At 60.7% G+C, this 56,559-nt stretch carries 54 protein-coding genes (1 of these 54 running past the window's edge); 34 read left to right on the top strand and 20 right to left on the bottom strand.

The features are described 5' to 3' along the window. From AC2CGI_RS11610 to AC2CGI_RS11585, 6 genes are all read right to left on the bottom strand, one after another. Positions 1-1,092: the 5' portion of an ABC transporter substrate-binding protein gene (locus AC2CGI_RS11610; protein WP_015377692.1), read on the bottom strand. 42 nt of this gene lie to the left of the window's left edge; 1,092 of the gene's 1,134 nt are visible here — the first part of the coding sequence; it begins with the start codon at positions 1,090-1,092; the stop codon falls past the left edge of the window. 150 nt (positions 1,093-1,242) lie between these two features. Continuing rightward, positions 1,243-2,526, bottom strand: a complete 1,284-nt coding sequence (locus AC2CGI_RS11605; RefSeq protein WP_076740284.1) for an SLC5/6 family protein — start codon at positions 2,524-2,526, stop codon at positions 1,243-1,245. A 257-nt stretch (positions 2,527-2,783) separates the two neighbouring features. Beyond that, positions 2,784-4,121 carry a c-type cytochrome gene (locus AC2CGI_RS11600; protein ID WP_004931431.1) on the bottom strand — a complete coding sequence of 446 codons (1,338 nt, stop codon included), beginning with the start codon at positions 4,119-4,121 and terminating at the stop codon, positions 2,784-2,786. Between the two features lie 12 nt (positions 4,122-4,133). After that, positions 4,134-5,915 carry a GMC family oxidoreductase gene (locus AC2CGI_RS11595; RefSeq protein WP_076740285.1) on the bottom strand — a complete coding sequence of 594 codons (1,782 nt, stop codon included), beginning with the start codon at positions 5,913-5,915 and terminating at the stop codon, positions 4,134-4,136. Positions 5,916-5,917: 2 nt separating this feature from the next. After that, complete coding sequence (locus tag AC2CGI_RS11590) at positions 5,918-6,643, bottom strand: gluconate 2-dehydrogenase subunit 3 family protein (RefSeq protein ID WP_015377689.1); 726 nt, start codon at positions 6,641-6,643, stop codon at positions 5,918-5,920. A 307-nt stretch (positions 6,644-6,950) separates the two neighbouring features. Beyond that, a complete protein-coding gene (locus tag AC2CGI_RS11585; protein WP_004931439.1) occupies positions 6,951-7,616 on the bottom strand; it encodes a transglycosylase SLT domain-containing protein in 666 nt (221 codons plus the stop codon). 109 nt (positions 7,617-7,725) lie between these two features. On the opposite strand from AC2CGI_RS11585, the gene ghoS reads away from it, so the two are divergent. The 6 genes from ghoS to AC2CGI_RS11555 all read left to right on the top strand — a co-directional run bounded on the left by ghoS (position 7,726) and on the right by AC2CGI_RS11555 (position 12,809). After that, a complete protein-coding gene (gene ghoS, locus AC2CGI_RS11580; protein ID WP_015377688.1) occupies positions 7,726-8,025 on the top strand; it encodes a type V toxin-antitoxin system endoribonuclease antitoxin GhoS in 300 nt (99 codons plus the stop codon). Positions 8,026-8,156: 131 nt separating this feature from the next. Beyond that, a complete protein-coding gene (locus AC2CGI_RS11575) occupies positions 8,157-9,101 on the top strand; it encodes a metal ABC transporter substrate-binding protein (RefSeq protein WP_015377687.1) in 945 nt (314 codons plus the stop codon). Continuing rightward, positions 9,098-9,988, top strand: coding sequence for a manganese/iron ABC transporter ATP-binding protein (locus tag AC2CGI_RS11570; protein ID WP_076740286.1), 891 nt, complete (start codon positions 9,098-9,100; stop codon positions 9,986-9,988). Before AC2CGI_RS11575 ends, AC2CGI_RS11570 begins: the two co-directional genes overlap by 4 nt. After that, positions 9,988-10,848 carry an iron/manganese ABC transporter permease subunit YfeC gene (gene yfeC, locus AC2CGI_RS11565; protein ID WP_015377686.1) on the top strand — a complete coding sequence of 287 codons (861 nt, stop codon included), beginning with the start codon at positions 9,988-9,990 and terminating at the stop codon, positions 10,846-10,848. Before AC2CGI_RS11570 ends, yfeC begins: the two co-directional genes overlap by 1 nt. Then, on the top strand, positions 10,848-11,702 hold the full coding sequence (locus tag AC2CGI_RS11560) for a metal ABC transporter permease (protein ID WP_076740287.1): 855 nt from the start codon (positions 10,848-10,850) through the stop codon (positions 11,700-11,702). Before yfeC ends, AC2CGI_RS11560 begins: the two co-directional genes overlap by 1 nt. A 237-nt stretch (positions 11,703-11,939) precedes the next feature. Next, entirely contained in the window at positions 11,940-12,809 is an 870-nt protein-coding gene (locus AC2CGI_RS11555) for a fructosamine kinase family protein (protein WP_004931452.1), read from the top strand. 35 nt (positions 12,810-12,844) lie between these two features. Here the strand turns inward: AC2CGI_RS11555 and AC2CGI_RS11550 are convergent, their stop codons facing one another. Beyond that, positions 12,845-13,405 carry a YniB family protein gene (locus AC2CGI_RS11550; RefSeq protein ID WP_004931453.1) on the bottom strand — a complete coding sequence of 187 codons (561 nt, stop codon included), beginning with the start codon at positions 13,403-13,405 and terminating at the stop codon, positions 12,845-12,847. A 185-nt stretch (positions 13,406-13,590) separates the two neighbouring features. Between AC2CGI_RS11550 and AC2CGI_RS11545 the strand changes: the two genes are divergently transcribed. The 4 genes from AC2CGI_RS11545 to AC2CGI_RS11530 all read left to right on the top strand — a co-directional run bounded on the left by AC2CGI_RS11545 (position 13,591) and on the right by AC2CGI_RS11530 (position 18,131). Further along, a complete protein-coding gene (locus AC2CGI_RS11545; protein WP_076740288.1) occupies positions 13,591-14,871 on the top strand; it encodes an HdeD family acid-resistance protein in 1,281 nt (426 codons plus the stop codon). Positions 14,872-14,935: 64 nt separating this feature from the next. Next, a complete protein-coding gene (gene hxpB, locus AC2CGI_RS11540; RefSeq protein WP_004931455.1) occupies positions 14,936-15,601 on the top strand; it encodes a hexitol phosphatase HxpB in 666 nt (221 codons plus the stop codon). Positions 15,602-16,009: 408 nt separating this feature from the next. Continuing rightward, positions 16,010-16,558 carry a metal-dependent hydrolase gene (locus AC2CGI_RS11535; protein ID WP_004931456.1) on the top strand — a complete coding sequence of 183 codons (549 nt, stop codon included), beginning with the start codon at positions 16,010-16,012 and terminating at the stop codon, positions 16,556-16,558. Between the two features lie 181 nt (positions 16,559-16,739). Continuing rightward, positions 16,740-18,131, top strand: a complete 1,392-nt coding sequence (locus AC2CGI_RS11530) for an L-cystine transporter (RefSeq protein ID WP_004931458.1) — start codon at positions 16,740-16,742, stop codon at positions 18,129-18,131. Between the two features lie 63 nt (positions 18,132-18,194). Here AC2CGI_RS11530 and phnX read toward each other — a convergent pair whose 3' ends face one another. Beyond that, a complete protein-coding gene (gene phnX, locus AC2CGI_RS11525) occupies positions 18,195-19,004 on the bottom strand; it encodes a phosphonoacetaldehyde hydrolase (RefSeq protein WP_075685058.1) in 810 nt (269 codons plus the stop codon). Positions 19,005-19,013: 9 nt separating this feature from the next. Then, on the bottom strand, positions 19,014-20,117 hold the full coding sequence (gene phnW, locus AC2CGI_RS11520) for a 2-aminoethylphosphonate--pyruvate transaminase (RefSeq protein ID WP_015377681.1): 1,104 nt from the start codon (positions 20,115-20,117) through the stop codon (positions 19,014-19,016). Between the two features lie 154 nt (positions 20,118-20,271). Here phnW and phnR point away from each other — a divergent pair, with 154 nt between their 5' ends. The 5 genes from phnR to AC2CGI_RS11495 all read left to right on the top strand — a co-directional run bounded on the left by phnR (position 20,272) and on the right by AC2CGI_RS11495 (position 24,983). Next, the gene (gene phnR, locus AC2CGI_RS11515; RefSeq protein WP_004931465.1) at positions 20,272-20,991 is read left to right on the top strand and encodes a phosphonate utilization transcriptional regulator PhnR; all 720 of its coding nucleotides are present in this window, start codon (positions 20,272-20,274) and stop codon (positions 20,989-20,991) included. Between the two features lie 177 nt (positions 20,992-21,168). After that, positions 21,169-22,179 carry a 2-aminoethylphosphonate ABC transporter substrate-binding protein gene (locus AC2CGI_RS11510; RefSeq protein WP_004931467.1) on the top strand — a complete coding sequence of 337 codons (1,011 nt, stop codon included), beginning with the start codon at positions 21,169-21,171 and terminating at the stop codon, positions 22,177-22,179. Between the two features lie 2 nt (positions 22,180-22,181). Beyond that, positions 22,182-23,312: a 2-aminoethylphosphonate ABC transport system ATP-binding subunit PhnT gene (phnT, locus tag AC2CGI_RS11505; RefSeq protein ID WP_041922334.1), complete on the top strand. Its 1,131-nt coding sequence runs from the start codon at positions 22,182-22,184 to the stop codon at positions 23,310-23,312. Between the two features lies 1 nt (position 23,313). Next, on the top strand, positions 23,314-24,177 hold the full coding sequence (gene phnU, locus AC2CGI_RS11500) for a 2-aminoethylphosphonate ABC transporter permease subunit (RefSeq protein WP_021505496.1): 864 nt from the start codon (positions 23,314-23,316) through the stop codon (positions 24,175-24,177). Positions 24,178-24,179: 2 nt separating this feature from the next. Beyond that, positions 24,180-24,983, top strand: coding sequence for an ABC transporter permease (locus AC2CGI_RS11495; protein WP_049239996.1), 804 nt, complete (start codon positions 24,180-24,182; stop codon positions 24,981-24,983). 45 nt (positions 24,984-25,028) lie between these two features. Here the strand turns inward: AC2CGI_RS11495 and kdgR are convergent, their stop codons facing one another. Further along, the gene (kdgR, locus tag AC2CGI_RS11490; RefSeq protein WP_076740289.1) at positions 25,029-25,820 is read right to left on the bottom strand and encodes a DNA-binding transcriptional regulator KdgR; all 792 of its coding nucleotides are present in this window, start codon (positions 25,818-25,820) and stop codon (positions 25,029-25,031) included. Positions 25,821-26,050: 230 nt separating this feature from the next. Here kdgR and AC2CGI_RS11485 point away from each other — a divergent pair, with 230 nt between their 5' ends. Then, on the top strand, positions 26,051-27,445 hold the full coding sequence (locus tag AC2CGI_RS11485; RefSeq protein ID WP_076740290.1) for an MFS transporter: 1,395 nt from the start codon (positions 26,051-26,053) through the stop codon (positions 27,443-27,445). A gap of 48 nt (positions 27,446-27,493) precedes the next feature. On the opposite strand, the gene AC2CGI_RS11480 is transcribed toward AC2CGI_RS11485, so the two are convergent. Both AC2CGI_RS11480 and htpX read right to left on the bottom strand, forming a co-directional pair. Next, positions 27,494-28,201, bottom strand: coding sequence for a hypothetical protein (locus AC2CGI_RS11480; RefSeq protein ID WP_076740291.1), 708 nt, complete (start codon positions 28,199-28,201; stop codon positions 27,494-27,496). 283 nt (positions 28,202-28,484) lie between these two features. Further along, positions 28,485-29,369, bottom strand: coding sequence for a protease HtpX (gene htpX / locus AC2CGI_RS11475; protein ID WP_004931482.1), 885 nt, complete (start codon positions 29,367-29,369; stop codon positions 28,485-28,487). A gap of 369 nt (positions 29,370-29,738) precedes the next feature. Here htpX and AC2CGI_RS11470 point away from each other — a divergent pair, with 369 nt between their 5' ends. Genes AC2CGI_RS11470 through AC2CGI_RS11445 form a run of 6 tightly spaced genes read left to right on the top strand, consistent with a single transcriptional unit; the run spans position 29,739 to position 35,582 of the window. Then, positions 29,739-30,830 (top strand): ABC transporter substrate-binding protein, encoded by a 1,092-nt coding sequence (locus AC2CGI_RS11470; protein ID WP_076740292.1) that lies wholly within the window; start codon positions 29,739-29,741, stop codon positions 30,828-30,830. A 2-nt stretch (positions 30,831-30,832) separates the two neighbouring features. Next, positions 30,833-31,873, top strand: coding sequence for a FecCD family ABC transporter permease (locus AC2CGI_RS11465; RefSeq protein WP_031300489.1), 1,041 nt, complete (start codon positions 30,833-30,835; stop codon positions 31,871-31,873). Beyond that, on the top strand, positions 31,870-32,655 hold the full coding sequence (locus AC2CGI_RS11460; RefSeq protein WP_015377673.1) for an ABC transporter ATP-binding protein: 786 nt from the start codon (positions 31,870-31,872) through the stop codon (positions 32,653-32,655). Before AC2CGI_RS11465 ends, AC2CGI_RS11460 begins: the two co-directional genes overlap by 4 nt. Beyond that, positions 32,643-33,440 (top strand): nicotianamine synthase family protein, encoded by a 798-nt coding sequence (locus AC2CGI_RS11455; RefSeq protein WP_004931490.1) that lies wholly within the window; start codon positions 32,643-32,645, stop codon positions 33,438-33,440. The genes AC2CGI_RS11460 and AC2CGI_RS11455 overlap by 13 nt, the downstream gene beginning before the upstream one ends. Beyond that, entirely contained in the window at positions 33,433-34,740 is a 1,308-nt protein-coding gene (locus AC2CGI_RS11450) for an opine metallophore biosynthesis dehydrogenase (protein WP_076740293.1), read from the top strand. Before AC2CGI_RS11455 ends, AC2CGI_RS11450 begins: the two co-directional genes overlap by 8 nt. Beyond that, positions 34,737-35,582 carry a DMT family transporter gene (locus AC2CGI_RS11445; protein ID WP_004931494.1) on the top strand — a complete coding sequence of 282 codons (846 nt, stop codon included), beginning with the start codon at positions 34,737-34,739 and terminating at the stop codon, positions 35,580-35,582. Before AC2CGI_RS11450 ends, AC2CGI_RS11445 begins: the two co-directional genes overlap by 4 nt. A gap of 67 nt (positions 35,583-35,649) precedes the next feature. Here AC2CGI_RS11445 and prc read toward each other — a convergent pair whose 3' ends face one another. The 3 genes from prc to AC2CGI_RS11430 form a co-directional block, all read right to left on the bottom strand. Then, positions 35,650-37,698, bottom strand: a complete 2,049-nt coding sequence (gene prc, locus AC2CGI_RS11440; RefSeq protein ID WP_015377670.1) for a carboxy terminal-processing peptidase — start codon at positions 37,696-37,698, stop codon at positions 35,650-35,652. A 19-nt stretch (positions 37,699-37,717) separates the two neighbouring features. Continuing rightward, positions 37,718-38,428 carry an RNA chaperone ProQ gene (gene proQ / locus AC2CGI_RS11435; RefSeq protein WP_004931497.1) on the bottom strand — a complete coding sequence of 237 codons (711 nt, stop codon included), beginning with the start codon at positions 38,426-38,428 and terminating at the stop codon, positions 37,718-37,720. Between the two features lie 96 nt (positions 38,429-38,524). Next, entirely contained in the window at positions 38,525-39,022 is a 498-nt protein-coding gene (locus tag AC2CGI_RS11430) for a GAF domain-containing protein (protein WP_004931498.1), read from the bottom strand. A 255-nt stretch (positions 39,023-39,277) separates the two neighbouring features. Between AC2CGI_RS11430 and yebS the strand changes: the two genes are divergently transcribed. From yebS to AC2CGI_RS11380, 10 genes are all read left to right on the top strand, one after another. Next, complete coding sequence (gene yebS / locus AC2CGI_RS11425) at positions 39,278-40,525, top strand: membrane integrity lipid transport subunit YebS (protein ID WP_031300492.1); 1,248 nt, start codon at positions 39,278-39,280, stop codon at positions 40,523-40,525. Next, a complete protein-coding gene (locus AC2CGI_RS11420; RefSeq protein WP_015377667.1) occupies positions 40,494-43,124 on the top strand; it encodes a PqiB family protein in 2,631 nt (876 codons plus the stop codon). Before yebS ends, AC2CGI_RS11420 begins: the two co-directional genes overlap by 32 nt. Before the next feature lie 102 nt (positions 43,125-43,226). Then, positions 43,227-44,663, top strand: coding sequence for a 16S rRNA (cytosine(1407)-C(5))-methyltransferase RsmF (rsmF, locus tag AC2CGI_RS11415; protein ID WP_080497814.1), 1,437 nt, complete (start codon positions 43,227-43,229; stop codon positions 44,661-44,663). Positions 44,664-44,937: 274 nt separating this feature from the next. After that, positions 44,938-45,477 (top strand): Csu type fimbrial protein, encoded by a 540-nt coding sequence (locus tag AC2CGI_RS11410; protein ID WP_015377665.1) that lies wholly within the window; start codon positions 44,938-44,940, stop codon positions 45,475-45,477. A gap of 2 nt (positions 45,478-45,479) precedes the next feature. Continuing rightward, positions 45,480-45,983, top strand: a complete 504-nt coding sequence (locus AC2CGI_RS11405; RefSeq protein WP_033633239.1) for a Csu type fimbrial protein — start codon at positions 45,480-45,482, stop codon at positions 45,981-45,983. A 5-nt stretch (positions 45,984-45,988) separates the two neighbouring features. Continuing rightward, positions 45,989-46,537: a Csu type fimbrial protein gene (locus tag AC2CGI_RS11400; RefSeq protein WP_162895228.1), complete on the top strand. Its 549-nt coding sequence runs from the start codon at positions 45,989-45,991 to the stop codon at positions 46,535-46,537. 24 nt (positions 46,538-46,561) lie between these two features. Then, positions 46,562-47,326: a fimbrial biogenesis chaperone gene (locus AC2CGI_RS11395; protein WP_031300493.1), complete on the top strand. Its 765-nt coding sequence runs from the start codon at positions 46,562-46,564 to the stop codon at positions 47,324-47,326. Between the two features lie 67 nt (positions 47,327-47,393). Further along, a complete protein-coding gene (locus AC2CGI_RS11390) occupies positions 47,394-49,814 on the top strand; it encodes a fimbria/pilus outer membrane usher protein (RefSeq protein ID WP_021505509.1) in 2,421 nt (806 codons plus the stop codon). A 20-nt stretch (positions 49,815-49,834) separates the two neighbouring features. Beyond that, positions 49,835-50,767 carry a Csu type fimbrial protein gene (locus AC2CGI_RS11385; RefSeq protein ID WP_021505510.1) on the top strand — a complete coding sequence of 311 codons (933 nt, stop codon included), beginning with the start codon at positions 49,835-49,837 and terminating at the stop codon, positions 50,765-50,767. A gap of 135 nt (positions 50,768-50,902) precedes the next feature. After that, positions 50,903-51,142: a DUF1480 family protein gene (locus tag AC2CGI_RS11380; RefSeq protein WP_004931517.1), complete on the top strand. Its 240-nt coding sequence runs from the start codon at positions 50,903-50,905 to the stop codon at positions 51,140-51,142. A gap of 55 nt (positions 51,143-51,197) precedes the next feature. Here the strand turns inward: AC2CGI_RS11380 and AC2CGI_RS11375 are convergent, their stop codons facing one another. Together AC2CGI_RS11375 and AC2CGI_RS11370 are read right to left on the bottom strand one after the other, a co-directional pair. Then, entirely contained in the window at positions 51,198-51,797 is a 600-nt protein-coding gene (locus AC2CGI_RS11375) for a C39 family peptidase (RefSeq protein WP_021505511.1), read from the bottom strand. A gap of 4 nt (positions 51,798-51,801) precedes the next feature. Further along, complete coding sequence (locus AC2CGI_RS11370; protein WP_021505512.1) at positions 51,802-52,194, bottom strand: ASCH domain-containing protein; 393 nt, start codon at positions 52,192-52,194, stop codon at positions 51,802-51,804. A gap of 339 nt (positions 52,195-52,533) precedes the next feature. Here AC2CGI_RS11370 and yniD point away from each other — a divergent pair, with 339 nt between their 5' ends. Further along, on the top strand, positions 52,534-52,626 hold the full coding sequence (yniD, locus tag AC2CGI_RS11365; protein WP_021505513.1) for a small membrane protein YniD: 93 nt from the start codon (positions 52,534-52,536) through the stop codon (positions 52,624-52,626). Between the two features lie 36 nt (positions 52,627-52,662). On the opposite strand, the gene AC2CGI_RS11360 is transcribed toward yniD, so the two are convergent. Beyond that, on the bottom strand, positions 52,663-52,815 hold the full coding sequence (locus tag AC2CGI_RS11360) for a hypothetical protein (RefSeq protein WP_004931524.1): 153 nt from the start codon (positions 52,813-52,815) through the stop codon (positions 52,663-52,665). A 157-nt stretch (positions 52,816-52,972) separates the two neighbouring features. Here AC2CGI_RS11360 and AC2CGI_RS11355 point away from each other — a divergent pair, with 157 nt between their 5' ends. Further along, positions 52,973-53,182 (top strand): hypothetical protein, encoded by a 210-nt coding sequence (locus AC2CGI_RS11355; RefSeq protein WP_004931526.1) that lies wholly within the window; start codon positions 52,973-52,975, stop codon positions 53,180-53,182. 147 nt (positions 53,183-53,329) lie between these two features. On the opposite strand, the gene AC2CGI_RS11350 is transcribed toward AC2CGI_RS11355, so the two are convergent. Continuing rightward, the gene (locus AC2CGI_RS11350; RefSeq protein ID WP_015377659.1) at positions 53,330-54,748 is read right to left on the bottom strand and encodes a serralysin family metalloprotease; all 1,419 of its coding nucleotides are present in this window, start codon (positions 54,746-54,748) and stop codon (positions 53,330-53,332) included. Positions 54,749-55,081: 333 nt separating this feature from the next. Continuing rightward, a complete protein-coding gene (locus AC2CGI_RS11345) occupies positions 55,082-56,425 on the bottom strand; it encodes a 2-hydroxycarboxylate transporter family protein (protein WP_076740294.1) in 1,344 nt (447 codons plus the stop codon). Between the last annotated feature and the right edge of the window lie 134 nt (positions 56,426-56,559).

The following is a 56,559-nucleotide window of genomic DNA, read 5'->3' as shown; positions in this document are numbered from 1 at the left end:
TTCCGGCACTTCGGTAAAGCGGCTGAGGATCTCGCTGTAGGTCTTGGCCGGATCCAGATCCGGGAACTGCGCCGGGTAGATAAACTTCGCCAGATACTCCAGCCCCACGATGTTGTACGGATGGTTGTAGAAATTATGGTAGATGCCGTAGAACCGCCCCTCTTTCACCGCCGACACCTGCGCGAAGCCCGGGCGCTGTTTCATGCGGTTGAAAGCCTCATCCACCTGTTGCTGCGTCACGCCATAGCCGAACGGCACCGCGGCGTTGGTCTTGCTGGCCCACTGTGAGCCGGAAACGATGTAGGCGTCCGGTTTCATGGCGATCACTTTTTCCAGCGCCACGTCGCCGGTCGCGCCCGGCAACAGCGCAGAGCCGATGTTGCGCGCGCCGACCGCCTCGACCAGCGCCCCCCAGCCGACGTGCGCATGGGTGAAGCAGCAGGACTCCAGCCCATTCAGGCCAGCCTTGGCTTCGAAAAACACCCGCGGTTTGGGTGCCACCGCCTGCGTTTTGGCCAGAATGGCCTGATAATGCTGCTGATAATAATCGGTATATTGCTTGGCTTCGCTTTCGCGGTTGAGGGTTTCCCCCAGCAGCGTCACGCTTTTCGGCGTGTTTTCCACCGGCTTGAGCATGGTATCGATGAACAGCACCGGCACGTTCAGCGCCTTCAGCTTATCCAGCACGCCGGTTTGGCTCAGCGAAGGCTTGGAGCGCAGCTGGGCGATCATCAGATCGGGCCGCTTGGCGATCACGCTCTCCAGGTTCACTTCACCCTTATCGCTGAATCCCATATCGATGATGTTTTTCGCCCCCGGCCATTTGCTCTGCAAGATATCCCAGGTCGCCGCATCGCTTTTCTTCAGCAGGTTATTCCAGGCCACCAGCCGGCCAAACGGATTGGCGCGATCGAGCAGCGCCAGCGTGAGAATGTCGCGCCCGTCCTGCACCACGATGCGTTTCGGCTCTTGCTGGAGGGTGATCGTCTGGCCGGACGTGTCGGTCAGCGTCAGCGGATAAGTGGTGGCCATCGCCGGAGAGGCGAGCAAGGCGGCGCAAACCAGCGCCGGCAAAATGATTCGACGGTGCACGAAAAACTCCTTAGTCATGAATACATTCAGAAAATACTAATGAGAATGGCTTGCATTATCAAAGATAACGCCCGGCATGTCGGCGATTAATTGCAAAGGGATGTGTAAAGGAAGGGTAAGAGGCGCGCCGGAAGCGGCGCGCCCAGGGGATCACATCAGGCCGTAGATCAGCGCCGACAGCGCAATCAGGCCCATCACCAGCACGAATACGTTGCTCGCCGCGCGGTACTGGCGCATGGCCGGCACCGCACGCACGGCGTACATCGGCAGAATGAACAGGATGGCGGCAATCAGCGGGCCGCTGATGGTTTCGATGATGTGCAGCGCGCTGGGGTTCCACACCGTCGCCGCCCAGGTGAGCAGGAACAGCGCCACCGCCGAGATGCGGTGCGTCATGCGCGAGCTGAGCGGCTTGCCGACCGCGCGCGTGACGCCGTCGATCAGGCTGGTCGCCCCTTCCGTCACCCCCAGCGAAGTGCCGAGATAGGATTTGGCCATCGCCAGCATCGCCATCACCGGGCCAAGGTAGGCGATCAGCGGGTTGGAGAACTTGTTGGCCAGCGTAGTCAGCACCGTGATGTTCTGCTCTTTCGCCTGCAGCATGTCTTCATGAGACAGGCTCAGCACGCAGCTGAACACGAAGAACAGCACGGTAACGCAGATCAGCACATAGCTATAGCGCATGATGCGCGCGCAGCGGCGTTCCGCCTTGTCGCCGTACAGGCTCTTCTGGGTCGAGGCGAAGGAAGAGATGATCGGCGCATGGCTGAAGGAGAACACCATCACTGGCACGGCCAGCCACAGCGAATGCCACAACCCCGGCGTGTCGAAGCGGGTGGCGGCCAGGCCGTGCACGAAGTTGGCGGTATTCCAGCTCGGCATCAGATAGAGCGAAATGCCCATCAGGAACACCAGCAGTGGGAACACCAGCATGCCCATCGCCGCCACGATGCTGTCTTTGCCGCGCAGCAGCACCAGATTGAGCACCACCACCACCGCCAGGCTCAGCCAGATGCGCGGCAGCGGGGCCACGTGGAACTGATGGATCAGGAAGCTGTCCAGCGCGTTGGTGATCGAAATGCTGTACACCAGCACGATCGGGAAGAACGCCATCAGATACAGCATCATGATGATTTTGCCGGCCAGCACGCCGAAGTGTTCCACCACCACATCGTGAATGTTGCCGTCGCGGCTGGAGCCGGAAAGCACGAAGCGGCTGAGCGCGCGGTGCGGCAAATAGGTCAGCGGGAAAGCGAACAGCGCCATCAACAGCAACACCAGCGGGCCGTTCAGGCCGGCGTTGATCGGCAAGAACAACGTACCGGCGCCCACCGCAGTCGCATAGAGACCGAACATCCAAACGGTGTCGGTTTTGTTCCATTTGGCAGGCTGAACGGCCGTCAGCGTGCCTGAATCGGGAGAAATCGTACTCATGAGACAGTCTACCTTAATCTGCGGCGACAACGATTGCGCCTAACGGGATATCCTTCTCCGCGAGTTTTTTAATAATAATCAGTGAATTAAAGCGATATTTCATACTTACGCCTGATGAAAGGACGGCAAAGGATAATGAAAAATCCGCTGCGGGTCTATGTTTTATCGGCCGAATGAACGATTTGCGAACACAATGTGCTGAAAAAAACGGCGCACTCAGTAAAAACTAAGGGCCCCTTGCGGAGCCCTTAAGCGGTTTATTTCTTCGCGTCCGGATGGTCCGGCACCTCGGCGCTGCCCATCTCCTTCTCGTCGCGGATCATCGAGCGGTCTTTACGCACGTCGGCTACGTCGGAAGCGCTCACCGGTTTGGCGCTGTTGCCCCAACTGGAGCGGATGAAGTTCACCACGTCCGCCACCTGCTGATCGTTCAGACGCCAGCCAAACGGCGGCATGGTGATGTTGGATACCGCCCCCTGCACCGCCGGCGTAGTGTTGCCGGTCAGCACGATGTGGATCAGCGAAGTCGCGTCCTCGGTCTGCACCACCGGATTGCCCTTCAGCGACGGGAAGGCGCGCTTGTAGCCCACGCCGTCGGTGCGGTGGCAGGCCGCGCAGTTATCGACATACAGCGCCGCGCCGGGCTTGCTGTCGTCGCCGCGCCACAGATCCTTGGCCACGCTGTCTTCGACCGGCGCCGCCTGCTGCTTGCCGTCTTTCGGCGGCAGCGATTTCAGGTAGCGCGCGATGGCGGTCAGATCGTCGTCGCTCAGGTATTGCAGGCTGTGCTCCACCACGTCGCTCATGCCGCCGAACACGATCGCCTTGTCGTTACGGCCGGTTTTCAGGAACTCGGTCAGCTCGGCTTCGCTCCAGCTGCCCAGGCCATCCTTGCGGTCGCCGCGCAGGCTGGAAGCCACCCACCCGTCGATCGGCGCGTTGCTGCCGGACAGGTAGTCGTCGCTTTCGCTGTTGCTCAACGCTTTTTCCTGCATGGTGATGCTGCGCGGGGTATGGCAAGCGCCGCAGTGGCCCAGGCCTTCCACCAGGTAGCGTCCGCGTTCAATCACCGGATCGGCCTTGGCGTCGGCAACGAAGTCCGCCGGCGACGGCGCAAACATGCCGCGCCAGATGCTCAGCGGCCAACGCATCGACAGCGGCCACGGGATGTCAGAGTCCTTGTTGGCCTGTTCCACCGGCTGCACGCCGTGCATGAAATAGGCATACATGGCGCGCATGTCGTCCTCTTTCACCAGCGCGAACGACGGGTACGGCATCGCCGGGTACAGGGTGCTGCCGTTTTTGGCTACGCCCTTACGCACCGCGTTGTCGAAATCCTCGAAGCTGTAATCGCCGATGCCGGTTTTCTTGTCCGGCGTGATGTTGGTCGAGTAGATGGTGCCGATCGGCGTCTCCATCGCCAGGCCGCCGGCGAAGGTTTTGCCGTTCTTGCCATCGGTATGGCAGGCCACGCAGTCACCGGCGCGCGCCAGGTACTCACCGCGCTTGATCAGCTCGCTGCTGACGGTGGCGTCCTGCGCCCAAACGGAAAAACTCACTGCACTGAGAACCAGTGCCGGTACAAATGCTTTCATCGTTCGCCGTCCTTATGCCTGCACCAATGGGCCTGGGTTTTTCAGATACTGCTCGCGAATGGCGCGGGCAGACCAGTAAGCCAGCGCCGCCACGGTGCCGGTCGGGTTGTAGCCCAGCCCTTGCGGGAAGGCCGATGCGCCGATCGAGAACACGTTGTGCACGTCCCAGCTCTGCAGATAGCGGTTGACCGCGCTGGTCTTCGGATCTTCCCCCATCACCGCACCGCCGTTCATGTGGGTAGTCTGGTAGCTGGTGGTGTCGAAGTGGCTGTTGGCGTTTTTCGGGCTGCCGGCGATCAGTTTCGGGTTCATCGCCTTGGCGATCGGCGCCATCTTGTCGTACATGAACTGCGCCATCTTGATGTCGTTTTCCTGCCAGTCGAACGTCATGCGCAGCAGCGGCTGGCCAAAGACGTTCTTGTAGTTGGGATCGAGATCCAGATAGTTATTGCGGTACGACTGGTGCGCGCCGTGGGCGTCCATCGACACGTGATGGGTGTAGGCATCCGCCACCGCCGCTTTCCACTTGCTGCCCCAGGCCGGGGTGCCCGGTGGGGTCGGCAGGCCGGAGATCGGCTTGGTGCCCGCCTGGTTGACCCAGAATGGCGAACCGCCGACGAAGCCTTCTTTGGCGTGATCGAAGTTATCGGCGTTGAAGTCGTCCACGCCCACGCCGTTGCCGCCGGCGCCGATGAACGGGTTGGTGAACACGTCTTTATCGAAGAACGCCTTGATGGTGGTCATGTTCTGGTAGGCGAAGTTGCGCCCGACCACCCCTTCGCCGGTTACCGGATCGTAAGGCTTGCCGATGCCGGACAGCAGCATCAGGTGCACGTTGTGGAACTGGAACGCGCCCAGGATCACCAGATCGGCCGGCTGTTCAATCTCGCGGCCCTGCGCATCGACGTAGTTCACGCCGGTGGCGCGGGATTTGTCGTCGGTCAGGTTGACCTTCAGCACGTTGGCGTTGGTGCGCAGCTCGAAGCGTTTCTCCATGCGCAGCGCCGGCAAGATGTTGACGTTCGGCGAGGCCTTGGAATACATGTAGCAGGCGTAGCCGCTGCAGAAACCGCAAAAGTTGCACGGGCCCATCTGCGCGCCGTACGGGTTGGTGTAAGAATCCGAGGTGTTGGCGGACGGCAGGTTGTAAGGGTGGTAACCCACCTCCAGCGCCGCTTTCTCGAACAGCTGAGCGGAGTAGGTATTTTTCTGCGCCGGCAGCGGGAAGTCGTCGGAGCGATCCGGCGCAAAGCGGTTACCGCCCTTCTGCGCCACTTTCTGCCCTTTGATGGTCCAGGCGGTGCCGGAGGTGCCGAACACTTTCTCCGCCTTGTCGAAGAACGGCTCCAGCTCGTCGTAAGTCACGCCGAAGTCCTGGATGGTCATGTCCTTCGGAATGAAGTTTTTGCCGTAACGCTCTTCATAATGGCTGCGCATGCGCAGTTCGATCGGATCGACGCGGAAATGCACGCCCGACCAGTGCAGGCCGGCGCCGCCGACGCCGGTGCCCGGCAGGAACGCCGCCAGCTGGCGGTAAGGCACCGCGGTCTGGCTGCTGTTATGGCGAATGGTGACGGTGCTTTTCGACAGATCCTGGAACAGCTTGCGCCGAATGTTATAGGTCAGCTCGTCGATCACCTGCGGGTAAAAACCGTCCGGATAGGTGTCGCGCATCGGGCCGCGCTCCAGCGCCACCACGTTGAGGCCGGCCTCGGTCAGCTCTTTGGCCATGATCGCGCCCACCCAGCCGAAGCCGACGATCACCGCGTCTACTTTTTTCATTACCGTTGCCATGGTTAGCCCCTCTCCCCACGAATCGAGACCGGTGGGAAGGGATAACGCTCCCCTCGCTCAACCCAGTCCATAAAATCGGCGCGCGCGCCCGGAAAATTAATCAGCTTCCAACCCACCATGTCTTTGTTGCCGCCATGGATCGGATCGCTGAAGAAACCTTCACGGGTGTTTTGCAGCAGATAGGAGAAGAACAGTTTCGACGGCAGCTGCTGGAACTCCGCCTCGCCGGACTCGAACTTTTGCAGCATGGCGTCCTGCTGCGCGCCATCCAGTTCGGCGAAAGGCTTGCCGGCGGTTTTCTTGCTGTAGGCGTCGGCGTCTGCGATGCCGAGGTTATAGATCTGCTTGGGAACCAGCGGCAGCTGATAGCCCATCTCCTTCGGCACATCGGGGTTGAACGGCCCCTGCATGTACCAGATGGAGCCGGTGGCGTACGGGGTATTCATCTGGCGATCGATAAACTCCGGCACGCCGGCTTCCAGCGCGCCGGGGCCGCGATCGTCGGCCGGGATCAGGCGCGCGACGGCGGCCTTGATGAAGGCCCACTCTTCCGGAGTGAAAAAGGTCGGTTGGTAATCGTTCTGCGTTGAGGTGTTCGAGGCTGCGACCGCCGGTGTCGGTGCCGTCAGCGCGCCAACGCCGCTGCCACCAATTACCGCCGCAGGAATTAAGGTCATCGATTTCAACAAGAAATCGCGCCGCGAATTGTTGGTTTTATGATTCGACATGTCACATTCCATCCAAAGATAGTCACAACTATTTAACCGCAACCTTGCGATCGATACGGGTTTTTAAAATAATTTGTTACTTATTTGTATATTTATTGAAGGTCAGAATGCGTACAAAAGCAAAAATGTTACCGGTAACTTATTGAATGAACGTAAAGATTTATCTGCTAACGTAAATTTAACTTTTTGTGCGGTTTTTCCGATAAGCGGTGAGGAAATAACGAAAAATGAGAGGTGGGTCGCGCGCTGGAACGGTGCCGAAAACAAAATCGGCCGCGTTCAGCGGCCGATTCGACAAAAGAGAGGATTACTGCGACATCGCCTGATAGGCGGTGGTCACCTTCCACAAATAGCGCGGCGCCTGCGGTGCCGGGTGCTTTTTCTGGATGTGCTGATAAAACTCATCCGGGCTCATCTGATTGATGCGATTGACCGCCACGCGCTTGTCCGAAGAGAAGGTGCGCAACATGGCGCCCGCCCCGTTCACGTACGAAACGATGGTGGCGTAACGCAAAGTCTGTGGATTGTTGATTCCGGCTAGCTGCTGGCTTTGAAGAATATTGATATAGGCCGTTCCCAGATCAATATTGACCGCCGGATCCTTCAGCTCACGCGAGCTGGGTTGCCCGCTTCGTCCCTTCATGCGATAGGCGTCGCGGCCGGCGGTAGAAGCCTTAAGCTGCATCAATCCCACTGCGTTCGAGGTGCTGACCACGTTCGGGTTAAACCCGGACTCCACCTGAATAATCGCTTTAATCAGCGTTTCGTCAACGCCATAGTTGCTGGCCGCCTGACGAATGTAATCGTTATAAGCAACCGGGGTGCCCGTGCGGTTTACCGGTGCCTGCGGAGGGGGTTTTAACCAACCGCCGCGCGTTGTGCCACTGCCTGAAATATTGCTTGCCGTTTGCGGGTCTTTGGCGCACCCCGACAAAAGTAAAATTGCCGTTAGGCAACCTATTTTTGTTTTCACAGAATCCCTCACTCCTTTCAATGAGTTGCGTAGCATATACAACTTGTAAGGACACCTGCAGTAATTTTTTGGGCTAATCTCAAGCTATCCATATACCAAGAGGTGATTTATGAGTCAATCTGCAACAAGCTGCTTTGTGGTGACTTTTCGCTATCAGGAAGAGGGATTAACCGACCTGGCGAAGCTGACCGGGCAATTGACGCGCGAGGGTTTTGTCACGTCGGTGACAGACGAAAATGGCGTTCACCACGAACTCGGCAGCAACAGTTTTGCGTTCATAACCGTGCTGGATCAAGAGGATGTGCTGCGCCTGGCGCAGGGGTTCGGGCAGTTGGCATTGGGAAAACAGCCGGAGGTGGCGATATGCAGCTGTGAGGACTACCTTCAGCGGTTACATACTGATACATAAAATGCTATAACTCCCCGGACGGTATTATTTTTTCAGTTGGAGAAATACCCCGCCGGCGGTGGGCAAGTGGCGCTTGACTTCGCTTCAATTGATATTGATAATCATTTTCATTTGAACCAGGAGACGTCATCATGCCATTGATAAGTTGCGCTTTTCGTCGCAGTCGCCCTTCCCGCTCTGCTGCATTGTTACGCCCTTTCACGCTCGCCTGCCTGCTGCTCGGCGCCGCCTTGGTCAGCCAAAACGCGCTGGCGGAAAAAAAGCTGCGCGTGGTGACCACCTTCACCATCATTCAGGATATCGCCCAGAACGTGGCCGGTGACGCCGCCGTGGTGGAATCCATCACCAAGCCGGGCGCCGAGATCCACGACTATCAACCGACTCCGCGCGACATCGTCAAGGCACAGCACGCCGACCTGATCCTGTGGAACGGCATGAACCTGGAGCGCTGGTTCCAGCGTTTCTTCGAAAACATCAAACAGGTGCCGGCGGCGGTAGTCACCGAAGGCATTACCCCGCTGCCGATCCGCGAAGGGCCATATAACGGCAACCCGAACCCGCATGCCTGGATGTCGCCAAGCAACGCGCTGGTGTATATCGAGAATATCCGCAAGGCGCTGGTGGAGCACGATCCGGCCAATGCGGAAACCTATAACCGCAATGCCAAGGCCTACGCAGAGAAAATCGGCGCGCTGGACGCCCCGCTGCGCGAACGCCTGGCGCGCATTCCGGCCGCACAGCGCTGGCTGGTGACCAGTGAAGGTGCCTTCAGCTACCTGGCGCAGGACTATCAGTTGAAAGAGGTTTATCTGTGGCCGATCAACGCCGATGAGCAAGGCTCGCCGCAGCAGGTGCGCCGGGTGATCGACGCCGTGCGCGCCCACCATATTCCGGTGGTGTTCAGCGAGAGCACCATTTCCGACAAGCCGGCCAGGCAGGTGGCGAAAGAAACCGGCGCCAAATACGGCGGCGTGCTGTACGTGGACTCGCTGTCCACCCGCGATGGCCCGGTGCCGACGTACATCGACCTGCTTAACACCACCGTGCAAACCATCGCCAAAGGATTCGATCAATGACCCATGAACCGTTTGTCCGCCCTGAATTGAACGTGGACGACGTCACCGTAACCTACAACAACGGGCACACCGCCATTCACAACGCCAGCTTCACCCTGAACGGCGGTTCGATCTGCGCATTGGTCGGCGTCAACGGCAGCGGCAAATCGACGCTGTTCAAAAGCATCATGGGCCTGGTCAGGCCCACCGCCGGCCAGGTGTCGCTGAGCGACAAGCCGGTGGCGGACGCGCTGAAAAAGAACCTGATCGCCTACGTGCCGCAGACCGAAGACGTCGACTGGAACTTCCCGGTGCTGGTGGAAGACGTGGTGATGATGGGCCGCTACGGCAAGATGAACTTCCTGCGCATTCCGTCACGTGAGGACAGGTTGCGGGTCGACAAGGCGCTGGAGCGCGTCGGCCTGAGCGAGCTGCGCGGCCGGCAGATCGGCGAGCTGTCCGGCGGCCAGAAGAAGCGCGTATTTCTGGCGCGCGCGCTGGCGCAACAGGGCACGGTGCTGCTGCTGGATGAGCCTTTCACCGGCGTGGATGTGAAAACCGAGAATGCGATTATCGAGCTGCTGCGCGCGCTGCGCGACGAGGGCCATCTCATTTTGGTCTCCACCCACAACCTCGGCAGCGTGCCGGAGTTTTGCGATCGGGTGATCCTCATCAACCGCACGGTGCTGGCCGCCGGCCCGACCGAAACCACCTTCACCCAGAGCAACCTGGAGCAGGCGTTCGGCGGCGTGCTGCGCCATATCAACCTTTCCGGCCCGGATCTGCACGACGACAACGATCCGCGCACCGTCACGGTGTTGACCGACGATGAACGCCCGGCGGTGTTCTACGGCCACACCAAAAGCGATCCGCCGGCCAACAGCCAGGCCAGGGAGAAACAATCCTGATGCTGGACCTTCTGCTGCAACCTTTCAGTTACAACTACATGGTGAAGGCCATCTGGGTCAGCGCCATCGTCGGCGCCGCCTGCGCGTTCCTGTCCGCCTACCTGATGCTGAAAGGGTGGTCGCTGATGGGCGATGCGCTGTCGCACTCGGTGGTGCCCGGCGTGGCCGGCGCCTACGCCCTCGGCCTGCCCTACGCCGCCGGCGCCTTCTTCACCGGCATGCTGGCGGCGCTGGCGATGACGCTGGTGCGCCACATCACCCGGCTGCGCGAAGACGCCATCATCGGCTTTATCTTCTCCACTTTCTTCGCCGTCGGCCTGCTGATCGTGTCGCTCAACCCCACCTCGGTCAACGTACAGTCGATCATCTTCGGCAATATCCTCGGCATCGCCGACGAAGACGTGCTGCAGGTGGAAATCATCATCGGCGTTTCGCTGCTGATCCTGTGCCTGGTGTGGAAAGATCTGCTGGCGGTGTTCTTCGACGAAAGCCACGCGGTGTCGATCGGCCTGTCGCCGCTGAAGCTGAAGATCCTGTTCTTCACCCTGCTCAGCGCCTGCACCGTCGCCGCGCTGCAAACCGTCGGCGCCATTCTGGTGATCGCCATGGTGATCACGCCGGGCGCCACCGCCTACCTGCTGACCGACCGCTTCAGCCGGCTGGTGATTATCGCCATCATCATCGGCGCATTGACCAGCGGCATCGGCGCCTACCTGAGTTTCTTCCTCGACGGCGCCACCGGCGGGGTGATCGTCACCCTGCAAACGCTGGTATTCCTGGCGGCGTTCTTCTTCGCGCCGAAACACGGCCTGCTGGCATCCCGGCGCCGCGTGGCACATTCGCAAACCGGAGGCCGCTGATGGACACCCTGTATCAACTGCTCAGCGAACCCTTCGCCTACCCGTTCATGCAGCGGGCGATCGTCGCCGCCATCGTTACCGGCGTGGTGTGCGCCGTGCTCTCCTGCTATCTGGTGCTCAAGGGCTGGTCGCTGATGGGCGACGCCATCTCGCACGCCGTCTTGCCCGGCATCGTAGTGGCGTTCGTGGTCGGCATCCCGCTGGCGATCGGCGCCTTCCTCTCCGGCATCTTTTGCGCGGTAGCCACCGGCTACCTGAAAGAGAACAGCCGGGTGAAAGAGGACACGGTGATGGGCATCGTCTTTTCCGGCATGTTCGCCTTCGGCCTGGTGCTGTTCTCGCGCATCGATACCGACCAGCACCTGAGCCACATTCTGTTCGGCAACATGCTGGGCATTACCGACGGCGAACTGAAGCAAACCCTGCTGATCGCCGGCATCACCCTGGCGGTGGTGCTGCTCAAGCGCAAAGACTTCATGCTGTACTGCTTCGATCCGCACCATGCGCGGGTGATTGGCCTGCCGGTCAAGCTGCTGCACTACGGGTTGCTGTGCCTGCTGGCGATGACCATCGTCGCCTCGCTGCAGGCCGTGGGGGTGATCCTGGTGATCGCCATGCTGATCGCCCCCGGCATCATCGCCTTTATGCTGTGCCGCCGCTTCGACCGCATGCTGATGGTGGCGACGGTGGTGTCGGTGTTCTCCTGCGTGCTCGGCACCCTGATCAGCTTCCACATCGACGGCGCCACCGGGCCCTGCATCGTCATCGTGCAGGCCGCGCTGTTCGTGATCGCCTTGTTGTACAGCAAGCTGCGTCCGTTACAGGGTAACCCAAACGCCCCCATTGGCAGTTAAACGCCCCTCTGATGCGGCGGTGCTCCCCGCCGCATCCTCTCCTCCCCCTCGCTTATCCGTTGTCATCAAGTTGCAACCGGTATTGCGCTTAAATTAATCAATAGGGTATATACTTTGAGCTGGCGAGGCGTTGAAAAAATCGCCGCCTTTGACGCCGGCTGTGCGCCGCGTCGTGTTTTCACCACGGGAAAGACGCTAACCTAATGAATTATCAGGCAGCACAGAGGGGGACATACCATGTGGCAAGCCGTTAGCCGTCTGTTAAGTGAACATCTTGGCAGCGCAGAGATACGCGAAAGGATTGAACTGCCCGGGGGCGACATTCACCCGGCGTGGCGCGTGAGTTACGGTGACAACGAGGTGTTCGTGAAATGCGACGCCCGTGAACAACTGCCGATATTCACCGCCGAGGCCGATCAGCTGGCGTTGCTGGCGCGCAGCAAAAGCGTGCGGGTGCCGGAAGTGTACGGCGTCGGCAGCGATCGCGATTACAGCTTCCTGCTGCTGGAGTATCAGCAGCTGAAACCCCTCGACGCTCACGGCGCCTACTGCCTGGGGCAACAACTGGCGCATTTGCACCAGTGGAGCGAGCAACCGCAGTTCGGTCTCGACTTCGACAGCGATCTGACCACCACCCCGCAACCCAACGCCTGGCAACGCCGCTGGTCGGAATTCTTCGCCGAGCAGCGCATCGGCTGGCAGCTGCAGCTGGCGGCGGAAAAAGGCATGACCTTCGGCGACATCGACGACATCGTCGATCGGGTGTATCTGCGCTTGCAGCACCACCAACCGCAGCCTTCCCTACTGCACGGCAACCTGTGGCCGGGCAACTGCGCGATGACCGCCCACGGGCCGATACTGTTCGATCCGGCCAGCTACTGGGGCGACAGAGAGTGCGATTTGGCGATGCTGCCGCTGTATCCGGAGCTGCCGCCGCAGATCTACGACGGCTATCAGAGCGTGTGGCCGCTGGGGGCCGGGTTTATCGAGCGCCAGCCGCTGTATCAGCTGTACTACCTGCTCAACCGCAGCAACCTGTTCGGCGGCCAGCATTTGGTGGCTGCGCAACGTGCGGTGGAGGCGCTGTTGCAGCCGGAAGCGTCATAACGTTCCGGGGCGCCGCTCGGCGCCCCGTTCATGGTTCAGGCCGCGCCGGCCAACTGCCCCAACAGGCGGATCACGAACCAGGCGATCACCGCAATCACGATCGGCAGGATGTACAGCGGAAAGTACTGCAGGAAAATGGTGTGGTGCGGCAGCGTGATGCGTTCCTCCAGTTGCTGACGCGTGTGCCCTTCGCTGCCCTTGGCCTGCTCCAGGATCATCTGATCTTCCAGTCCTTCGCGAATGAACTTGACCTGACGCGACATGCGCGCGCCGGAAGCCTGCAATGCCAGCCCGACGAAGATCAATATATAGATGATGATGAACATCAAATTGGCGCCGCTGAACAGGCTTTTATCCACGTCCGGCACCGGCGAGTTGTACCAGAAAAGGTTCAGGAACGGCGTATTGAAACGCACCATGTCCACCATCACGTGGACAAAATCCAGCATCACTGCGTTGATGCCCTTGGTTTTTTCACTGTGCTGATAGATAAAGCCCAGCACGGAAATCAGCGTTGACAGCAACGCCGGGATAAAAACCACCCATCCGAGAATGCGTTTCAAAATGGCGATACGCCCGGCCTGTTGATACGTCATGTGTTCCCCTTGTTAGCGACGTAACCGAATCGGCTAAGTCTACCTGCAGTTGGCGAAACTCGCCCACCGTTTTCTTCATTCCCGCTGTGCTACAAGCTTAGCCGAATTAGTCGAAATCAAAAACTTAACCGCGCCGGCACACTATCATTGAAGAGATAACATTATCCATTCGGGCAGAGGCCGCCATGATTCGACTGATTATCTTATTGCTGGGCGCGCAGGCGCTGCACGGCCAGCGCCGCCTGCTGGTGCTGTTCGGTTGGCTGTGGATAGCCGCAGGGGCGCTGATGCTGTTCGACATACTGCAGGATGGCCGGTCGGTGCTGGCGCTGGATGCGCTGGCGGTCATCCTGGCGCTGGAGGGGCTGGTGGCGGTATCCGCCGCGCTGGTGATCGGCTCTTCGGCCAGCAGGCCGGTGCTGCTGAAGGGGCTGGGCTTCGTGTTTATGGCCTTTTTAACGTTGGACGTGCCCGCAGACGATAACATCGTCGCCACCGTGGTGTTTGGCAGCGCGCTGCTGCTTGACGGCGCCGTGCGCATCGCCTCCTCCACGGTGATTCAGCACAATCGATGGAAAGCCGTAGCGCTGGCGGGCGGCGGCGAGATCCTGCTTTCGTTGATGATTTTTATCGGCTGGCCGGCGCCGCATCGGATGACGGTGCCCTTTTGCCTCGGCGTGATGATGGTGCTTTCCGGCTGGGCTTTATTGCGTATCGCCCGCAGACTGACAAACTTCTCTCTGAATCAGCACCCCGCGCGGCAGCCACCGCACCCGGAGGATGAGACTGCGCCGCTCACGGTGTATGTCTGGACACCGATTGGCGCGGCGAAAGATCCGCGCCGGCGTTACATCGTCGACCGATACATCGCGGCGGTCGACGGCGGCGGCAATATCTCCACCGGTCACGCCGCCCTGGCGCTCGCGCCGGACGTGTATATCAGCCACTACCCGCTCAACGACATCAGCCATTCCGTTCAGGATTTCCGTCAGTTGCTGCACGCCGGCGAACAGAACAACGTCGACGGGCGTTTCCTGCCCGACCTGGCGGGTGAGATCGCCGCCTGGTGCCCACCGGACAAGAAAATTCAATTCTACCGCTATAACCCGGCGGCGCTACGCGCATTCTGGCTGCGTTATCGGCAGGACGCCACCTACAATCTGACCCGGCGCAACTGCTCCACCACGGTCATCGGCGCGCTCGACAGCGCGTTGGAAGGCGTGCTGGGCGATAAACATCTGTGGCGCCGTTTTCTGCTGCTGGTGCTGGATCCCAACCTGTGGATGCTGGCGGTACTGCGCAGCCGCGGAGAAAGCATGACCTGGACGCCGGGGTTGGTGCTGGATTATGCGCGCATGTTGCAACAGGTCACCGAGCGTCAACACCAGCGCTGGTGGCTAAAATTGCGCGAGGTGTGGAATATCCTGCGTTTTGGCAAAAGCCACACGCGCAGGCAAAGGTTTTAGTCTCGTCACCGGCGATGATAAAGTGTCGGGCACATTCACCCGCGCCGGCAGGAGTTAACCGCTAATGGCTTATTCGCAACGCATTGAAACCGCAATTTTTGATATGGACGGCTTGTTGATCGACTCGGAACCGCTGTGGCTGCAGGCCGAGCTGGATATCTTCGGCGCGCTGGGCTTGGATCTGTCCGACCGTCACAAGCTGCCGGACACGCTGGGGCTGCGCATCGATCTGGTGGTGAAAATGTGGTACCAGGCGATGCCGTGGCAAGGGGTTACGCTTGAAGAGGTGTCGGCGCGGATTATCGAGCGCGCCATCGAGCTGGTGCACGAGACGCGCCCGCTGCTGCCTGGCGTCCGGCAGGCGCTGGAGCTGTGCCGCAGCCAGGGGCTGAACATCGGTCTAGCCTCCGCCTCGCCGCTGCACATGCAACGGCAGGTGCTGAAGATGTTCGATCTTGAAGGCTACTTCGATCAATTGGTTTCCGCCGAATACCTGCCGTACAGCAAACCGCATCCGGAGGTCTACCTGATCGCCGCCGAACGCCTGGGCAGCGATCCGTTGCGCTGCATCACGCTGGAAGACTCCTTTAATGGCATGATCGCCACCAAGGCCGCGCGCATGCGTTCCATCGTGATCCCGGCCGCCGAATACCGCCACGACCCGCGCTGGGCGCTGGCGGATCACCAGTTGGAGACCCTCGAACAGCTCACCCCTGCCCACTTTGCCTGATTCTGCGGCGCCGGGCACCGGCGCCCTGCGGCATAAAAGGGATCCGCACCGCAAAATAAACGAAACACCGTTTCATTTTATTGAATTGGCGTGACGTTCTCATTATGCTGCATGGCAGGGAAAGCGACGGCTCGCAGCGCGTTGTCACTGCCACGCAGCGCGCTTCAAGGCCGCCGCTTCCTCCCGCCGCACACCGTAAAACCGCGCTCGTTGCTTTCCGTTTCACTCCCCCATTGCCCGCTTTTTGTTCTCGCCCGTCAAAATCGATGATTTGTTACCCATTGCCGTAACAAGCCGTTGTAAAACAGGGGAAAATAAACAATTGGTTACAGGGTAACTGCTTCCACTACTGGGAATTTTCCCATATACTGGATAAATTAACAGTTTACCAGCCGGAATCGCAACAGCATGACCGCGGAAGGACACCTTATATTCTCTGTCGCTTGCGCGATCTTCGCCAAGAAGGCGGAAGTGACGCCAGAGCTGGCTACCGGCGACTGGTGGCACATCATACCCGCCGCGCTGCTGACCTCGCTGCTGCCGGACATCGATCACCCCAAGTCGGTGCTGGGCCAGCGCCTGCGCTGGATTGCCCTGCCCATCGCCCGCGCCTTCGGCCACCGTGGTTTCACCCACAGCCTGCTGGCGATCGCCGGCGGCATGGCGCTGTTCCAACTGGACGTACCGCGCAGCTGGCCGATCCCGGCCGATGCGCTGCACGCCATGATCATCGGCTACTTCAGCCATCTGTTGGCCGATATGCTCACCCCCGCCGGCGTGCCGCTGTTGTGGCCATGCCGCTGGCGTTTTCGCCTGCCGCTGCTCAACTCGCAAAAAGGCAACCAGCTGGAGCGGGTGCTGTGTCTGTGCCTGGTGGCGTTTGCCATCTGCTGGCAAGGTGATTTCACCCTGCCGGTGCAATCCTATGTCGAGCAAATCAGAAATATCAGACTCTGATCACAAAAAACCGCCTAACCCATCACCTTGAAGTATATAAAACGAACAAAAACACACAAAAAGCTATATCAAATTCCATTTGGATATAAGTAGGCCACTCAGCAAACTGTTACGATATTTACATCGCGACATACGTGATGCGTAGTCGTTTTTATAAGAAAGATTATTGGAGACATTGGGGATGAATCTTCCGCTCGTGATTAACGTGCTGGTGTTTGTCGCGCTCCTTTTGCTGCTGGCGCAAACCCGCCACAAGCAATGGAGCCTGGCGAAAAAAGTGCTGGTCGGCCTGGTGGTCGGCGTGGTGTTCGGTCTGGGCCTGCAGCTGGTGTACGGCTCCGATAACCCGGTACTGAAAGAATCCATCAGCTGGTTCAACATCGTCGGTAACGGCTATGTGCAACTGCTGCAAATGATCGTCATGCCGCTGGTGTTCGCCTCGATCCTGAGCGCGGTGGCCAAGCTGCATAACGCCTCTTCGCTGGGCAAAATCAGCGTCCTCACTATCGGCACGCTGCTGTTCACTACGCTGATCTCGGCGCTGGTGGGCGTGCTGGTCACCAACCTGTTCGGCCTGACCGCCGAAGGCCTGGTGCAGGGCGCGCAGGAAAGCGCGCGCCTGACGGCGATCCAGACCAACTACGTGGGTAAACTGGCCGATCTGACGGTGCCGCAGATGGTGCTGTCGTTCATCCCGAAAAACCCGTTCGCCGATCTGACCGGCGCCAGCCCGACCTCGATCATCAGCGTGGTGATTTTCGCCACCTTCCTCGGCGTGGCGGCGTTGCAGCTGCTGAAAGACGACAAGCCGAAAGGCGAGCGCGTGCTGGTGGCTATCGACACCCTGCAGGCCTGGGTGATGAAGCTGGTGCGTCTGGTCATGAAGCTGACGCCGTACGGCGTGCTGGCGCTGATGACCAAAGTGGTCGCCGGTTCCAACATTCACGATATCGTCAAGCTCGGCAGCTTCGTGGTGGCCTCGTACATCGGCCTGGCCATCATGTTTGTGGTTCACGCTGTCCTGCTGGCCTTCACCGGCGTTAACCCGATGAAGTTCTTCCGCAAGGTGTGGCCGGTGATCACCTTCGCATTCACCAGCCGCTCCAGCGCCGCCAGCATTCCGCTGAACGTGGAAGCGCAGACCCGTCGCCTGGGCGTGCCGGAATCCATCGCCAGCTTCTCAGCATCGTTCGGCGCCACCATCGGCCAGAACGGCTGTGCGGGCCTCTACCCGGCGATGCTGGCGGTGATGGTGGCGCCGACCGTCGGCATCAACCCGCTGGATCCGGTGTGGATCGCCACCCTGGTCGGCATCGTCACCATCAGCTCCGCCGGCGTGGCGGGCGTGGGCGGTGGTGCCACCTTCGCTGCGCTGATCGTGCTGCCGGCGATGGGCCTGCCGGTGACGCTGGTCGCGCTGCTGATCTCGGTCGAACCGCTGATCGACATGGGCCGTACCGCGCTGAACGTCAACGGTTCCATGGCGGCGGGCACCATCACCAGCCAGCTGATGAAGCAAACCGACAAAGCCGTGATGGACAGCGAAGACGAAGTCGAATTGGCGCATCGCTAACGCCGTCTCAGAACGAAAAAACCGGGGATAATCCCCGGTTTTTTTACGCCCCGCGTTCGGTCGTTACGGCCGCTCGCCGTTGGCCAACCGCCGGTTGATGTCGGCGATCGCTGCCGGCAATTGCGCCAGCGTGTCTATCACATAGTGCGCGCCCGCCGCGTACAGCTTATCGGCGGCCGCCGCGCGGCGGCGCTCTATCTCGCCCGCCGCCATCCGGCGATACTCCTGCCAGGTGGCGCCGAACTCGTTACCGGACAGCGCCAGCCCGACGCTCCACATCCCGGCGTTCAGCCCTTCGGCAATGCCCGGCACCGCGTCATCCACCTTCACGCAATGCGCCACCGCATCGATGCCCAGCGCGATCGCGTTCTGCAACGCCATCCACGGCCCCGGTCGGCCGCCGGCTGCAAGATCGTCGGTGGCGACCCAGTAATCCGGCGCGTAGCCGCGCTGCGCGGCGGCGGGCACCAGCACCTCCATCACCGCGCGCGGATAGCCGGAGCAGGAACCGATTTTAATGCCCTGTTCGCGCAGAGCGGCGATCGCCTGCGGCACGCCCTCGATGGGATCGGCGAAGTCGATCACTTTAGCGATTTGCAGCGGCATAAACGCCTGATACAGCGCGTCAATGTCCTGATGGCTCATCGAGCGTCCCAGCTTCTGCCGCCAGCGCGCGTCGACCGCCGGCAGCTTGCCCAGCGCCTCGATGTGCTGCCATTTGCCCAGCCCCATCGGAATGCGCGCCTCCGCCAGGCTGATGTCGATATCGAAGGTTTGCTTGAACGCCTCGACGAAAATCTGCGTTGGCGCAAAGGAGCCGAAGTCCACCGTGGTGCCCGCCCAGTCGAGGATCACTGCGTTGATCTGTTTCATGGTCAATCCTTATTGATTCCAGTACATCGCCTGCCCGACGGCCGCCAGCAAACGTTCGATATCTTGCGGATAGATTTCACCGATGTTGCCGATACGGAAGCAGTCGCTCTGCGACACTTTACCGGGATAAATCACGAAGCCTTGTTGCTTGAGACGCTGATAAAACTCGGCGAAGCGGTATGTATCAGCCTTTGGCGAATAGAACGCGGTGATGATCGGCGAGTGCAGCGCATCGTCCAGCAGGGTCTCAAAACCCAGCTCGCGCATACCCGCCACCAGCCGCCGCTGATTGGCCTGATAGCGGTGGTGGCGCGCGGCAATGCCGCCCTCTTGTTCCAGCTCTTTCAGCGCCTGCGCGAAGGCCAGCACGGTGTGGGTCGGCGACGTAAAGCGCCATTTGCCGGCCTGATCCTCCATACAGCGCCACTGAGCATACAGATCCAGCGACAGCGAGCGTGAACGGCCGGCGCATTTCTCCAGCTCGCTGCGGCGGGCGATGACGAACGCGAAGCCCGGCACGCCCTGAATGCATTTGTTGGCGGAGCTGATCAGAAAATCGATGCCCAGCGCGTCCACATCCAACGGGATGCCGCCAAAGCTGCTCATGGCGTCGACGATAAAGGTCTTGCCATTGCGCGCCGCCAGACCAGCGACCTTCTGCAGCGGATTGAGCATGCCGGTGGTGGTTTCACAGTGCACCATGGCGATATGGCTGATGCGCGCATCGCTTTTCAGCACCGCCTCCATCGCCGCCACGTCCGGTTCATTCACCTCACCGCAGTCGAAAGCGTGGTGGTCGATATCCATCAGCCGCGCCATTTCGATCATCCGCGCCCCGTAGGCGCCGTTGTTGACGATCAGCAGCTTGTCGTGCGGGCCGATGACCGTGCCCAGCACGCCCTCTACCGCGAAGCTGCCGCTGCCTTGCAGCAGCACCGAGGTATAACCGGCAGACGGCGTCGCCAGCGCCACCAACCGTTGACGAATGCGCTGCACCACGCCGAGGTTGTAATCTTCATCCCAGGTGCAGCTGTCATACAGCATCGCCTCTTTCACCGTTTTCGACGTGGTCAACGGGCCGGGGGTCAACAGCAGGTAGTTACGATCGGACATGTTATTCACCTATTGGTCTATACCAGATTGCGATCATTGTGGCGGCAAATTCCTGCCCCGGTCAAACGACAAAGCGCGGTGAAACAAAAAATTCATCTGGCTATGTATAATAAGCGCGTGCCGGAATGTCGGGCCGATGCCATAGCGAGATGAAATGAAAGAACATCAGGGCGATATGCCTCACTACCTGCAGATCAAGGATCAGCTCCAGGCGCGCATTACCCGCGGCGCGCTGCAGGCCGGCGATAAGCTGCCTTCGGAGCGCGAGCTGTGCGCCATCTTCTCCACCACCCGCGTCACCATTCGCGAAAGCCTGGCGCAATTGGAAGCCACCGGCGCCATCTACCGCGCCGATCGCCGCGGCTGGTTCGTCACGCCGGAACGGCTGTGGCTGGATCCGACGCAGAACACCAACTTCCACCGTCTCTGTCAGGAGCAAGGGCGCACGCCGCGCACCGCTCTGCTGTCCGGCGAAAAAACCACTGTGCCGCTCGACGTCATGCAGCCGCTGGCGCTCGAACCGTTCGATCAGGTGTATCTGCTGCGCCGCGTGCGCTATGCCGACGGCCGCGCCATCTGCTATTGCGAGAACCACTGCCTGCCGCAGCGGGTGCCGGAACTGCTCAGTCACGATCTCAACGGCAGCCTGACCGAGGTTTATCAACAGCATTACGATTTGATTTACAGCAACATGCACCTGTCGTTCTACCCGACCGCCCTGCCTTACCGCGCCGCCAACGCGCTCGGCGCCATGGTCGGCCTGCCCGCGTTGCTGCTGCGTCGACTGAATTACGATCAGCACGGCCGCATCCTCGATTTCGATATTGAATACTGGCGCCACGACAGCCTGCGCATTGAAGTCGATACGCTCTAACCTCGATTATCACGGGGCCGGCGCCCGCCGCCCCGCCTTCCTCACCCACGCTCGATCCCCCTTTTAAGGCAAATATATTTTGCCGCTTTCATTTGTTTGTCATATTTGCCGATTAGCTTGGCCGCATATCTGGTGTATACCAGTTTCGCATTAACCCGCAACAGTGAGGCTGAAGCTATGAAATTTTCTCGTCTGGTCGTGATGACCGCCATCGCACTCGGCGCCGCGCCGGCCTGGGCCGCCGATGCGGTAGTGACCGTCTACTCCGCCGATGGTCTGCACGACGGCGATCACAGCTGGTATCAAACCCAGTTCGACGCCTTCACCCAGGCGACCGGCGTCAAGGTGCAGTACGTCGAAGGCGGCTCCGGCGCCATCGTGGAGCGCCTGTCGAAGGAGCGCAGCAACCCGCAGGCCGACGTGCTGGTGACGCTGCCGCCGTTCATCCAGCGCGCCGCCGCGGAAAAACTGCTGCAGGATTTCACCCCGCAGGATGCGGCGCAGATCGCCGACGCCCAGCCGCAGTTCGTGCCACTGGTGAACAACTACCTGAGCTTCATCTATAACGCCAAACTGCTGCCGCAGGCGCCTGCCAGCTATCAACAGCTGCTGGACGCGCAGTTCCGCAATAAGCTGCAGTACTCCACGCCGGGCCAGGCGGGTGACGGCACCGCAGTGATGCTGCAGGCGTTTCACAGCTTCGGCAGCAAAGATGCCGGTTTCGACTACCTCGGCAAGCTGCAAAGCAACAACGTCGGCCCTTCGGCCTCCACCGGCAAGCTGACCGCGCTGGTCAATAAGGGGGAGCTGCTGGTGGCCAACGGCGATCTGCAGATGAACCTGGCGCAGATGCGCAGCAACCCGAACGTCAAGGTGTTCTGGCCGGCCGGGCCGGACGGCAAACGCAGCACGCTGGTGCTGCCTTACTACATCGGCCTGGTGCAAGGCGCGCCGCAAAGCGCCAACGGCAAAAAACTGATCGATTTCCTGCTGAGCAAAGAAGCCCAGAGCAGCGTCAGCGCCATTTCCTACGGCATGCCGGTGCGTAAGGATGTCACCCCGACCGACGATAACTTCAGGCAGTCGCAGGCCGCGCTGCAGGGTGTAGAGATCTGGGCGCCGGACTGGAACCAGGTGGTGAGCAGCCTGTCCGCCGATATCTCCCGCTGGCACAAGGTGACAGAATGACGCTGACCATGCCTTCTACCCTCACTTCCCGCGCCGAGGCGCGGGATAGCAGCCGGGACATCGCCGGGCCGTCGGGCATTCAGCTCGACCGCGTCAGCGTGTCGTATCGCGGCACCGAGGTGCTGAAACCCCTGACGCTCACCATCGCCCCCGGCGAAGTGCTGGCGCTGATCGGCCCCTCCGGCTCGGGTAAAACCACCGTGCTGCGAGCGATCGCCGGCTTCGTGCAGCCCTCCGCCGGGCGTATTGCCATCGGTGACGTCGATGTCACCGACGTGCCGCCCTATGAGCGCGGCCTGGGCATGGTGGTACAGAACTACGCGCTGTTTCCGCATATGCGCGTCGAGGACAATGTGGCGTTCGGCCTGCGCGCGCAGGGCAAGCCGCGCGGCCTGACCGCCGAGCGCGTCGAAGAGGCGTTGGCCATCGTCGGCATGTCCGCCTACGCCAAGCGCTATCCCAACCAGCTCTCCGGCGGCCAGCAACAGCGGGTGGCGATCGCCCGCGCCATCGCGGTGCGCCCCAAAGTATTGCTGCTGGATGAGCCGCTGTCGGCGCTGGACGCGCAAATCCGCCACAGCATGGTGGAAGAGATCGCCCGCCTGCACCGCGAGCTGCCGGATCTGACCATCCTGTACGTCACCCACGATCAGGGCGAAGCGCTGACGCTGGCGGACAAGATTGGCATCATGCGCGACGGCCATCTCATCGCCCACGGCGAAACCCGCGCGCTGTACCATCATCCGACGAACCGCTTCGCGGCCGAGTTCCTCGGCCGCGCTAACCTGCTGCCGGCTACCGCCCTGGAAACTACCGCGCAGCAAGGCATGACCACCGTCAGCTGCGCCGGCAAAGTGATCGGCTGTTTCACTTACGGCGCACAACGCGGCTTCGACAAGCTGCTGTGCATCAGGCCACAGCACATTGCGCTCGATGCCGATGCCCAGCGCAGCAACTGCATCATCGGCACGCTGCATGATATTCATTGGCAGGGAGAGTTGACGCACCTGCAGTTCGACGCGGAAGGCCATCCGCTGCGCGTGGTCACCACTCATCGCAGCCGGATGCCGCAGATCGGCGAGCGCGTGCCGCTCTACTTCGCCCCCGACGATGCGGTACTGATCGAGGACTGACATGACCGACTCTACGCTTATTCGCCCGGCCCTGCGGCTGCGTTTGCCGCGCCGCCTGTGGATCCTGTTGCCGCTGCTGGTGCTGGCGACACTGTTTTTCTACCCGCTGGCGCTGATCGTCAAACAGGCGTTTACCGACGATCAGGGGCTATTCAGCGCCGCCGCGCTGCAACAGGTGTTCGAATCCCGCCGCTTTGTCGGCGCTCTGCTCAACACGCTGCAGATTGCGCTGCTGGCGACGCTGGGCTGCCTGGTGCTCGGCACCCTGCTGTCGCTGCTGCTGGTATTCACGCCGTTCCCCGGCAGCCGACTGATCGCCCGGGTGATCGATACCTTTATCGCCATGCCGACCTTCCTCATCACGCTGGCCTTCACCTTTATCTACGGCTCCGCCGGCCTGCTGAACGGCACGCTGATGGCGACCTTTGGTTTCACCCTGCCGCCGGTGGACTTTCTTTACTCCATCTGGGGCGTGATCCTGGCCGAAATCACCGTGTTTACGCCGCTGGTGATGCGCCCGCTGATGGCGGCGCTGGCGCAGATCGACCGCAGCCAGCTCGAGGCCGCCAGCATCCTCGGCGCCCGACCGGGGCGCGTGGTGCGCCAGGTGATTTTACCGGCCGCGCTGCCGGCCTTGCTGGCCGGCGGCAGCCTGTGCCTGCTGTTGACCACCAATGAGTTCGGCATCGTGCTGTTTATCGGCGCCAAGGGCGTCACCACGCTGCCGATGATGGTCTACGCCAAAGCGATTCTGGAGGCGGATTACGCCGTCGCCTGCACCATCGCCGTAGTGAATATCGCGCTGTCGCTCGGGCTGTTCTCCCTTTACCGCTACGCCGCGGCGCGCGCCGGGCTGAGGAACTGACGATGTTGATTTGGTCTCGCACCGGCCGCACCCTGACCTGCACGCTGGCGGTCACGCTGTTCGCCCTGTTCTTCTGCCTGCCGCTGGCGGTGATCCTGATGTCCAGCCTCAGTGAACAGTGGAACGGCGTGCTGCCGAGCGGCTTCACCCTCAACCACTTCCGCCAGGCGTTCAGCGGCGCCTCCTGGGACGCGCTGGTCGCCAGTCTGGCTATCGGTTTCAGCGCCAGCCTGTTCGCGCTGCTGTGCGGCACCTGGGCGGCGCTGGCGCTGCGCCACCATCAGGGACGCGGCCAGCGGCTGCTGGGCACGCTGTTTTTCATTCCCAGCGCGGTGCCTTCGGTCTCTATCGGTTTAGGGATGCTGGTGGCGTTCAGCCAGGGGCCGCTGCAGATGAACGGCACCTTCCTGATCGTGCCCGCCGCCCACTTCGTACTTATTTCCGCCTTTACCTTCGGCAACGTGATGGCCGGGCTGACCCGGCTGCCTGGCGACTACGAGAACGTCGCCGCCAGCCTGGGCGCGTCGCCGCTGTTCCGCCTGCGTCACGTCACCCTGCCGATGATCGCTCCCTACATGATCTCCGCCTTCGCACTCAGCCTGTCGCTGTCGATGGGGGAGCTGGGCGCGACCATGATGATCTACCCGCCGAGCTGGGCGACGCTGCCGGTCACGATCTTCAGCCTGACCGATCGCGGCAGCATCGCCAACGGCGCGACGCTGACCATGATCCTGGTGGCGGCCACGCTGTTGCTGATGCTGGTGCTGGAGCGGATTTCTCAGCGGCTGACGCCCGGCGCGAAATAACAACAAGGCGCTGCCATGGCAGCGCCTCGCTCATCGAAACGACGGTCAGAACGGGTAGTCGTGATAGCCCTGCTGCTCGGAAATGCGCCGGGCGGCGACGTGCAGCAACGCCACATACTCCTCCCGCGCCGCGTCGGAAAAGCGCAGCGTCGGGAAAGAGATGCTCAGCCCGGCGATCGCCACCCCGAACCTGTCAAAGACCGGCACCGCGATGCAGCGGATCCCCGCCTCCTGCTCTTCGACATCTTCGCCGAATCCCTGCTCACGTACCCGCTCCAGCACCGGCAACAGTTCGGCGGCGCTGGCCAACGTATGCTCGGTGCTGCGGGTAAATTCAATCTGCGACAGGATCTGCGCCACCTCCTCCCGATCGCGCCAGGCCAGCAGCACTTTACCGATGGCGGTGCTGTGCAGCGGGTTGCGGCGACCGATGCGCGAATACATGCGCAGGTTGTACATCGCGTCGATCTTGTGGATATAGACAATGCCGTCCTCATCCAGAGCGCCGAGGTGGATGGTTTCGCGGGTGCGGTTTGACAGTTCGCGCATCTGCACGTCGGCGCTGCGGATCAGATCGACGTTCTGCAACGATTTGGCGCCCAGTTCGAACAGCTTGAGCGTCAGCGCATACTTTTCCGTCTCGCCTTCCTGCGATACGTAGCCCAGCGCTTTCATGGTTTGCAGAAAACGGTAGACGGTGCTTTTGGACATCATCACTCGCTGGGAAAGTTCGGTAATGCCAATCTCGCGCTCATCGCCAAGCGCCTGCAAAATGCCGAACACCTTCATCACGGATGAGACGGCATCCGGTTGCTTGTCTGAATCTGCGTTAGCCATGGTGAATGCCCTACTTAACGGTTTTGTTTCAGGAAATTTAAACAAGGGTTTCAGTATAATCGGAACAGATCGCGGCGCGCAACGCGGCTGAACGCTAAGCGATTGAAGCCAAATGGATAACCCCGGCCTGCTCACCGCTATTTACAATTAAGCGGGCAACGGGCATGCAATCACGGGCGAATATGATTAGCATGATAATACTCCCCTGAATAAATACCGCTGAGACCAACATGCGTCCTTGTTCCGACGGCCTCCCCATCCCGCAACGCTATGGGGCGATCCTCGCCATCGCCCTCGGCATTACCGTATCGGTGCTCGACGGCGCGATAGCCAACGTGGCGCTGCCCACCATCGCGCGCGATCTTAACGCCAGCCCGGCCAGCTCCATTTGGGTAGTCAACGCCTATCAGTTGGCGATCACCGTCTCTCTGCTGTCGCTGGCCTCGCTCGGCGATCTGGTCGGCTATCGCCGCATCTATCAGGCCGGGTTGCTGGTGTTCAGCATCACCTCGCTGTTTTGCGCCCTGTCCGACTCGCTGCTCACGCTGACCATCGCCCGCGTATTGCAAGGCTTTGGCGCCGCCGCCATCATGAGCGTCAACACCGCGCTGATCCGCATCATCTACCCGCAGCGTTTTCTCGGCCGCGGCATGGGCATCAACTCGCTGATCGTCGCCTGCTCCTCGGCGGCCGGGCCGACGGTGGCGGCGGCGATCCTGTCGGTCGCATCCTGGCAGTGGCTGTTCGCCATCAACCTGCCGATCGGCATCGTCGCACTGCTGCTGGGGATGAAATTCCTGCCGGCCAACGGCCAGAAAAGCGATAACCGCCGTTTCGATCCCACCAGCGCCGTGCTGAACGCGTTGACCTTCGGCCTGCTGATCACCGCCATCAGCGGCTTCGCCCAGGGCCAGAGCCTGACGCTGATCTTCAGCGAAATCGCCGCACTGCTGGCGATTGGCGCGGTGTTCGTGCGCCGTCAGTTGCGCCAGGAATTTCCGTTGCTGCCGGTCGACCTGCTGCGTATCCCGATCTTCGCCCTGTCGATGGGCACCTCAATCTGTTCGTTCGCCGCGCAAATGCTGGCGATGGTGTCGTTGCCGTTCTTCCTGCAAAGCGCGTTGGGCCGCGACGAGGTGGCGACCGGGCTGCTGCTGACGCCGTGGCCGCTGGCGATCGTGGTGATGGCGCCGATCGCCGGTCGGCTGGTGGAGCGCGTGCACGCCGGCCTGCTGGGCTGCATTGGGCTGGCGGTGTTCGCGCTCGGGCTGTTTTCGCTGGCGCTGCTGCCGGCGGCGCCGTCGAATATGGACATCATCTGGCGCATGGTGCTGTGCGGCGCCGGCTTCGGCCTGTTCCAGTCGCCCAACAACCACACCATCATCTCCGCCGCGCCGCGCAACCGCAGCGGCGGCGCCAGCGGCATGCTGGGCACCGCCCGCCTGCTGGGGCAAACCTCGGGGGCCGCGCTGGTGGCGCTGATGTTCAACCTGTTCCCTACCTCCGGCACCCACGCTTCACTGATCCTGGCTGGGGTGTTCGCTACCCTGGCGGCGGCGGTCAGCGGCCTGCGCATCACCCAATCGACCGCGCAAACGGCGCAGCCCAGCCGCGAGGTGAAATAGAGGGCATAGAAAGAGCCGGGCCACATCGAGCGCGATGCAGGCCTGGCGTCAGTCGCCGCTCCTCAAAGGGCTGCGGCCCTGTCGTAGACACGCTAAATAGGCGTCGTCATCCGGATACCAGCCAACAATGCGTTGGCCGTCGTTATCCACCCCCTCGAAGCCCTTCAGTAAGCCAGGGGCGAACATGCGCTTGATCAGATCTTCGGCCTGAGCGCTGTCGATGCGGCAATCGCAGCGCGTGTTTCCGTCAACCTGAACGAAGTTCTGCAACGAAGCGAGACACCGCGCATCGAGATCGCCATGGACATGGATAAACTCCCCCGTCTCTACCAGGGTGAGCGCGGTCAGATCTCCCCCCACCACGAACGCACCGTCGTTTCCTGAGCTGCAATAGGCATGGCGCATGCGGACATCATCACGCACGACCAGTCCGCCCCAGCAAATCAGCGTATCCGCCTGCAGCCGCCCCAGCACAACAATGCCGCCGTCCTCGCGCTGCGGCGATACCGCCAGGCATCCTTCCACGATCATATCGCCGTCCACGATCAGGTAATCGTAATCGTGGCTGTCGTGCTCGTCGGGGAAAAATGCCGGGAGGTGAAGATCGCCTGAATGCCAGCGAATCGCTGGCCGTTCAGCATCGTCATCATGCCGGTTGAACAGTTCCGCAACCGCATCGGCGATACCGCCTGTCAATTCCGCCAGGCACGCCGGTAGCTCATCACCGTTGAGTAAGGGAAGGTGGTTGATTTTCATAGGGCCTCAGGGACAAGTGTCATTGCGCCAAAGCATATAACATGCGCTTCCAAAGCCAAACAGCCGGCCGTCACTCAGCCAGGATGCGGCTTACCCTCTTTCATGGTCGTCTCGCTCCGCGGCGGTAAACGCACAGAGAGGCCGACAGACGTTATTCGAAGGCGGGCTTTATGGACTTCGGGGGCTCTTGCACCACGTTAACCCCCGTCGACGCTGAAAAAGCGGTTCAGGCATGCCATAAAAAAACCCCGGCAAGCCGGGGTTTTTCATTTCATTCAGCCGATTACTTCAGGTACTGGCCGGTACGCAGCGCTTCGATACGCTTGTCGAGCGGCGGGTGCGACATGAACAGCTCGCTGAACGACTTGGATTTACCATTAATGCAGAACGCCATCATGCTGCCCGCTTCCTGCGGTTCATAGCTGGTTTTCAGACGCTGCAAGGCGGCGATCATCTTCTCGCGGCCCACCAGTTTGGCGGAGCCGGCGTCGGCATAGAACTCGCGGTGACGCGAGAACCACATGGTGATGATGCTCGCCAGGATGCCGAACACCAGTTCCAGCACCATCGACACCGCGAAGTAAATCATCGGGTTGCCGTTGCCTTCCCCTTCGCCATCCCCGTCGCGGTTGCCGAGGAAACCGGCAGCGACCTGCGCGATGAGGCGCGAAATGAAGATCACGAAGGTGTTCACGATGCCCTGAATCAGGGTCATGGTCACCATATCGCCGTTGGCGACGTGGCTGATTTCGTGCGCGATGACCGCTTCCGCTTCGTCACGGCTCATGCTCTGCAGCAAGCCGGTGCTGACGGCGACCAGCGAGGCGTCGCGGCGTGCGCCGGTGGCGAAGGCGTTGATGTCCGGCGCGTGGTAGATAGCGACCTGCGGCATGGCGATGCCCGCCTGCTGCGACTGACGGCGTACCGTTTCCAGCAGCCAGTTTTCGGTTTCGTTACGCGGCTGTTCAATCACTTCCCCGCCGACGGAGCGCAGCGCCATCCACTTGGACATCAGCAACGACACGAAAGCGCCGCCGAAGCCGAACAGACCGGCCATGATCATCAGGCCCTGAACGCTACTGGATTGGATTCCTGTCAGGCTGAGCACCAGCCCGAAAACCAACATCACCGCCAGGTTGGTGAGCAGGAACAGAGCTATACGCATCATAAAATGTTTACTTCCTCATAAATGTTAACAAAACGCTGTCCAAGATACCCTAGATCGTATGGGCATTCGTCACAGTTTCAAGAGTCGCGCGCCATTAACCTACTAAAAATACGAAACTTTACAAAAACGACGCGCGACCGGGATTTGGCAAATTGTAAACGATTGTTGCGCAAGGCGGAGGGATTTTGCAGAAAAATTTCTTTGCCCGCACGCCATGACAACGAGAAACGTTATCCTCACGTTTTATAGGCCAATATCCGCTCGGCGCGCTTCATCATGCCCCGCCTGATTCAGCGGCGATGAAAGTTTGAATCTCGCGATTAATTGTTACATTATAACATCACAATTAATCGTAAAGGGATGTCAATCATGTTATCGCGTATCGTCTGGATGCTGGCGACGTGGCTGCTTTTCTGCCAGGTCGCGCACGCGGAAATTCACCTCACCGACGTTGAAGGTCGCCAGGTTACCCTGGCCGCCCCCGCACAGCGCGCCTATATCGGCTTTTACTACGAAGATTTTCTGGCGGTGAACGGCCCGGAGAGTTATCAACAGGTCGTCGCCTTCTCCAAAAGCGACTGGGCGTTGCGCGCCAGCCAATGGGCGCGCTATCAGGCGGCGCTGCCACGGCTCGCTCAGCTGGTCGATGTCGGTTCGCTCTATAACCAGAGCTTCGATTTTGAACGCCTGCTGACCACGCGACCAGACCTGCTGATCCTGGCGAAGTGGCAGCTCGACGGCTTCGCCAACTACCTGCCGGTGCTGCAACGGCTCAACATTTCTTACATCGTCGTCGACTTCAATCAGGGCGTTGAAGTCAAGCTCGCCAGCATCCGGTTAATGGGCCAGGCGATGGGCCACGCCGAGCGAGCGGAACGGCTGGCCGACGAATATCGCCAGAGCCTCGAAGATACCCGGCGGCGCATCCGCCAGGCGCAGCTGCCGCCGCCGATCACCTATATTGAGCTGGGGGACAAGGGCCCCGGCGAGTACGGCAGCAGCTATGGCGCCTCGATCTGGGGGCCGCTGCTGCAGTTGGCCGGCGCCGACAATATCGCCGCCGGCGTCGTCGGCAGCCCTTCCCCCTTGCGCGCCGACTATGTCCTGACCCAACGGCCCGAGGTGATTTTTCTCGCCGGTGGCGACTGGGAAAACATGCCGAACGCCGTGCCGATGGGCTACGGCACGCAGGCAGCCCCCCTCCAGACGCGCCTGACGCAATACGCCCGGCGGGCGGGATGGCCGCAACTGCCGGCGATAAAAAATCAGCGTCTTTATGCGCTTTACCATGGCGGCGCGCGCACGATTTACGATTTTATCTTTGTCCAGTATCTGGCGAAAGCGCTCTATCCCACCGCGTTTGCCGATGTTGATCCCGCGCGCAATCTGGCGCAGTTCTACCATCAATATTTGCCGATAGAGGCGGACGGCGTCTTCTTGCAACGCTGGCAAGGAGAATAACCGTGGCCCACACAGGACGTGCGTTTTTGCGACGGCGCAGGCTGCGCCGCGGGCTACTGACGCTGGCGCTGCTCGGCGCTCTGCTGGCGGCGACCGCCATCGATCTCACCGTCGGCGCCGCGCAACTTGGCCTCACGGATATCGTGCGGATGCTTTGGCCTGGCTCTGCGCCTGGCAACGAGCTGCATCAGGTGGTTTTCTGGTCGATTCGCTTGCCGATGACGCTCACCGCCCTGGTGGTCGGCGCCAGCCTGGCGCTGGCGGGCCTGCTGATGCAGACCGTGCTGGCTAATCCCCTCGCCAGCCCCTATACGCTGGGGATCTCTGCCGCGGCGGGGTTCGGCGCGGCGCTGGCGATCCTCACCGGCTTCAGCCTGGGCGGCGCGTTGGCGCTGGGCACGCCGCTGCTGGCTTCGCTGATGGCGTTGCTCGCCTGCGTGCCTGTCTATCTGCTGGGACAACGCCGCGGCATGACGCCGCAAATATTGGTGTTGAGCGGCATCGTGGTGCTGTTTTTCTTTCAGTCGCTGCAATCGCTGCTGCTGTTTCTGGCCTCGCCGGAAGCCATGCAGCAAATTGTCTTTTGGCTGTTTGGCAGCCTGCTCAAAGCCAATATGCACGGCGTGGCGATCACCGGCGTCGTGTTGCTGTGCGCACTGTTCGTCAGTCTGCGGCTCGCCTGGCGGCTGACGGCGCTGTCCGCCGGCGAAGAGCAGGCCCAGGGGCTGGGCATCAATGTCAGCGCCTTGCGCAAGCTGGCCTTTCTGCTGGCGACCTTGCTGACGGCCGCCTCGGTCTCGTTTGTCGGCACCATCGGGTTCGTCGGGCTGATCGCCCCGCATTTCGCCCGCTTTCTGGTGGGTGAGGATCAGCGCTACCTGATCTGCATTTCCGCCCTCTGCGGCAGCCTGCTGCTGCTGTGCGCCTCGATCGTCGCCAAGCTGGTGATGCCGAACGGCGTGGTGCCCATCGGCATCGTTATCGCCCTGATCGGCGTGCCGGTGCTGTTTTACTTCGTCACTCGACAGGTTAAACGCCCATGACTCAACTGACCCTCACCCGCGTCGGCGTCTCGCTGCATCGCCGCTCGCTGTTGACAGACGTTTCATTGAGCTGGCCGGAGGCGCAGCTCGGCGGCATCATCGGCCCCAACGGCGCCGGCAAATCGACGCTGCTCAAAGCGATTAACCGCATGGTGCCATCCAGCGGCGAGATCGCTTACCGCGAACGCCCTCTCGATCCGAAAACCAGCCGTATCGCCTATGTGCCGCAGCTTAATCGCTGCGATTCGGCATTGACCGCTTTTGACATGGTGCTGCTGGGCAAGGTACGGCAGTTGAGCTGGCGCGTCAGCGCCGCCCAGGCCGATGCGGTCGAACAGGCGCTGGCGGAATGCGGCATTTCCGCGCTCGCCGATCGCCCCTTCAACCGTCTCAGCGGCGGCCAGCGACAGTTGGTGATGCTGGCTCAGGCCTTCGTCTCTCAGCCGCAGATCATTTTGCTCGACGAACCCACCAGCGCACTGGATATCCACCACCAGCTGCGCGTGCTCAATCAGATCGCCGACTATGGCCGGCGCCACCGCTGCATCACGCTGCTGGTGATCCACGATCTGGGATTGGCGCTGCGCTATTGCCACTCACTCACGCTGCTCGCGCACGGACGCGTCGTTTGCCACGGCGATACCCATCAGATGATGGGACATCCGATGGTGTCTCGCGTATTTGGCGTCGGCATCGAAAACGGCGTCAGCCCGCAGGGCTACCCCTATCTGCTGCCGACACAGCTGTTACACGCACACGGAGAATCCCCATGTACACTCTGACCAAGGCGGACATGCTGGCGCAACTCGCCGGCTTGCAACAGGAAATTCACCAGCTACACCGCTCCGCCCGGCAAGATCGGCGCCATTTTTCCCTGCTGGAACGCCGCTTCAGCCGCCTGCAAGCCTTTAACGACGAACCACAGCTGCAGGCCTACCGTCGAAAACTGGAAAACGACCGTTTGATCACGGCGCAGATCGCCCAACTGCGGGCGACAGCCAACGCCGCGTTGTGCGACTACGAGAAACATCGCGTCTCGGCGCTGTGCCGGGAACCGGCGCAAACCAACGCCTACCTGAACAGTTTCGACCGCGCGCTGCAGTTGGAGATCGCGGCCGCCGACATTAAACCCGGCGAACGGGTGCTGCTGGTGGGCAGCGGCGCATTGCCCACCACGGCGCTGGCGCTGGTCGCCAGGCTCTCCGCCACCGTCATTTGCTACGATTGCGATCCGGCGGCCCAGCGTTTTGCCCGCCGGCTCACGCGCCACCTGGGGCTGGTGCAGCAGATGCCCTGCATCGACAAGCTGAACGGCCTGACGCGCAACGATATCGATCACATCATCATCGCCTCTTTGGTGGCGGACAAGCAGGGTTTGCTGAAGGCGCTGCGGCCTTTGCTGCCCCAGTGCGGCAAATTGCTGGTGCGCTATGGCAACGGCCTCAAGTCGATCTTCAACTGCCCTTACCACCACCAGGCCGCCGGCTCGCCCTGGCGTGTCAGCGGTAAACCGCTCGCCACCCCGCTGTACGATCTGTTGATTTTGGAGCCCCACCGCCATGAATAATGCCTTTCCCACCCTGATCCTCGGCGCCGGCCCGGCGGCGATCCAACTGGCTGCGGACATCAAGGCCGCGGCCAATGCGCGCATCGGCCTGTACAACCGCCCCAGCGAAAAAGGGCGCCGCCTGAAGCAACATCTGGCGCACACGCCCAGCCTGTGGCTGACGGGCGCCGGTAAGGCGCAGCGCACCCAAGACGATGCGCAAGTGACGATTGATCGCTATTACGATGATCTGTCACTGGTCGGCGGCGACTGGCACCGACTGATCCTTGCCGTCCCCGCCGATCAATACCATGACGTGCTGCGACAGGTGCCATGGGCGGCGTTGCCCCAACTGCGCTCACTGATCCTGCTCTCTCCCTCCATCGGCTCCGGCCTGATGGCGCAAAGCCTGCTGCAGGACGCCGGGCAATCCCACGTCGAGGTCATCAGCCTGTCGAGCTACTACGCCGACACCAAGTACCAGAACGCCGAACAGCCTTACCGCGCCTACACCAAGGCGTTCAAGCAGCGGATTTATCTGGCCGGCGCAGGCGCAAGGTCAGACTGCGCCGAACTCGACTGGCTTTGCTCGCTGCTGGCGCGTCACGGCATTGACGCCCAACGCTGCAACAGCCTGCTCGCCGCCGAGCGCTTCAGCATCACCAATTATGTTCATCCTCCGCTGGCGCTGGCCGAAACCACGCTGCAGGCGATATTCCAGCCGCAGGCGCCGATCCAGTACCTGTATAAAACCCACCCCGAGGGCCCCATCTGTCCCGAGGCGATCGCCGACATGCTGGCGCTCTCGCAGGATTACCAGCAGTTGCTCAACCGGCTCGGCATCGAGGCCATTAACCTGCTGCGCTTTTTGAATGACGACAACTACCCGGTTCCGCCCCGCATGGTGAGCCGCCGCTGGATTGACCAATTCCCGCAGCTCGCGCCGACAGAGCAATGCTATGCGCTGTTTACGCGTTATACCGCGCTGCTGGTCGATCCCTATTCCGAGCCGGACGCGCAGGGCCGCTACTATGATTTTTCCGCCGTCAGGGTCGCCCGCGTCTTCCAGGATGCCCAGGGGCGCTGGCGCCTGCCGCGCGTGCCGCAAGAGGACGTGCGCAAACTGCGCGTCCTGGTCTTGCTGGCGCAGCGGCTTGACGTCGAGATGCCCGCCGCCCAGCGTCTGTTGGCGCGCTTTCAGCAGGCGCTGCAGCGCTTCGTCACCCGGAACGGCGCCGAGCATTGCCATCGTTCGTTGCTGGACGATACCTGCGACGAGCAGGCGGACATCATTTACCGACAATGGCGGAGGCAAGCATGAATCAGGGTGCCTTACTGGCCATTTTTGCCTCGTTGATTTTCAGCGTCATGAACGCGCTGGTTAAAACCATCTCCGACGCTATTCCCACCGGTGAAATCGTGTTTTTTCGCAGCAGCATCGGCTGTCTGCTGGTTCTGCTGCTGATGTACCGCCACCGCATCGCCTTCAGCCGCGTAGACCGGCCGCTGCTGGTGTTGCGCGGCACCATGGGCGGGCTGTATCTCATTTGTTATTTTTACAGCATCGCCCATCTGACGCTGGCCGACGCCAGCATGCTGGCCTATCTGTCGCCGTTTTTCTCCATTTTGCTCTCCTTGCTGGTGCTGCGTGAACGGGTCAACGCCAATACCGCGTTTTGGCTGGCGATGGTCATCATCGGCGCCGTGCTGCTGGTGCGGCCGTGGCACTTCTCGGCCTATACCCTGGCGTCGCTGGTCGGCGTGATGAGCGCGGTGTTCGCCTCGATCGCCTATCTGTCGGTCAACAAACTCAGCAAGCGCCACCACAACTACGAGATCGTGTTCTACTTCCTGTTCATCGCAACGCTGATCTCGCTGCCGCTGATGTGGAACGCGTTCGTTTGGCCCAACGCCTATCAGTTCGCCATTCTGCTCGCCATCGCCCTGGTGTCGCTGTTGGGGCAGGTCGTCTTAACCCAGGCCTTCTCTTCCGATAACCTGATCGTGGTCTCGGTGGTGCGCTATATCGGCATCGTGTTCAACATCGCCTGGGGTTGGCTGTTCTGGCATGAGATCCCGCTGCTGCTGTCGCTGTTCGGCTGTCTGCTGGTGGTGGTTTCCTGCATTCAGCTCGGGCTGCGTCACCGCAAGAAACCGGCTTAAGCCGGGCTTGCCGCAACCATAAAAAAACGCACCCGAGGGTGCGTTTTTCACAGGCAAAGCCGTGGCCTTACTTAGCCGGCGTTGGCTGCTGAGCAGGCTGATCCTTTTCCAGATGAGCCAGATCCAGCGCGATATGCACGGTTTCATCCAGGTACGGATCCGGCTCCTGGTAATCCTTCGGCAGATCGTCGAGCGATTTCAGCGGCTTCTTACCCGCGCGCTCCAGACGCTCGTTGATGCGTTTCAGACGGGTCGCATCGTCATCGTGGTTCTCTTTCTCGCGCACCGCCAGATTGAGGGACACGATATTGCGTTTATCCTTCAGCGCCTTGTAATGCGCGATATCCTGCGCGATGTACTGGAACTCCGGATTCTGCGCGATGCGCTGCTGGTGATCTTTCAGCAGTTCCGGCTCGAACGGCGCCATATCGCCGGTCTTGCTGTAGGTCGCCGCATTGATGCTGTCCCACGGCATGGCGTTGTCTTCAAACGCTTCGCCGGTTTCCGCCGGATCGACGCCGGTCGGCATCAGAATATCCGGCGTCACGCCCTTGCGCTGGGTGCTGCCGCCGTTGACGCGGTAGAACTTCTGAATGGTGTACTGCACCGAACCGAGCGCCGGCCACTCAGGGCGCAGCATCTGGTCGTAGATGCGGTTCAGTGAACGGTACTGCTGCACGGTGCCTTTACCGAAGGTCGGTTCGCCGACGATCAGCGCGCGGCCGTAATCCTGCATCGCCGCCGCGAAGATCTCGGAGGCGGAGGCGCTGAAGCGATCGACCAGCACCACCAGCGGGCCTTTGTAGTAGGTCACGCCGTCGGTGTCGGCGTCTTCGCGCACTTTGCCGTTGTTGTCACGCACCTGCACCACCGGGCCGCTCGGAATGAACAGGCCGGACAGCGACACCGCTTCAGTCAGCGCGCCGCCGCCGTTGGTGCGCAGATCGATGATCACGCTCTTGACGTTCTGCTTGGCCATCTTCTGCAGCTGCACTTTCACGTCATCGGTCAAGCCGACGTAGAAGCCAGGGATGTCGAACACCGCCACCTTCTCTTTGCCGACGGTCTTGATGGTCATTTTCACCGCGCGGTCTTCCAGGCGGATACGCTCGCGGGTCAAGGTGACCACGCGGGTTTTGGTGCCCTTGCCGGCCGGCAGGATCTCCAGGCGCACCTTGCTGCCCTTCGGCCCTTTGATCAGCGACACCACGTCGTCCAGACGCCAGCCGATCACGTCCACCATCGGTTTGCCGGCCTGGCCGACGCCGACGATGCGATCGCCTACGGTGATCGCCTTGCTCTTCGCCGCCGGGCCGCCCGGCACCATCGAGTTGATCAGGGTGTAGTCATCATCCATCTGCAGCACCGCGCCGATGCCTTCCAGCGACAGGCTCATCTCGGTGTTGAACTGCTCGGTATTGCGCGGAGACAGATAGTTGGTGTGCGGATCGATTTCATGCGCAAAGGCATTCATCGCCAGCTGGAAGACGTCTTCGCTGTTGCTTTGCGTCAGGCGCTTGATGGCGAACTGATAGCGTTTGGTCAGCGTGTCGTGGATTTCTTTGTCGGTCTTGCCGGTCAACTTGAGGTTCAGCTCGTCATAGGTGACTTTCGCATCCCACAGGCTATCCAGCTCGGCCTTGTCTTTCGGCCACGGCGCTTTGCTGCGGTCGAGATCGATAGTGCCGTTGCCGGTGAAGTTCATCGGTTTGTCCAGCAACGACAACGCATAGGTATAACGCTCGAAACGGCGTTTCTGCGCCAGATTGAACAGCGCGTAGAAGGTGTCCAGCTTGCCGGTTTTCAGCTCTTCGCCAACCTGATTGCGTTTGCCGGCGAACTGCGCCACGTCGGCAGCCAGCAATACGTTATGGTTGTAGTCCAGCATGTTCAGGTAGCGATCGAAGATCTTGCCTGAAAACTCCGCATCGAGGGCGAACTGGCGGTAATGAGAGCGAGTGAAGCGCGAGGTAACGCGCTCACTCACCGTAGCGTGCTGGGGTTCCTGTTGCAGTTGGGGCAGTTGGCCGATGCGGATGTTGGCTGTTTCCGCGCCGTAACTGACACCCGCCCACAGCAGCCCTGCAATCGCTGTTAATCTGACGAATTTGTTCATGCCTGGGTTGGCCTCCGTATCAGAACTGCAAGTGTTCTGCGCGCACAATCATCGCCAGACCGGAAGAGAGCTGCACACGTACGCCATCTTTAGCGATTTCGAGTACGGTAGCATCCATCGCGCTCTTGCCTGCTCTGACTTTGATTTCCTGGCCAATTTGCAGTTTAGAGATATCCGTGACTGGCGCATAACGCGGCTGGCTTTCCTCTTTGGCTGCACGAGGTTGGCGAGCGGGCTGTGGGCGAGTTTGTGGGCGCGGCTTGCGGTTTTCCGGCGCGGCTCCGCCTTCGCGACGTGCAGCGGGCTTTTTACCGGCTGGACGCGGACGGCGTGGCGCAGCATCGGCGGATTCACCGGCGGCTTCACGTTTTTTGGCGTTTTGTTCGGCACGCTGTGCCTGAACGCGCGCTTTGGCTTCTTCAAGCTGCTGGCGAGCATGATCGACATGCTGCTGTTCCAGTTCACCGCACGGATTGCCGTCCAGATCGACGCGCTGCGCGCCGACTTTAACGCCGTACAGGTAACGCCAGCTTGAGGTGTACAGGCGCAGGGCAGAACGCAATTGCGTTTTGCTGAGATTCTCTTCCCCCTGCACGCGCTCTACCAAATCCTGAAAAATACCGATTTTCAGCGGACGAGCTTCGCCTTCGGCGCTAAAGCAGAGCGGAAAACGCTCGGCAAGAAAAGCAATGACTTCTTTACTAGAGTTCAACTTAGGTTGATTTTCCATGAAATTTCCTGATTACAACGGTATTGCCAACAAGCCACAGGCATGAACAGGCGTCATTATAATGACGCCATCGGTAATTGCCACGTTAACCGTCGATCAACTTGCCGCCACAGTCACATATTTCGCACTGTCGCACTGCTCCAGTTGCTCACAAAGCCCCGCCACCACTGCTTTCAGGCCCGCTTCGTCCCGTTCGTCGAAGCGTTGATAAACCGTGCTATCGATGTCCAAAACGCCGATCACCCGGCCGCCAACCGCCAGCGGCAGCACGATTTCCGCGTTGCTGGCCGCATCGCAGGCGATATGGCCCGGGAACGCATGCACGTCGCCGACGCGCTGCACGCGATTTTCCGCCACCGCCGTGCCGCACACGCCCTTGCCCACCGGGATGCGCACGCAGGCGATCTTGCCCTGGAACGGCCCCAGCACCAGCTGAGCGCCATCCATCAGATAGAAACCGACCCAGTTCACGTCATCCAGACGCTCGTTGAGCAAGGCGCTGGCGTTGGACAGCGCCGCGATAAAGTTGGTTTCCCCGCCGAGCAACGCGCTCAGGTCACGTTTTAATTCCGCGTAGAATTGTTCTTTTGTCATGTGTTAACCATTGAAACAGTGAAGATGGCCAGAAGCCCAAAGCTTAGGCCCTATAAAATAAGCATTAAATGCGTATAGCCACAAGGTTAATCATCTGTTGCTTCACAAAACCCCGTCGCTCGGGGTATGTTTGCCGCTCAGAATCCCGGTTTACCTCGTTTTACCGTCCGGCGCCCGATCGCCGGTGACGCGGCCGGTTTATTTTTCAGCTACGCTGACAGTTCCGGCGGGCTCAAGGGCAGCTACTTGTCAAAGATGAAAATACACGCGATCACCGCCCCCCTTTCCAAAGCGCGCCACCAACGCTGCTGCGAGTGCGATCTGCTGTTCATGCTGCCGCCGCTCAGCGGCAATCAGGCCGCTTATTGCCCGCGCTGTAACGCCAAGGTGGTGCACGGCCGCGACTGGTCGATGACGCGTCTGACCGCCATGGCGATCACCATGCTGCTGCTGATGCCGTTCGCCTTCACCGAACCGCTGATCAGCATCCGCCTGCTCGGCACGCGCATCGACGCCAGTTTGCTGGAGGGCATCTGGCAGATGAGCCGCCAGGGCGATCCGCTCACCGCCAGCATGGTGGCGTTTTGCACCATCGGCGCCCCGCTGACGCTGGCGCTGTCGCTGCTGTACCTGCGCTTCGGCCACGCGCTCGGCATGAACCTGCGCCCGGTGCTGCTGATGCTGGAGCGGCTCAAAGAGTGGGTGATGCTGGACATTTATCTGATCGGCATGGCGGTGGCGGCGATCAAGGTGCAGGATTACGCCGACATCCAGGCGGGCAGCGCGCTGATCGCCTACCTGTCGCTCACGGTGCTCAGCATCCTGACGCTGATCCACGCTAACCTGGAGCAGCTGTGGGAGCGTTACTATCCGCAGGAACAGCCGGAAGGCCCGCCGGCGGCGCTGCATATTTGCCTGTCCTGCCACTATACCGGCTACCCTGACGCGCGCGGCCGCTGCCCGCGCTGCCATGTGCCAATGTGCCACCGCCAGCCCTACAGCCTGCAGAAAACCTGGGCGGCGCTGATCGCGGCGATGATCCTGCTGATACCGGCCAATCTGCTGCCGATTTCCATCATTTACGCCAACGGCGTGCGGATGGAAGACACCATCTTCTCCGGCGTGGTCTCACTGGCCACCTCCGGCAACGTGCCGATCGCCGCCATCGTGTTCATCGCCAGCGTGCTGGTGCCTTTTACCAAGGTGATTGTGCTGATCACGCTGTTGCTGAGCATCCACTTCAAAACTTCGCACAGCCTGAAGACGCGCATTCGTCTGCTACGTCTGGTCACCTGGATCGGCCGCTGGTCGATGCTCGATCTGTTCGTTATCGCCTTGATGATGTCGCTGGTAAACCGCGACCAGCTGTTATCTTTTACTATGGGACCGGCCGCGTTTTACTTTGGCTCGGCGGTCATTTTGACTATTCTTGCCGTTGAGTGGCTCGATAGCCGATTGATTTGGGATGCACATGCAACAGGAAACGCCGACTACACCGACTGAAGCGCGGGTCAAGAACAAACGCCGCATTTCACCGTTCTGGTTACTGCCGTTCATCGCCCTGCTGATCGCCGGGTGGCTGGTCTATAACAATGTCCAGGAACGCGGCACCACCGTCACCATCGATTTCCAATCGGCGGCGGGCATCGTCGCCGGCCGCACGCCGGTGCGCTACCAGGGCGTTGAGGTCGGCACGGTGCAAAAAATCAGTCTGAGCAAAGATCTGCGCAGCATCGTGGTGGAGGCCAGTATCAAAAGCGATCTGGAAGACTCGCTGCGCGAAGGTACCCAGTTCTGGCTGGTGACGCCCAAGGCCTCGCTGGCCGGGGTATCCGGGCTCGATGCGCTGGTCGGCGGCAACTATATCGGCATGATGCCCGGCAGCGGCAAGGAGCAAACCCACTTCACCGCGCTCGATACCCAGCCGAAGTACCGCCTGAATACCGGCGAGCTGATGATTCACCTGCACGCCGACGATCTCGGCTCGCTCAACAGCGGCTCGCTGGTCTATTACCGTAAAATCCCGGTCGGCAAGGTGTATGACTACACCATCAGCGAAGGCAACAAGGGCGTGACCATCGACGTGCTGATCGACCGCCGCTTCGCCAACCTGGTGAAGAGCAACAGCCGCTTCTGGAACGTTTCCGGCTTCAAGGGCGATTTCAGCCTGTCCGGTGCCACGGTGCAGATGGAGAGCCTGGCGGCGCTGGTCAACGGTGCCATTGCCTTCGATTCTCCGGCCGATGGCCAGCAGGCCAAGGGCGATCAGAGCTATACCCTGTATCCTGATCTGGCCCACAGCCAGCGCGGCGTCAATATCCTGCTGGATCTGCCGAGCGGCAACAGCCTGAGCGAAAACCGCACGCCGCTGATGTACCAGGGGCTGCAGGTCGGCACCCTGACCAAGCTGACGTTGCAACAGGACAGCAAAGTGGTCGGTGAACTGACCATCGATCCTTCGGTGGTCGATCTGATGCGCAGCGGCACCCGCATCGTGATGCGCAGCCCGCGCATCAGCCTCAACGACGCCAAGCTTAGCCAGTTGCTGACCGGCACCACGCTGGAGCTGGTACCGGGCGAAGGCGAGCCGCAGCAACGCTTCAACGTGCTGGACAGCAGCGAAACGCTGTTGCAACAGCCTGGCGTGCTGACCGTTACGCTGAATGCGCCGCAAAGCTACGGCATCGACGTCGGGCAGCCGCTGGTGGTGCACGGCGTGAAAGTCGGCCAAATCCTGAGCCGCACGCTGACCGCCGGCGGCGTGGTATTCACCGCCGCCATCGACGCGCAGTACCGCGGCCTGCTGCACAAAGACAGTAAATTCGTGGTCAACAGCCGCCTCGACGTCAAGCTGGGCATCGACGGCATGGAAGTGCTTGGCGCCAGCGCCCAGGAGTGGGTAGACGGCGGCGTGCGCATTATTCCCGGCAGCAAGGGGGAACCTGGCGGCCAATACCCGCTGTACGCCAACAGCGAAAAAGCCGAGGAAGGCATCGTCGGCAACGCCCCCGCTACCACCCTGACCCTCAGCGCCACCAGCCTGCCGGACGTGCAGGCCGGCTCGGTAGTGCTGTATCGCAAATTCCAGGTGGGCGAGATCGTCAACGTTCGGCCGAAGGCCAACGAGTTTGAGGTGGACGTCTACATCAGCCCGGAATACCGCAAGCTGCTGACGCGCGAAAGCATCTTCTGGGCCGAAGGCGGCGCCAAGGTGCAGCTCAACGGCAGCGGCCTGACGGTGCAGGCTTCGCCGCTCAACCGCGCGCTGAAAGGTGCCATCAGCTTCGATAATCTACAGGGCGTGACGCTGAACAAGGGCGCCAACCGCGTGCTGTACGCCAGCGAAACCGCCGCCCGCGCGGTGGGCAGCCAAATCACGCTGAAAACCTACGACGCCAGCAAGCTGTCGGCGGGTATGCCGCTGCGCTACCTCGGCATCGACGTCGGCCAGGTGGAGTCGCTGCAGCTTGCCCCGGAGCGCAACGAAGTGTTGGCCAAGGCGGTGCTGTATCCGGAATACGTGCAGACCTTCGCGCGTCTCGGCAGCCGCTTCTCGATCGTCTCGCCGGAGATCTCCGCCGCCGGCGTCAGCAACCTCGATACCCTGCTCCAGCCTTATATCAACGTGGAGCCGGGCCGCGGCCGCGAGCTGCGCACCTTCGAGCTGCAGCAGGCCAGCATCACCGACTCGCGCTATCTGGACGGCCTGAGCGTGGTGCTCGACGCCGCCGAAACCGGCTCGCTGCAGATCGGCACGCCGGTGCTGTTCCGCGGCGTGGAGGTCGGCACCATCACCGGTTTCTACCTTGGCGCCATGTCCGACCGGGTGCACGTCGCGCTGCGCATCAGCAAGAAGTATCAGCATCTGGTGCGCAACAACAGCGTGTTCTGGCTGGCGTCGGGTTACAACCTGCAGTTCGGCCTGACCGGCGGCGTGATCAAGAGCGGCACCTTCCAGCAGTTCATCCGCGGCGGTATCGCCTTCGCCACCCCGCCGACTATTCCGCTGGCGCCGAAAGCGACGCCGAACAAGCACTTCCTGCTGAATCCGGAAGAGCCGAAGGACTGGAAAACCTGGGGCACCGCCATTCCGCGCGATTAACTTTCGCGTTTCCCTCAGGGCCCGGCAATGCCGGGCCCTGTTTTTTTCCGCTTTGTGATAAACTCTCGCCCTTGTCTTTATTGCACCCTGAGAGTTCGCCCCGTGGCCAAATCCACCGCCGTTTTTCTGCCCCCCGCTTTCCTCGACGCCACCCGCGCCATCATGCCCGCCGAGCTGGCGATGGAAGATTTTATCGCCGCCTGTCAGCGCCCGCTGCGCCGCAGCCTGCGCGTCAACACGCTGAAAATCAGCGTCGCCGACTTCCTGGTGCTGGTGCAGGATTACGACTGGCGACTGGAGCCCATTCCCTGGTGCGCGGAAGGGTTCTGGATCGAACGCGACGATGAAGAGCTGCGATTAGGCAGCGCCGCCGAACACCTGAGCGGTCTGTTCTACATTCAGGAGGCCAGTTCGATGTTGCCGGTCAGCGCGCTGTTCGCCGGCGACGCGGCGCCGAATCGCGTGCTGGACGTGGCGGCGGCGCCGGGATCCAAAACCACCCAGATCGCCGCGTTGATGGGCAACCAGGGCGGCATCGTCGCCAACGAATACTCCGCCAGCCGGGTGAAAGTGCTGCACGCCAATATCAGCCGCTGCGGCGTGAAGAACACCGCGCTGACCCACTTCGACGGCCGGGTGTTCGGCGCCGCGCTGCCGGAGAGCTTCGACGCCATTCTGCTCGATGCCCCCTGCTCCGGCGAAGGCGTGGTACGCAAGGATCCGGACGCCATGAGCAACTGGTCGCCGGAAAGCGTGACCGAAATCGCCGCCACCCAACGCGAGCTGATCGACAGCGCGTTCCATGCGCTGGCGCCAGGCGGCGTGATGGTTTACTCCACCTGTACCCTCAATGCGCAGGAAAATCAGCAGGTGGTGCGTTGGCTGCTGGACACCTACGGCGACGCGGTCAGCATCGAGCCGCTGGGTGAGCTGTTTCCCGGCGCTGACAAGGCATTGACCGCCGAAGGTTTTCTGCACGTCTTCCCGCAGATTTACGACAGCGAAGGGTTTTTCGTCGCCCGTCTGCGCAAACAGCACGCCGTGGCACCGTTGCCGAAACCGACCTATAAAGTCGGTAAGTTTCCGTTCAGCCCACTGTCCGGCAAAGAGGCGACGCTGGTCGCCCAAGCCGCCGCCGCATCCGGCTTAACCTGGGGCGATGACAGCCGGCTGTGGGAGCGCGATAAGGAAATCTGGCTGTTCCCGGCCGAGCTGGAGCCGCTGTTCGGCAAGGTGCGCTTCTCGCGCATCGGTCTCAAGCTGGCGGAGCGTTTCCCGAAAGGTTTCCGTTGGCAGCACGAAGCGGCGATCGCCCTCGCGGGCGCCGGCGGCAAACAGCACTTCGAGCTGGACGCCGCGCTGGCCCAGGAGTGGTATCACGGCCGCGATCTCTACCCTGAGCAGCCACCGGCGGGCGACGAGTGCATCGTCACCTATCAGGGGCAACCTCTGGGCATCGCCAAACGCATTGGCAGCCGTATCAAGAATAACCTGCCGCGCGAGCTGGTGCGGGATGGCGCCCTGGATTTCCACCTGTAAACAATACCGCGCCGGGGAATGAAACTCCCCGGCGATAAAATAACGCTAATAATATTCCCATCGCCGTTCGTTATTATTCTAATCATTTCACTTTATCGGTATACCTCGTCTGAAAGCCCCGCCAGCCGGGGAATGAGAATAAAAAGTTTCTCGTTTTCATCAAGACAATTCCCGATTCTTATTCTATTAATTAAAGTGCAGCTAAATGAATACGTTCAACCCACCTCTGGGTGGCGTCTTTGCGGGCTTTCTCTCATACGGCAAGGAATATAAGATGAAAAAAACTCTGATGGCATTGACCTCGGTAGCAACCCTGCTGTGCGCCAACGGCGCGGCTAACGCAGCAGGCACCATTCAAGGCACGTTAGGCGTGACGCTGACCATCGGCGCCGGTTGCGTCGTGGGAGGCGGCAACAGCAGTGGTTCCGTCAACGACTTCGGCTCCATCAGCTTCGGCACTTACTCTTCACTGGCCAACATCATCGACGCCAGCGCCACCGGCGCAGGGGGGGCCGGTACGCTGTCATTGACCTGCACCACCGGCACAGACTACACGGTGGCGCTGGACAACGGGCTCCACGTCACTTCAGGCACCCAACGCCGCATGGCCAGCACGGCAGGCGCATTCATCAGTTATAACCTGTACCAGGATGCCGCACGCACCACCGCCTGGGGCAGCGGCGCCAACGCGCGGACCGGCACCGGCACCGGCGCCGCTGTTCCGCTGATCGTCTATGGCCGCGTACCGGCGGCCGGATCTACCCCGGCGGCGGACACCTATAACGACACCGTCACGATGACGGTCACCTGGTAACGGTGCGGCGCGCGCTTTGCTGCTGCGGATTATGGGCGTGCAGCCTGTTGGCGCAGGCCGACAGTAAAACCGCGACCCTCGGCGTCAGCGCGACCTTGCTCAGCGCCTGTGAGGCCGGCAGCAGCTCAGGTGGCAACGTCAGCTTCGGCACGCTGAATTTCGGCACGCTGTATTTTCTCAGCACCGCAACCAGCGTCGCCGGGCAGCAAAACGCCGGCGCCATTCGGGTGAAATGCACCAACGGCACCAGCTACAGCGTTCTGCTTGGCGGCGGGCAAAGCGGCAATACCGCTGCCCGCTACCTGCAAAGCGCGGCAGGCCAACGGGTGAATTACAACCTGTACACCAACGCCGCCCACAGCACCATTTGGGATAATCTGACGGGCGTGTCACAAACCGCCAACGGTACGGACAACTGGCTGCCGGTCTATGGCATGATCCCGGCGCAGTCCACACCCCCGACAGGCAGCTACACCGATACGGTACAGGTCACGATCAATTGGTAATGACGATGCGCGCTTCCATTTGCGGTTTGCTGTTCTGCCTGCCGCTTTTCCCGGCCCAAAGCGATACCGGCGTCAACGATTTGACCAAAAGCCAGCCGTTCACCGTCAATGCAACCGTGGTAAAAGGCTGCGTATTGGGCAGCGGCGTCAGTGACGTGACCACCTTCGGCACCCTGAACTTCGGCCAGTTGTCCTCGCTGAGCAACGCAGTCAGCATCGTCTCCAGCAGCGGTGCCGGTTCGGTGCTGTTTCGCTGCAACCCGGGGCTGAGCGTTACGCTGGCCCTCGGCGTCGGCAATCACGTGACCGGATCCATCGCCGGCGGCAGAAAATTACAAAATGCCGTCACGTCGGAAACGCTGCTGTATCAACTTTATCAAGACAGCAACTACGCCACCCTTTGGGGAGATGGCGCCAACGGCGGCGCGGCGCAGACCGTCGCCGCCACCGGCAGCACGCAAGAAATCAAAGTTTACGCCCGTCTGTTTTCGACCAGTACCCTGCCCACCAGTGGCGTTTACAGCGATACGGTCTTGTTGACGGTCACTTATTAAGTTTTTTGCAATAAGGATTGAGTTATGCGCATACCCTTCCGACTGCCGTTAACGGCAGCCTTGCTCCTGGCAAGCCAACAGCACGCCCTGGCCGCGGCTTCCATTCTCATTTGGCCGATCGATCCGGTGATTGAAGATCAACAGCAGGCCACCGCGCTGTGGCTGGAAAATCGCGACAGCAAACCGGTCTATATGCAAATTCGCGTGCTGGGTTGGCAGCAAACCGCCGGCAAAGACGATTACAGCAACCAAAGCGACGTGATCGCCAGCCCGCCGGTGGCGTCGATCGCGCCAGGCAAACGCCAACTGATACGCCTGATCAAACAGTCGGCCCCGGCGGCGGGACAGGAGCGCGCCTACCGCATTTTGGTCGATGAAGTGCCGGTGAAAGAACCCGCGTCGAGCGCCGCTCCCGGCGGCGCGGAGATGGGGCTGAAATTCCAGATGCGCTACTCGGTGCCGCTGTTCGTCAGCGGCAAAGGCATTTGGACCAAACAAGACAGCGAAAAACCGCGCGATTACGCGACCGCCAGCCAACCCCAGCTCAGCTATCGTCTACAGCAGCAAAGCAGCGAACGCTGGCTGGAGGTGCGAAACCAAGGCGCAGTGCATGCTCGTATCTCGAAAGTGACGCTGCAAGGCCGCAGCCTGAATCCCGGCCTGATGGGATACGTGCTGCCCGGTTCACAGATGCGCTTCGCCTTGCCGCCCGCAGGCGCTTTCAGCAGCGGCAAGCTGATGGCCACGGTCAATGACAACAAACAGCCCGTAGCCATTCCGTCTTATTGAGGCCCAGGTGCAGCCGACAGGGAGGCTATCGACGCGGCGCTTCAGCCTTAAGCCGCTGACGTTTGCCATGCTGAGCATGGCGGCCGGCGGCTGGCTGCCGTTTGCGCTCGGCGACGATCTGCCGCCGCCGCCCAGCGCCGTCAGCATGCCGGACACCACGCTGTATCTGGAGCCGGTCGTCAACGGGCGCCAAACCGGCAACGTCGTGCCGGTCAACTACCGCGGCGGCCATTACTACATGACACCCCAACAACTGCTCGACGCCGGGCTGCCGGTAGCGGATAAACAGGCGAAAGAAATCGCCGTCGATCGGCTGGAGAAGGTGGATGTCAGCTACAGCGGCGAGAGCCAGCAGTTGCTGATCAACGTGCCCAACGACTGGTTGCCACAGCAAACCATCGGCGCCCGTTCACCGTTGCAGCGCTTGCCGGCGCAAAGCAGCCTCGGTTTGCTGTTCAACTACGACATCTACGCCAGCCAAAGCAACGGCAATGGCCGGCCGGGCTACCTGTCGGCGTGGAGCGAACAGCGCCTGTTCGACGGGTTCGGCGTCGTCGCCAACACCGGCATCTACCGCAGCGGGTTTAACGGCGGGCCAAACGACGATGGCGGCCGCTATATTCGGTACGACAGCTACTGGCGTTTCAACGATGATCAACGGATGCTGAGTGTGATCGCCGGTGACCTTACCACCGGCTCGCTCCCCTGGAGCAGCGCCGTGCGCATCGGCGGCTTGCAATTGGCGCGCAATTTCGCGGTGCGCCCGGATCTTATCACCTACCCGTTGCCGCAGTTTTCCGGCCAGGCGGCATTGCCCAGCAGCGTCGATTTATACATCAACAGCTATAAAAACAGCACCACCAACATTAATCCCGGCCCGTTTACCCTCAACAGCGTGCCCTACATCAACGGCGCGGGTCAGGCCACCGTCGTCACCACCGACGCCCTCGGCCGCCAGGTCAGCACCACGGTACCGTTCTACGTGGCCAGCAACCTGCTGCAGACCGGCATGAGCGATTTCAGCATTTCCACCGGCTTGCTGCGACGCAACTACGGGTTGAATTCTGCCGATTACGGGCAATGGGTAGGCAGCGCCAGTTTACGTTACGGCGTCACTGATTGGTTAACCCTGGAAGGACGCGCCGAAGGCGCAGCCGAGTTGGCGGTCGGCGGCGGCGGCGCCGACATTCGCGTCGGACAATGGGGGGTTCTCAACGCGTCCTACAGCGTTAGCCAGGCCGGCGACGACGCGTTTAACGGCGGCCGGCCGATACCATCCCCCACCTATTATGACCCGCTGACCGGCAGGCCGTTGCAGCAGCCAGATCCTCAGCCCGTCTATCGCTACACCGGCAACCACGGCGATCAAAGCAGCTTTGGCTACACCTACAGCAACCCACGTTTCAGCCTCAACGCGCAACGCATCCTGCGCAGCGCCGATTTTGGCGACATTTCCGTGTATAAAAGCGACTACCGTCTGAGCCGTCGCACCGATCAGTTGACCGGCAGCGTCAGCCTGGGCCGGCTAGGCAGCCTCGGCGCCGGTTATTTTGACGTTCGCGACGCCATCGCTCAACGGACCCGCCTGGTGAACCTGTCCTACAGTGTGTCGCTTTGGCGCAACAGCAGCCTGTACGCCTCCCTCAACCGGGAAATCGGCAGCAGCGGTTACAGCGCCCAACTGCAGCTCTCCATTCCGTTTGACAGCTGGGGCACGGCCAGCCTCAGCGCCGCGCGCGACAACAATAACCGCTGGAGCGAACGCGTCAGCTACAGCCGCGCCGCGCCGACCGATGGCGGTTTCGGCTGGAATCTGGCCTACGCCAATAACCCGAGCGGCGGCGATTACCGCCAGGCGGATCTGACCTGGCGAACCCGCAGACTCGAAGCCCGAGCGGGCGTATACGGTACCCGCGATGAAACCAACCACTGGGGCGAAATCAGCGGTTCGCTGGTGGCGATGAACGGCGGCGTATACGCCACCAACACCATCAACGATGCCTTTGCGCTGGTGTCCACGCAAGGATACGCCGACATTCCGGTGAGCTATGAGAACCAGCCGATCGGCAAGACCGATGCCCAGGGCTATTTACTGGTGCCGACCGTCACCTCTTACTACCATGCGAAATTCCAGATTGATCCGCTTAGCCTGCCCGCCGACGTTGCGCTGCCGACGGTGGAAAAAACCGTCGCCATTCGCGATCACAGCGGTTTTCTGGTTGAGTTCCCCATCCAACCCATCTCCGCCGCCGACGTCGAACTGGTTGACGAGCAAGGCAAACCGCTGGCCAACGGCAGCCAGGTGGCGGTGGTTGGCGGCAATCAGCAAAGCTATGTCGGTTGGGACGGCATGACCTATATCGACCCGGTGCAACAACACAATCGTCTGAGCGTGATCCCGGCCGACGGCGGCCCGCCGTGTCAGGCGGAATTCAGTCTGGCGAAGCCTCAGGGCATCCAGCGCGTCGGCCCGGTTGTCTGCCGCTAATTCAACGACGGAGAGTCACTATGTTTCGGGGATTGAAAGCCTTATTGCTAACCCTCTCGCTGCTGCTCTGTCAGCGCGCATTCGCCGACTGCGCCACCACCAACGGCACCGTCACCTTACCGGGGAGCAGCTCTTTCGTGGTCTACAACGGGCAGATTAACGCCCAGGGCACTGCCGGCCTCAACTGCACCGGGCTCGGGCTCAGTTTGCTGTCGCAAAATACTGTCACGGTCAAGATCGCCTCCACCACCAACAATATGGCGGTTGCCAACACCGACGGTTCAGGCGATAAAATCGCTTACCTGATCTACCCCGACGCCAACTACCAATATCCTTACAGCATCGGCCAAACCATCGACTACAGCTCGCTCAACCTGCTGTCGCTGATCCTGATTTCCTCCAACGTCAACTTTCCGCTGTATATCAAAACCACCGCCGGCGCCAACGTGCGCGCAGGAACCTATACCGACAGCATCAACCTGATCTGGAATTACCATATTTGCGGTCTGGGCGTGCTCGGCCTGTGCGTTTGGTGGGACGGCGTCGATAAACCCAGCACGGTCAGCGTCAGCGTCACCATCACCAAAGATTGCCTGATCGGCACCGCGCCCAACGTCAATTTCGGCAGCATGGCGTTGGTCGGGCAGTTCAATCCTGTCAATCAGAGCATCACCCTGACCTGCACCAAAACCGAGGGATACAACACCTATTTCACCAACGGCAATAACCCGGTCACCGGTTGGCGGCGCATGAAAAGCGGCACCAGCAATTTCATGCAGTACCAGATTTACTTGCCTAATACGACGACCGTTTGGGATAGCACCAACAAACAGAGCGGCGCCGGCACCGGGCTGGCGCAAAGCATCCCGTATAAGGCGGCGGTCAATGCGGCGCAGACGGAAGTGGCGGTTGGCAGCTATCAAGACACGCTCAGTTTTGTGGTGGAGTACTAGGCGTTGTGTTTTGCCGGCGTGGAAATTGTTTCCAAAATGTAATTTTTATGTGGCATTTTTTGCTCATTTGGCTATGCTCTTACCGATGACCAAACTGGTCTAACCTCCTACCACACCATTGAGCAAGGAGTTCCCATGAGCAAAACCGTCGTAAAAATTGGCAGCTTCGAGGTCGATGACGCGCATCTTCACGCCGGCGCCGACCGTGCCGGCACCCTGAGCATTCCCTGCAAGTCCGATCCGGATCTGTGCATGCAGCTGGACGGCTGGGATGAACACACCAGCATCCCGGCGATCCTCGACGGCAAACAGTCGCTGCTGTACAAGCAACACTACGATCGGCAGGCGGACGCCTGGGTGATGCGGCTGGCATGATAGTGCATCAAAACGGCTGACAACGCGCTGTTTTCATCGGAAACAGCGCGTTTTTTTATGCGATGGCGATGCCGCGGCCGGCAAAGAAAGGGGCGAAGCGGCTGAGCGGCAGGCATACCCGCTCGCGCGTCGCCGGGCTGTCGCCCGAAGGGTTGTGGAAGGTCACGCTTTGCGCATCGGCGGCGGTGATCAGCACCAGATGCCCGCCCCTGTGCGGCGGCGTGCTCTCCGGCCGGCGAATGGCGGGATGCACCGAAGCGATAAAGTAGCGGCATTCGCTAAGCAGCGCCGGCACGTCGGCAGCGTCCAGCCCCACCTTCACCTCCGCTTGCAGCGCGAACTGCTCGCGCACGTACTCGACGAACGGCGCGTAAATCAGGCCCTTTATCCGTTCACCCTCGCGCACATAGGCGCCGTAGGGCAGGCTGCGGCGCGCCAGTTCCAGCAGCGGCGGTGTTTCGCCGTCGCGATGGCCCAGCACCATTTTCAGGCAGGCCATGCCGCACACGTGGTTGGCCCACTCGATGTACTCTGCCCGATCGCGGGCACCGCTGCGCGCCCAATTTTCGTCTTGTGCCAGCGTCGCGCGGCCGGCTATCAGATCGGCGGCCAACTCCGGGCTCGCCCACTGGCACTCGTAGGGAACGGCGCGCATAAGATTAGAATTTGTCGACGACTTTGAAATTCATCAACACCAGCGTCATGTCCGGTGAGAACAGATCGTACGCTTCGAAGAAGCGCTGCAGCTCTTTGCGCCAATGCGCCAGCGAGCGATCGCCCTCGCCTTCGGCAAAGGCGTGCGCTTCATCGACCTGATCGTAAGTTTTCATTTCCACCGCGGTCAGCTCGACCGCGCAGACCGGCACCCCCTTGCCGTCCACCACCAGGAACAGATCGCCGGCCTGCGGGATCCCCTCGCCGTCCAGGTTGGAACAGGTGGCCGTTTTGGTGCCATTGAGGATCAATTGCACCACTTCATCGGCCTGCTGCTCGGTATCGCCGAATGCCCAACGCTCAAGGTGTTCGTATTTCTGTGGAATTGCCGTCGCCATGATTATACCTTTTGGAAAAATGCCTCAATGCAGACAGGATAGTACAACGTATTGCCGGCCGTCTGCATCCGTCGCAGGCGCGACTGCGCGTTCCGCCACCGCCACCTTTACGCGTTTTTACCGTTCTTCGCTGTGCCTGTCGCGCTGCGGGGCGCATACTGTGAACATTATTCACCCAATGGCGTCCGCCAGGCGGTAACATGCGGCAAAATGACATCGATGCTGACGATACGTTCAGCGACTTACTCAACGGCGTCGCGTTAGTGACGCTTTTCCTCATCCTCCTCGCCGGCGGGTGGTATTTCAGCTAAAAGGGAGGGCAGCGTGGCAACAAAACGCATGGGCAACAAGCTCGGTAAAATGGTGGTGGTGCTGCTGCTGATCTGCCTGGCGCTGCTGCTGTTGCGTTGGGCGGCGATCGCCTTCGGTTGATCCCGCGAAATGACGCCGGCAACGCCGGCGCCCTGTTCACCGCCGCCGTGGCGCGGTCGGCTCCAGCAACTCCCGCAAATAGGCCAAACGCGCCTCCCCCTGAAGCAACCAGCGGCGACACAGCCAATGCTGCGTTTCACCCGTGCGGCTCAGGCGGTAGTACTCCGCCAAGGTTTCGACCCAGTTCATGATGTTTTCTCCTGCTTTTCGACACCGCAAGTATTGAGCGTAAAAACCAGAAGAAATACTGATGGCTTGTTTTTTATGCTTCCTGTTTTAGGCGGCGGCTAGCGAAGCCGCAGCTCAGCTGCTACATTGGGCAAAAATCAACCAACCGAGGTAAGCCATGACGTTCTCGGAACAGGAGATTAAACCCGTATGGGATGAGGTCGCACGCCTGATCGGCGACGGCGTGATGCAGCTGCGTCATCGCGGCGAAGCGCTGTCGGTGGAAACGCTGGAAAAACATCTGGCGCGGCAGCTGGCGGATAGCAACGATATCGAACGGCGCATCCTGCTCGGCGCCGCCATCAACATGCTGAAAGGCGGAAAATGAATCGCCAACCGAAGAAGGTTGGCGATCCGACAGAAGCCCGAGGTATGCAAGCCCGGCCTTCTGCGCGCTACTATGTCACGCTAATATGACGTAATTAATAGGAATTGTCGGGTTTTTGCCCAAAGTGCCCTATTTTTGTTGCCTGCATCAGGCCAGCACGAAATCACCCGCATCCAGCGGCTGTCCCACCACTTTCACCAGGAAATCGCTGCCGTCAAAGGCGCCGCCCAGGTTGATCGCCACGTCACTGACGTGATTTTGCGCATCGTAGCTCAGCGTCGCCTCGCCCGCCTTGCCGCTGAACTGATCGACGAAGCGGATGCCGTCGGCGCTGCCGGTGTTGAACAGCGTCAGATCGATCTTGTCCTCGCCACGCACGAAGTCACGGATCCAATCCGGCGCCGCCGCCGTTGACTCTTCCGCCGCGAAATAGACGAAGGTGTCCTTGCCGGCGCCTCCCCACAGCTGATCCGCCCCCTTACCGCCGTACAGCACGTCATCGCCCGCGCCGCCCTTGAGCACGTTATCGGCGGCGTTGCCCACCAGCACATCGTTACCCGACCCGCCGATGGCGTTTTCAATCGTTACGCCTGCAGCGATAGACACGTTGCCTTTCAGGCCGCCGACGTCCGAGAACGCCTTTTCATTCAGGTTGATGCGCTGATTCTGGCCAAAGCCGGAGAAATCGAAGGTGTCGTTGCCGCCGGCGTCCCAGGCGGTGAAGATTATTTTGTCCTGCGCGCCGGTGGCGGTGAGGAAGTCGCGATCGGTGTTGGAATTGAAACCGTAAACCGTATCACCGGTGCGGGTGGTCATGTTGGCGCCGTAGAAATGCTGGATCGCCGTGATGTCATTGAGCAACGGCCCGGAAGAGTACGCGCCTTTAAAGTCCTGCCCGGTGTTGCTTTCGCTGAAATAGCTCATCAGGCTGTGCGCGCGGCTGTCCTCAAAGTAGGTCGCGTCTTTAGCGTAGGTGATGCTGACGCCCGGTGCGGCGTTATAGTCGCCCGGGTGCTGCAGCCCCAACGCATGGCCGATTTCATGGGTGAAGGTCTGGCGACCGTACTCGTTCTCATGGATCTGGTTGTTGACGAAGGTGTGGTTCTTGGCGTTATACCAGGTCTGCCCGGCGACCGAAGGCGAGGTGTCCGGGTTATACGCGAAGGCATAGGAGCCGCGCGAGCTGTAGTCGAACAGGCCGAATTTGATGTTGGCGGCGGCGGTGTTGCTGGTTTCAGTGAAGGTGATGTTAGCCACGTCTGACCATGACTGCAGCGACAGTTTAGCCTGCTCGCGCTGTTCGGGGTTAAAGCTGCTGAAGCCGCTGATGCCCATGCTCGACATGTTGCCCGGCGCCTTTTCCCAGAAGCTGTAGGTCAGAGAGACCGGCGTGTCGGTCACGCCCTTGTCGTGCCAACTGCGATCGCCGCGCACCAGCTCCAGGCCGGCGTTTTCGAACGTTTTCGACGGATGAAGCACGGTAATGGTGTCGTCTTCATCGGGTTTATAAGCGCCCAGCAGGGCTAATACGCCTTCGGCCTTAACGGAAGCATTGCTTGATGACATAACCTTATCTCCATATTCGTCAATTCAATCGGGGGGATGCCCCAACTGGCGGATTGCCTGAACGGCAGCGGCCCGGTGTTGAATCAATACGGGGATATCGGTAATGCGATGGCGCCTTCCCTCGGCACTCTGAATGAGAACGATAATCCCTTAAGAGAAAAGAATAGACACATTTTCACCGATTACAGAATTTTCTTAGATAAAGTACGGCTATGCATTTGCGCCACACGAATGATTTTCAAGGCAATAATCAGCACTATCACGATAAGCGAAAAAAAATGCATAAAAAAACCGGGGCAATCCAACCCCGGTTATCCATAAGATACTCTGGACTCAGACTAACCAACCAAGCAGCAGCGTCGCACCGATGACCGTGGAAGCGCCGCCGATGCGCGTGGCGATTTGGGCGAACGGCATCAGCCCCATGCGGTTCGACGCCGACAGGATCGCCACGTCACCGGTGCCGCCCAGGCCACTGTGACAACAGGTGACAATCGCCGCTTCCACCGGAAACATCTTCAGGTAAGGCGCAATCAGGAAACTGACCAGCCCCATCGACAGCACTACCGAGCCGCAGACCACCACATAACCGACCGAGAACACCGCCACCACGCTTTCCAGCGGCACGTACAGCATGCCCAGACCGATCATCAGCGGCCACACCAGCGCGGTGGAGACGAACTTGTAGAAACTGTGCGCGCCGGTTTCCATCGAAGCCGGGATCACCCGGCAGTACTTGCACAGCACCGCGAACAGAATCATCAGCACCGGGCCGGGAATATGCACGATGTGTTCGAACAGGCCGCCGACGATAAAGAAGGCGCAGATCACCAGCAGCCCGCCGCCCATCAGTTGAAAATCGACGTTGCCGCCTTGCTCCTTGATGGCGAACATCGCGTTCTCCTGCGCCGAACGGATCAGCATGCCGTCGCCGCTCAGCGCCTTGCGCTGCATACCGATGCGCGCCAGCACCCCGGCGGTCACGATGGCGAAGATGTTGCCCAGCACTGCCGCCGGCGCCAGCTGCGCGACATAGATGTCCGGCGTCGAGCCCAGGATCGCCGAATAGGCCAGCGACAGCGGTAAAATCCCCTCGCCGATGCCGCCGCCGATGATCGGCACGATGATGAAGAAGAAGGTGTGATAGAAGGTAAAGCCGAACAGTTTGCCCACCAGCAGCCCGGTGATCACCGCCGTGACCGTGCCCACCACCAGCGGCACGAACATGCGAATCATCCCCTGGATCAGGATCACCCGGTTCATGCCGAGAATGCTGCCGACCACCAGACTGGCGATGACGAAATAAAGCAGGTTCGCGTCTTTCATCAGCAAATGGACGGTGCCCATGACGTTGGGCTGGAAGACATCGAAATAGACCAGCACCGACGGCACCATCAAACACAGAATGGCCGGCCCGCCGATATCGCGCAGCACGGGAATGCTTTTTCCCAACTGCGCCAGCGCAAAGCCCAGCGTCATTATCACCGCCAGGCCGCCGATCATATTCTTCGGCAGGAAGTTGGCGTAGGCGGAAATCGCTACGATCGCGCAAATCGTGATAAACAAGGCGATCGGTACCGCGCCGATATCTATTTGACGAAGTTGATTAATTAATCCTGAGGATTCGGACGATGCCGTATTTTTATCACAGGCCAGTTCTGCATTTATCTGTTTCATTATTCACCCTGCTGACAAGCGTACAGTACGGTTAGATTCACCTGGCGCAAAAACTCTGCCATAGCCAAGCAAAAACAAATGATTACGAAAAATCCTATTGTGGATTTCGCTTTTTCTAATAAGAAATAAAACAG

The organism is Serratia sp. LSHTC3, from assembly GCF_057197125.1.
This window is presented reverse-complemented; position numbering and strand designations above follow the sequence as displayed.

Coding starts and splice junctions, on each gene's coding strand:
- AC2CGI_RS11555 (WP_004931452.1), top strand. CDS start 11,940: ATGTGGCAAGCCGTTAGCCGTCTGTTAAGTGAACATCTTGGCAGCGCA.
- htpX (WP_004931482.1), bottom strand. CDS start 29,369: ATGATGCGTATAGCTCTGTTCCTGCTCACCAACCTGGCGGTGATGTTG.
- AC2CGI_RS11545 (WP_076740288.1), top strand. CDS start 13,591: ATGATTCGACTGATTATCTTATTGCTGGGCGCGCAGGCGCTGCACGGC.
- AC2CGI_RS11395 (WP_031300493.1), top strand. CDS start 46,562: ATGCGCATACCCTTCCGACTGCCGTTAACGGCAGCCTTGCTCCTGGCA.
- AC2CGI_RS11600 (WP_004931431.1), bottom strand. CDS start 4,121: ATGAAAGCATTTGTACCGGCACTGGTTCTCAGTGCAGTGAGTTTTTCC.
- AC2CGI_RS11380 (WP_004931517.1), top strand. CDS start 50,903: ATGAGCAAAACCGTCGTAAAAATTGGCAGCTTCGAGGTCGATGACGCG.
- prc (WP_015377670.1), bottom strand. CDS start 37,698: ATGAACAAATTCGTCAGATTAACAGCGATTGCAGGGCTGCTGTGGGCG.
- AC2CGI_RS11530 (WP_004931458.1), top strand. CDS start 16,740: ATGAATCTTCCGCTCGTGATTAACGTGCTGGTGTTTGTCGCGCTCCTT.
- phnR (WP_004931465.1), top strand. CDS start 20,272: ATGAAAGAACATCAGGGCGATATGCCTCACTACCTGCAGATCAAGGAT.
- AC2CGI_RS11570 (WP_076740286.1), top strand. CDS start 9,098: ATGACCCATGAACCGTTTGTCCGCCCTGAATTGAACGTGGACGACGTC.
- AC2CGI_RS11510 (WP_004931467.1), top strand. CDS start 21,169: ATGAAATTTTCTCGTCTGGTCGTGATGACCGCCATCGCACTCGGCGCC.
- proQ (WP_004931497.1), bottom strand. CDS start 38,428: ATGGAAAATCAACCTAAGTTGAACTCTAGTAAAGAAGTCATTGCTTTT.
- yebS (WP_031300492.1), top strand. CDS start 39,278: ATGAAAATACACGCGATCACCGCCCCCCTTTCCAAAGCGCGCCACCAA.
- AC2CGI_RS11400 (WP_162895228.1), top strand. CDS start 45,989: ATGCGCGCTTCCATTTGCGGTTTGCTGTTCTGCCTGCCGCTTTTCCCG.
- phnU (WP_021505496.1), top strand. CDS start 23,314: ATGACCGACTCTACGCTTATTCGCCCGGCCCTGCGGCTGCGTTTGCCG.
- AC2CGI_RS11480 (WP_076740291.1), bottom strand. CDS start 28,201: ATGAAAATCAACCACCTTCCCTTACTCAACGGTGATGAGCTACCGGCG.
- AC2CGI_RS11360 (WP_004931524.1), bottom strand. CDS start 52,815: ATGAACTGGGTCGAAACCTTGGCGGAGTACTACCGCCTGAGCCGCACG.
- AC2CGI_RS11455 (WP_004931490.1), top strand. CDS start 32,643: ATGTACACTCTGACCAAGGCGGACATGCTGGCGCAACTCGCCGGCTTG.
- AC2CGI_RS11420 (WP_015377667.1), top strand. CDS start 40,494: ATGCAACAGGAAACGCCGACTACACCGACTGAAGCGCGGGTCAAGAAC.
- AC2CGI_RS11390 (WP_021505509.1), top strand. CDS start 47,394: ATGCTGAGCATGGCGGCCGGCGGCTGGCTGCCGTTTGCGCTCGGCGAC.
- AC2CGI_RS11355 (WP_004931526.1), top strand. CDS start 52,973: ATGACGTTCTCGGAACAGGAGATTAAACCCGTATGGGATGAGGTCGCA.
- AC2CGI_RS11605 (WP_076740284.1), bottom strand. CDS start 2,526: ATGAGTACGATTTCTCCCGATTCAGGCACGCTGACGGCCGTTCAGCCT.
- AC2CGI_RS11595 (WP_076740285.1), bottom strand. CDS start 5,915: ATGGCAACGGTAATGAAAAAAGTAGACGCGGTGATCGTCGGCTTCGGC.
- yfeC (WP_015377686.1), top strand. CDS start 9,988: ATGCTGGACCTTCTGCTGCAACCTTTCAGTTACAACTACATGGTGAAG.
- AC2CGI_RS11575 (WP_015377687.1), top strand. CDS start 8,157: ATGCCATTGATAAGTTGCGCTTTTCGTCGCAGTCGCCCTTCCCGCTCT.
- AC2CGI_RS11450 (WP_076740293.1), top strand. CDS start 33,433: ATGAATAATGCCTTTCCCACCCTGATCCTCGGCGCCGGCCCGGCGGCG.
- AC2CGI_RS11385 (WP_021505510.1), top strand. CDS start 49,835: ATGTTTCGGGGATTGAAAGCCTTATTGCTAACCCTCTCGCTGCTGCTC.
- AC2CGI_RS11375 (WP_021505511.1), bottom strand. CDS start 51,797: ATGCGCGCCGTTCCCTACGAGTGCCAGTGGGCGAGCCCGGAGTTGGCC.
- AC2CGI_RS11410 (WP_015377665.1), top strand. CDS start 44,938: ATGAAAAAAACTCTGATGGCATTGACCTCGGTAGCAACCCTGCTGTGC.
- AC2CGI_RS11560 (WP_076740287.1), top strand. CDS start 10,848: ATGGACACCCTGTATCAACTGCTCAGCGAACCCTTCGCCTACCCGTTC.
- hxpB (WP_004931455.1), top strand. CDS start 14,936: ATGGCTTATTCGCAACGCATTGAAACCGCAATTTTTGATATGGACGGC.
- AC2CGI_RS11430 (WP_004931498.1), bottom strand. CDS start 39,022: ATGACAAAAGAACAATTCTACGCGGAATTAAAACGTGACCTGAGCGCG.
- ghoS (WP_015377688.1), top strand. CDS start 7,726: ATGAGTCAATCTGCAACAAGCTGCTTTGTGGTGACTTTTCGCTATCAG.
- AC2CGI_RS11350 (WP_015377659.1), bottom strand. CDS start 54,748: ATGTCATCAAGCAATGCTTCCGTTAAGGCCGAAGGCGTATTAGCCCTG.
- AC2CGI_RS11485 (WP_076740290.1), top strand. CDS start 26,051: ATGCGTCCTTGTTCCGACGGCCTCCCCATCCCGCAACGCTATGGGGCG.
- AC2CGI_RS11460 (WP_015377673.1), top strand. CDS start 31,870: ATGACTCAACTGACCCTCACCCGCGTCGGCGTCTCGCTGCATCGCCGC.
- phnW (WP_015377681.1), bottom strand. CDS start 20,117: ATGTCCGATCGTAACTACCTGCTGTTGACCCCCGGCCCGTTGACCACG.
- yniD (WP_021505513.1), top strand. CDS start 52,534: ATGGGCAACAAGCTCGGTAAAATGGTGGTGGTGCTGCTGCTGATCTGC.
- AC2CGI_RS11495 (WP_049239996.1), top strand. CDS start 24,180: ATGTTGATTTGGTCTCGCACCGGCCGCACCCTGACCTGCACGCTGGCG.
- AC2CGI_RS11345 (WP_076740294.1), bottom strand. CDS start 56,425: ATGAAACAGATAAATGCAGAACTGGCCTGTGATAAAAATACGGCATCG.
- AC2CGI_RS11535 (WP_004931456.1), top strand. CDS start 16,010: ATGACCGCGGAAGGACACCTTATATTCTCTGTCGCTTGCGCGATCTTC.
- AC2CGI_RS11370 (WP_021505512.1), bottom strand. CDS start 52,194: ATGGCGACGGCAATTCCACAGAAATACGAACACCTTGAGCGTTGGGCA.
- AC2CGI_RS11590 (WP_015377689.1), bottom strand. CDS start 6,643: ATGTCGAATCATAAAACCAACAATTCGCGGCGCGATTTCTTGTTGAAA.
- AC2CGI_RS11470 (WP_076740292.1), top strand. CDS start 29,739: ATGTTATCGCGTATCGTCTGGATGCTGGCGACGTGGCTGCTTTTCTGC.
- phnX (WP_075685058.1), bottom strand. CDS start 19,004: ATGAAACAGATCAACGCAGTGATCCTCGACTGGGCGGGCACCACGGTG.
- kdgR (WP_076740289.1), bottom strand. CDS start 25,820: ATGGCTAACGCAGATTCAGACAAGCAACCGGATGCCGTCTCATCCGTG.
- AC2CGI_RS11445 (WP_004931494.1), top strand. CDS start 34,737: ATGAATCAGGGTGCCTTACTGGCCATTTTTGCCTCGTTGATTTTCAGC.
- AC2CGI_RS11550 (WP_004931453.1), bottom strand. CDS start 13,405: ATGACGTATCAACAGGCCGGGCGTATCGCCATTTTGAAACGCATTCTC.